The following is a 51,600-nucleotide window of genomic DNA, read 5'->3' as shown; positions in this document are numbered from 1 at the left end:
GGACTTCATGAAGCGCAAGCACAACGTGCGGACTTGAGCACAGCAGTTCGATCCATGTTTGTGACCGAGAGCGCCGCCATGCACCCGGATGGCAAGATGGCCAGAATCGCTTGGCACGAAGAGGGCTGAGGTCCGTATGCGCATCGAGTCGATCAAAGTCTATCAGGTGCTTCTGCCTGTCAAAGGCGGCGCCTACCGGATGGCTAGCGATACCGTGCAGAATCTGGATAGCACACTCGTTGAAGTGACCACCGAGGACGGACTGTCAGGCTGGGGTGAGACGTGCCCGGTCGGCCCTGTTTATCAGCCCCAACATGCCCTGGGTGCGCGAGCGGCAATTGCCGAAATAGCGCCTGGACTCGTTGGTGAGGACACTGCGTCCATGCGCCGCCTCGCGAAACGAATGGACGAGCGGCTGAACGGTCACAACTATGCCAAGGCGGCCTTGGACATAGCCCTCCTCGACCTCGCCGGCCAGCGGCTGGGCGTTCCGGTTTCAACACTTCTGGGCGGGGCGCTCACCGATCGTGTACCGTCTTACTACTCGACTATTCTCGGCGCACCGGACGAGACGGCGCGTATTGCCGTCGACAAGGTCAAGGCCGGATACCCACGACTTCAGATCAAGATAGGCGGACAGGATCTCGAGCAAGACGTCGCCACCGTGCACAAGGTATGGGAAGTGGTTGGCTTCAAGGCCCGGATAGCCGTCGACGCCAATCGTGGCCTCACCGCCGCGGCGGCGTTGCACATCGATCGGCTTTGCCAGGCAATCCCGTTCGTGTTCGAACAGCCTTGCAACACCATGGAGGAAGTCGCCAGTCTCAAGGGACGCGTGACCCATCCGGTCTACCTCGATGAGAATACCGAGGATTTGAATGCCGTCCTGCGGGCAGTTTCCTCAGGTATCGCGGACGGATTCGGATTGAAGGTCACCCGCCTTGGTGGCCTCACCAAGATGGTCACGGTCCGCGACCTGTGTGCGATACGATCGCTCCCGCACAGTTGCGACGATGCCTGGGGTGGGGACGTCATCGCCGCGGCCTGCGTGCACCTCGCCGCTACCGTCGAACCGAGCCGTTTCGAGGGCGCCTGGATCGCGCAGGAATACATCGAAGGGCATACCGACCCGGTAAACCCCGTCGTCATCGAAAACGGGCATATAAGCGTCCCGCAGATGCCAGGGCTCGGTGTCAAGCCTGAGCGCTCCCGGCTCAAAGCGCCTGTCGCGACTTTCGGAGGCTGAGGATCCTGTGATGTTCGCGGCGATTGTATCTGCCAGTGTCGTCGGCAGTTAACCGCGGAGGTGCTTTTGCGAGCCTCCGGAATGTCTGGCGGGGCGCCTGGGGGCTGGCGCTCCAGGACTTCATCAGCCGCAAAAAAGTCGATATGCAGGATGTGTGGTATTGATAGCGTCAAGCCATCAAAAGCCGGAGATCCTGCATGCGACTGACAGTGCTCGTTGCCGCCCTTTCGATAGCCTTGCCCGCGGCTGCCTTCGCCGGACCAGCGTCCGATGCGGTGAAGTTCTTCTATGTGCCGGCGGTCAAATTCGAGGCTGACGAGCAATACCGGGATCGGTTCACCGAGCCGGTGACGAGCCTGTTCAACCTGAACGACCAGGCAACGAAAAAGAACCCTGACGAGGTCGCCTGCATCGATTTCGATCCTGGCCTGGACGCACAGGACTTCGATCAGAAGACTGTCTCGAAAACGCTGAAACTGTCCGAGAAGCTCGATGGTGACACCGCCGAGGTTACGGCGTCCTTCAGCCTTTTTTCGGAAGGCGATGACTCCAAACGTGACATGGTCTGGTCGCTCAAGAAGATCGACGGCAAGTGGAAGATATCGGACATTGCCTCCAAGACCAGCGACTGGAAGCTCAGTGCGCTGGAATGCGTGGCCGGCCAGACGCCGGAGTGAAGGGGATGGTCCGTCGCCGGATCCTGGCACTATCGGCCATGTGCCTGCTGGCAGCGGGTCCGAGCGGCGCCGCCGCGCAAGGGCTGTTCGGTGCGCCGCCGGCAAACGCGCCGGCTGACAGCGCCCCGGGCGACAGCGGGGCGCCAGCTGCAAATGCGCCCGGCGGTGCGGTGGAACCCGCAACGCCACCAGTGGCATGGCCGCCCAGCGAGCCCGCCGCACCCATCCAGCCGGGATCGCCGAGGGCGGTGGTGCGGCCATTTTACGATCAGGTCGGGCTCGAACTCGATCCGGCGCAGCGCAGTCATTTCATCGATCCGGCGAAAACCGTTCTCGACAAGAGCGACGCCTTGCGCAAATCGGGACAGGGCGAATGCCTCGACCCCAACATGGCGCTCGACAACGCGAACTATGACAAAGCCGAGATCGACAAGAGCCTGAAGACGCTGGAAGCGATCAATGGCGACAAGGCCAAGGTCATTGTCGCCTTCGTTGTCGCCGGCAACCCGCACCGGCTGGAATGGAAGTTCAGCAAGGTGGACGGCGACTGGAAGATATCGGACCTGTTGTCGGTGACCGGCGAATGGGCGCTCAGCCAATATCAGTGCGAATGAGCGGGAGACCAAAAGCGCGTTGTTGAAACGGATTCAGGCGACGCGCCTTAACTCTTTGTTTTTATGTATGCCGTTGCCTCAAAACCGGCGTCAATTTTGGGTGACATGCATCAGCCGCGCCCACGATAGGGCGCCACTCCGGTATCGGGCAACCAGGCGCCTTCCGGCGGCGCGCCGGTCTGCCAGAACACGTCGATCGGAATGCCGCCGCGCGGGAACCAGTAGCCGCCGATGCGCAGCCACAGCGGCTTGGTTGCCGCCACGATGCGGCGGCCGATCATCACGGTACATTCTTCATGGAAAGCGCCGTGGTTGCGAAACGAGGTCATGAACAGTTTCAGCGACTTCGATTCCACCAGCAGCGCATCGGGGGCGTAGTCGATGACGATATGGGCGAAGTCCGGCTGGCCGGTGACCGGGCACAGCGAGGTGAATTCCGGGCAGGTGAAGCGCACGATTGCGGGCGGGCCGTCGCCGCGCGTAAACGGCACGGTCTCCAGCACCGCCTGATCGGGGCTCTGGGGGGTCTCGACGTGTGCGCCGAGCTGGGTAAGGTTCTTGGTGACGGTCATGGGCAGCATTCCTTCGAATTTGCCGCTCATTAGCACCGGACCGAAAAGCGCGCAGCGGTTTTCGGTCGAATCCGATCATTAAATAGGATCTGAACCATCGGACCGAAAAGTGCCCCGGCATCGTTGGTGGCGCGCGGTCGGCCCTGCGTACGAGAGCCCGTGTACGTCGGTCAGGCCGCGCGCCCGCACGTCATCGGCTTGTCGCCAGACAACGTACGATTCTGTGAGTTGCTGCGTCTCAGACCATCCTGGCGACGGCCATGCAGAGCACGGTGACGACCAGCAGCCGCGCGGCGATGCGCTCGCCCGTCGCCATTCTGGCGCGCAGTTGCGTTTCGGTTTCCGCATTTGCGCCGGCAAGCCGCCGGCTGGGCGCCCTGACCATGGCGCCGAGCACGCCCGCGGCGGCGAAAGCGGTCAGGATGCCAAGCGCCAGCACCATTTCCATCGAGCCGAAATAGGCGCCGTGGAAGAAATACCAGAGCAGCGCTCCGGTCAGGAAAACCATGCCGGCCGCACCCATTTGCGGCTGGATGAAGCGCTCGGCACGGATATCGGGATCGCGCGCCAGCGTGATCGTCGTGCCTGCCCAGAATACGCCCGCCATGACGTGAAGGCCGATAACGACGATGTAGACGTACTGCATGACCGGATTCTCCTGTTTCGTGCGTCAATATGATATAGTTAGATATCTAACGGTTAGGTGTCAATGTATAAACCACGGCCAGTTCCATCGGCCTTTCCCTTGTTCTAGTGTCTTGTGATGACGCCCTTTGAACGCCCGCCAGTCGGCATGAATCTCGGCCGTACCGCCAAGCTGGTTGCCCAGGCTTTTGACGCTGCCCTGGTCGAGGCTGGCGGCACGCTGCCTGTCTGGCTCACGCTGCTTTCGGTCAAATCAAGCAAGCTTGCCAACCAGCGCGAGCTTGCCGGCATGATCGGCATCCAGGGCGCGACGCTGACACACCATCTCAACGCGATGGAGACGCAGGGCCTGCTGACGCGCCGCCGCGATCCCGTCAACCGCCGGGTTCACCTGGTCGAACTGACCGATGCCGGAGAAGCTTTGTTCGAGACATTGCGCAAGGCAGCTCTTGTTTTCGACAAGCGGCTGCGGGTGGGTCTTTCCGACGAGCGCTTGGCTGAGTTCGCACAGGTGCTGGCGGCCTTGCGGGCCAATGTGGAAAGCTAGGGCAGGCTCAGTCGTCGTAGCTCTGGATTGCGCCAAAGGTGTAGTGGCGCAGCTTCAGTGCGGTGATCAGGTTGGTCAGTTTGGTCTTGCCGTCGAAACTGTCCTGGAACATCTCGTCATGCATCAGCAGGATCAGCTTGTGCGGCTTCACGAAGCGGCCGTAGCCGAACAGGTGATCGATCTCGCTGACCAGATGGTCGACGCTCTGCACCGGCTCGCCGCTGTCCTTGTGCACCCATTCGTGGTCCCAGCCATAGAGATAAAAACCCGAGGCCGCGACAAACTCGTAGTCGGGTTCCTCGCGTCCCTCCTGGGCCAGGCCAAGCGAAGTGTCGTTCTTCGACATCGAGGGCAGCCTGAACACGTCGCGCCCCGGCAGCCGGGCGTGCACCACCGGCTTCAGGCCGAGCACCACGTTTGCCCGCATCATGTCGGCGACGACGCCTTCGGTGTCGGCGTAGTAATGCTGGTAGCGGTTGTTGGCGTGGCTGTAGCTGTGGTTGCCGAGCGTAACCAGCGGAAGCTGTTTGGCGCGCTGGACGAGCGCCCTGTTGGCGGTGCTTGCTTGCGCATGCATGCCGACCATGAACATGGTCGCCGGAACCTGTTCGGCTTCCAGCACGTCGAGGATGTTGCTGGTGCCGTTCAGCGGGCCATCGTCAAAGGTGAGATAGATTGTGCGATCCGCCCCATGGGCGGGGAACGCAAAAATCAACAGTGCCGCCAGGACAATCCGAAACGGTGTCATCACCCGCACTATCAGGTTGCGATGACGACAGGCCGCCATGTCCACAACGGCTTGTCAAGGCGGGCGGTGCATGTCGCCCAAAGGTGCGCAGCGGTTCTGGGGCAACGACATGGAGAAAACGGAGAGACAAATCGCGTCGGATGTCTCCGCTCGAGCGCGACGCGCTTTGCCTACGCCAGGCTTCCCTGCAGCACCGTCAGCCTGGCCTTCTTCGGCATGCGGGCCGTCAGCCATTCCAGCGCCTTATCCTGCGGCATCGGGAAGGCGATGGAATAGCCCTGCACCTGATCGCAGCCGATTGCCATCAGCGAATCGAGCTCGGCCTCGGTTTCAGCGCCTTCGGCAACGATCGAGATGCCAAGGCCACGCGCCAGCTCGGTGATGGCACGCACGATCTTCGAGTTGTCGCCATTCTCATGGATGTTCTGAACGAAGCGGCGGTCGATCTTCAGCCGGTCGATCTCGTTGGGGTTTACGTGGCTGAGCGAGGCATAGCCGGTGCCGAAATCATCGAGTTCGAGATGGACGCCGGCTGCCCTGATATGGCGCAGCTTGGCGGCGATGCCGGTCTTCTCGTCGTCGAGAATGACGGACTCGACGATTTCCAGCGACAGTTTCTGCGGCGGCAGCCCAGCCTTCTCCAGCGTCTCGAACAGGAACGCATCGAAGTCGTGCTCGCGCAGTTCGGTGCCTGAAACATTGACGGCAAGCCGCCCAAAGGCAATGCCGGCGCGGTTCCATTCGGCGGCTTCGTTGATCGCCTTCGAGATGACGATGCGGCCGATCTCCGGCATGAAGCCGCATTTCTCGGCGACCGGAATGAATTCGCCGGGCGAGATCATGCCGCGCTCGGCATGGTTCCAGCGCACCAGCGCCTCGATGCCGCTGATCGTGCCGTCGGTCAACGAGACCTGCGGCTGGAAATAGACCTGGAACGCCCGGTCCGCGATGGCGATCTTGATGTCGTGCTCGAGCTGCTTGCGATAGTCGAGCTCGCGGCGCAACTCTTCGGAGAAGAACGAGAAGTTGCTGCCTCCCAGCTTCTTGGCGGAGTAGAGTGCCAGGTCGGCGTGGACCAGCAGGTCCTGCGCATTGTCGGCGTCGACCGGGTAGACGGCGATGCCGGCGCTGGCGCCCGGAAGAATGGTCGTGCCCTGGAAGATGATCGGCTCGTTGATGTGGGCCAGGATACGCCGCGCCAGCATGTTGATGTCTTCGGTGCCGCCGGCGCCGCCGAGGATCATGACGAACTCGTCGCCGCCCAGGCGTACGCACAGGTCCGATGCCCGGCAGGAATCGCGCATGCGCTGCGCCGTGACGACCAGCACATAGTCGCCGGCGGCGTGGCCGAGCGTATCGTTGATCTGCTTGAACCGGTCGAGGTCGAGCTGGACGACGGCAAGCCGCTCACGACGCCGTTGCGAGCCCTTGATCAGCGTATCGAAATGATCGGTCAGGAACGTGCGGTTGTGCAGGCCGGTGAGGCCGTCATGCACCGCGATGAAGGCCATGGAATTGCGCGCGTCGATCAGCTCATGCGTCTTGCGCAGGATGGCGTTCGACATCGGCCGGAAGATGAAGAGCGCCACCAGCACGATCACCCCGAGGGTGGCGTAGAACAGCGTGCGGTGAAGCGCGAGCAGCTTCTCGGCGCGCTCGTCGGCATCGGCGCTGATGCGCTGGCCAAGCGCTGCGTAGCCCGACAAGGTCGCGTTGGCGACAGAGGCATCGAGATTGACGCGCTCGCCGCTGCCCTTGTAGCCGTCACTGGCGCCCGTCAGCTGGGATTCAAAGGATGAAATCAGCCGCTTGCCATTGGCGACGAGGCCTACCGAGAAATAATCGAGATGGAACGGCTTGGCGAACAGCACGCTCTCGGTCGATTTCGGGTCCAAACGGGCAGGCGACATCGGGTCGGCATTGGTCTGCTCGAGCAGCAGATCGTAGTTCGTCTCGAACTCCGCCGTCGCCTGCTTGAGAGCGCTGACCAGTGCCGGCTGCTTGTCACGCGAACCGGAACTCGTTGCGCCGGCAAGGAAGACGATGCGCTGCGACAGCGTCTTTTGCGTGCTGACGATGTCGAGCAAGGTGTTGTTGTGCTGCTGGGTGGCCATCATCTGCTGCAGCAGGATGAAGGAGGCTATCACCATGGCGGCGATGATCAGCAGGGCCAGCCAGTAGCCAGCCTTGATCAGCAGTATGAGCTTGCCTGAAACGGTTTGCACCGGCTGCTGCGACATGTTGTGGGGCGGCCCTCTCGCCAACGGATTCTTGTTGCGAGGACCATTGGCTTGCAAACGTTAACAGGTCTGGAAATCGACAGCCGGACGGCGAGGGGGAAACGCTTAAAGATCGCGAAATGGTTATCGGCTGGTTTCGTGCTGTGTCGGCATTTGAGAGGTCGTCGGCCAGCACTGTTGTCGTGACGTCGCTTCCGCGGCCGCATGACGATGCATATCGGGGCCGCCTGCCCACCGATCCGGTCGTTTTTGCGATGGATTTTTCGCGCGGGCCGGACGACAGTCGGCCCACATCAAACGAGGYCCGATCATGACCGCAGCATTTCTCTCTCACATCGACAGCGAACTCGCGGGGCTCAAGTCGGCCGGCCTCTATAAATCCGAGCGGGTGATCTCTTCGACCCAGTCGGCGCAGATCGAGGTCGGCGGCCAGAAGGTGCTTAATTTCTGCGCCAATAACTATCTCGGCCTCGCCGATAGCGCCGACCTGCGTGCGGCGGCCAGCCAGGCGCTCGACCGCTATGGCTACGGCATGGCCTCGGTGCGCTTCATCTGCGGCACGCAGGAGGAACACAAGCAGCTCGAGGCGACGATTTCATCCTTCCTCGGCCTGGAGGACACCATCCTCTACGGCTCCTGCTTCGACGCCAATGGCGGCCTGTTCGAGACACTCCTCGGCGAGAACGATGCGATCATTTCCGATGCGCTGAACCACGCCTCGATCATCGACGGCGTGCGGCTGTCGAAGGCAAAACGCTTCCGCTACGCCAACAACGACATGGCCGACCTCGAAGCGCGGCTGAAGGAGGCGAAGGATTGCCGCTTCCGGCTGATCGCCACCGACGGTGTGTTTTCCATGGATGGCATCATCGCCAATCTAAGGGGTGTCTGCGACCTCGCCGACAAATACGATGCCATGGTGATGGTCGATGACAGCCATGCGGTCGGCTTCGTCGGCCAGAATGGCCACGGCTCGGCCGAGCATTGCGGCGTCGAGGGCAGGGTCGACATCATCACCGGCACGCTCGGCAAGGCGCTCGGCGGTGCATCCGGCGGTTACACATCGGGCAAAAGCCAAGTGGTCGACTGGCTGCGCCAGCGCTCGCGGCCCTATCTCTTCTCCAACACGCTGATGCCGGCGATCGCCGGCGCCTCGATCAAGGTGTTCGACCTGATCCGCAATGGCGACGCCTTGCGCGAACGCCTATATGCGAATGCGGCACGGTTCAGGTCGCAGATGGGCAAACTGGGCTTCACGCTGGCCGGGGCCGATCATCCAATCATTCCGGTGATGCTGGGCGACGCGACGCTGGCGCAGGAGATGGCGGCGCGCATGCTGAAGCGTGGCATCTATGTCATCGGCTTTTCCTTCCCGGTGGTGCCGAAGGGCCAGGCACGCATTCGCACGCAGATGTCGGCGGCGCACTCCAGCGCCGACATCGACCGCGCGGTCGAGGCGTTCGGCGCCGTCGGGCGCGAACTCGGGGTGATTTCCTGAAAGGCCGAAGTCGCAAAGCGATTCCGGAACAAGAGATTCAAGGGATAAAAGCATGTCGAACATGATGAAGGCGCTGGTGAAGGCCAAGGCTGAGCCGGGCATCTGGATGGAAGAGGTGCCGGTGCCGGAGATCGGCCCCAACGACGTGCTGATCAAGGTCAGGAAGACCGCGATCTGCGGCACCGACGTCCACATCTACAATTGGGACCAGTGGGCGCAAAAGACGGTGCCAGTGCCGATGGTGACAGGCCATGAATTCGTCGGCACGGTTGCCGATTTCGGCGCCGCGGTCACCGAATACAAGGTCGGCCAGCGCGTGTCGGGCGAAGGCCACATCGTCTGCGGCCACTGTCGCAACTGCCGGGCGGGCAGGGGGCATCTGTGCCGCAACACGCTCGGCGTCGGCGTCAACCGCCCCGGCGCCTTCGGCGAGTATCTGGCGATCCCGCAGCACAATGTCGTGCCGATCCCCGACGACGTGCCGGACGAGATCGCCGCGATCTTCGATCCCCTCGGCAATGCGGTTCATACCGCCCTGTCCTTCGATCTGGTCGGGGAGGATGTGCTGGTCACCGGGGCCGGGCCGATCGGCATCATGGGCGCGCTCGTGGCGCAATGCGTCGGTGCGCGAAAGGTGGTCATCACCGACATCAACCCGGTGCGGCTGGCGCTGGCGAAAAAGCTTGGCGTGCAGCACGTCGTCGACGCCTCGAAGGAAAAGCTGCGCGACGTCATGCCGGTGCTCGGCATGACCGAGGGTTTTGACGTCGGTCTCGAAATGTCGGGGGCGGCGCCGGCCTTCCGCGACATGATCGATACGATGAACAATGGCGGCAAGATCGCCATTTTAGGCATTGCGCCCACCGGCTTCGAGATCGACTGGAACAAGGTCATCTTCAAGATGCTGCATCTCAAGGGCATCTACGGCCGCGAAATGTTCGAGACCTGGTACAAGATGATCGCGCTGGTGCAGGGCCGGCTGGATGTTTCCGGGTTGATCACGCACCGCATCGGCATCGACGACTTCCAGACCGGCTTCGATGCGATGCGCAGCGGCAGTTCTGGCAAGGTGGTGATGGACTGGTAAGGCGCCGAGTAAAGAGGCGCAGCGATCCTTCGCGCCGACCGCTAGCGATCTAATTCTTGCCCAACGCTTGCTCCAGCGCGGCCAATCCTTCCGCGATTGCCATACGCTCGTTGACAGTCAACTTTTCCAGCAATTCCCGCTCGAACGCCTTCGCCAGCGGCACCATCTCACGATATGCCGCGAGCCCCGCCTTGGTCAGGGTCAGATGCTCGACGCGGCGGTCGTTTTCATCGGGAGTGCGCGTCAGCCAGCGCCGTCGTTCGAGTTCGGCAACGGCGCGTGACACCTTGGTCTTGTGCATGGCCGATTGCTTGCCGAGGGCTGTCGCCGTCATCGTGCCGTGCTGGCCCAGCCCCGAAAGGGTGCGCCATTCCGGCCGCGTCAGGCCATGGCTGTCCTTGTATATCCCCGCGAATTCCCGGCTGACCGCGTCGGCCAGGCGATAGAGCCGGTAGGGCAGGAAGTTTTCCAGGTCGAGGATTTCCATGGTTGCACATCCCGGCAGAAGCATTGGCATTGATAGTTACATTTTCGATGGTTACAAATGAAACCAGTTTGGTCAATTCCGGGAGGAAGCGATGGCCTTTTCCTACATGCCGGGCTTCGGCAACGACTTCGAAACCGAAACCTTGCCCGGCTCGCTGCCGCAGGGACGGAATTCGCCGCAGCGGCCGGCCTATGGCCTCTATGCCGAGCAGCTTTCCGGTTCGCCGTTCACCGCGCCGCGCGGCACCAATGAACGCTCCTGGCTCTATCGGATCCGTCCGAGCGTGAAGCACACCGGCCGTTTCAAACCGGCTGACTATCCATTATGGAAGAGCGCTCCCAATGTCGGTGATCACGAGCTGGCGCTCGGCCAGTACCGCTGGAACCCGGTGCCGATGCCGAAGGAGCCGACCGATTTCATCGCCGGCATGCGCAGCATCACCACCGCCGGCGACGTGCTTGGGCAAACCGGCATGGCGGCCCACGTCTATGTCGCCAACCGCTCGATGGTTGACGACCATTTTTTCAACGCCGATGGCGAGTTGCTCATCGTGCCGCAGGTCGGCGCCTTGCGCTTCGTCACCGAGATGGGCGTCATCGAGCTTCGGCCCGGCGAGATCGCCGTGCTGCCCCGCGGGCTTGTCTTCAAGGTCGAGCTGGTCGATGCCGAAGTGCGCGGCTATGTCTGCGAGAACTATGGCGCCAAGCTGACCTTGCCGGACCGTGGCCCGATCGGCGCCAATTGCCTGGCCAATCCGCGCGATTTCAAGACGCCTTGCGCCTGGTTCGAGGAGAAGGAGACACCGTGCCGGCTGACGGTGAAATGGTGCGGCAACTTCCATGTGACCGAGATCGGCCACTCGCCGCTGGACGTCGTTGCCTGGCACGGCAACTACGCACCCTACAAATATGATCTGGCCACCTTTTCGCCGGTCGGCGCCATCCTCTTCGACCATCCCGATCCGTCGATCTTCACCGTGCTGACGGCGCCCAGCGGCGAGGAAGGCACCGCCAACATTGACTTCGTCATCTTCCCGCCGCGCTGGTTGGTGGCGGAGGATACGTTCCGGCCGCCCTGGTATCACCGCAACATCATGAGCGAATTCATGGGCCTGATCCACGGCCAGTATGACGCCAAGGAGGAGGGTTTGGTTCCCGGAGGCATCAGCCTGCACAATCTGATGCTGGCCCACGGCCCGGATACGCCGGGTTTCGAAAAAGCCTCGCGCGCGGACCTGAAACCGGTCAGGCTCGACAACACCATGGCCTTCATGTTCGAGACCCGTTTTCCGCAGATGCTGACGCGCTACGGCGCCGAACTGGAAACCCGGCAGGACAATTACATCGACTGCTGGGCCGATCTGAAGAAGCGCTTCAACGGCACGCCCGAGGGCGACTGGTCTTGAGCGGCGAGCCGATGCCGGACCGGCTGGTGCTTTTGGGCTCGAAGGGCGGGCCGGCGCTGCGGCCAGGTGGCCGATGGCCGAGTTCGTCGCTGCTGCAGATGGGCGGTCGCAGCATTGTCATCGACTGCGGGCTTGGTGTGACGCGGGGTCTCGTCGATGCGGGCATCGGGCTGAAGGCGCTCGACCTGATCTTCATCACGCATCTGCATTCCGACCATGTGCTGGAACTCGGGCCGTTGGTCCACACCGCCTGGACGGCCGGTCTGGCCTCGCCCGTCAGCGTGTACGGTCCGCCCGGCACCGGCCATTACTGGCGGCGCTTTTGTCAGGCGATGGAATTCGACATCGAAGTCCGCATCGTCGACGAAGGCCGGCCGGATATTCGCGAGCTGGTTTCGATCAACGAATTCACCGAAGGCTTGATTGTCGAGCAACACGGCCTCGAGGTTTCAGCGCTGCGCGTCGACCATCCGCCGGTGACCGACTGCTTTGCGCTGCGCTTCGAACATGGCGGGAAAGGCGTGGTGTTCTCCACCGATACGGCCTTCTTTCCGCCGCTCGCCGATTTTGCCCAAGGCGCCGATATCCTCGTCCACGAAGCTATGCTGGAGGAAGGCATAGAGCGGCTGGTGGCCAAAACCGGCAATGGCGCGCGGCTGCGGGAACATCTGCTCGCCAGCCACAGCTTTGCCGAGGAGGCCGGGCGCATCGCCAGCGATGGCGGCGTGAAGAGGCTGGTGCTTAACCACCTCATTCCGGCCGACGATCCCGGGATCGGCGAGGCCGACTGGATCGCTGCTGTCAGGAAAACATGGGCCGGCGACTTGACGATCGCCAGCGACGGCCTTGTTGTGGAGTTCGCATGACCCTGAAAAGTGGAAACCGCTTTTCGCTGGAGATAATGCGTAAAACAAAAATCCAAAGCGGCGCCAAAGCCGTAACAGGAGAGGAAACCGCATGAAGCTTGCCACACTGAAGGATGGGACGCGTGACGGAAAACTCGTCGTCGTCTCGCGCGACCTGACACGCTTCACCGACGCCTCGTTCCTGGTGCGCACCCTGCAGGCAGCGCTGGACGACTGGCGGCGCATCGCCCCGCACCTCGCGACAATAGCGGAATCGCTGGAGAACAACGCGGTGCCGTCGGAGCGCTTCCACGAGCATGACGCGCACTCACCGCTGCCGCGCGCCTATCAATGGGCCGATGGCTCGGCCTATGTGAACCATGTCGAACTGGTGCGGAAAGCGCGCGGCGTCGAAATGCCGGCAAGTTTCTGGACCGATCCGCTGATCTACCAGGGCGGTTCGGATTCCTTCATCGCGCCGCGTGATCCGATCCGCATGGTCGACGAGGCCTTCGGCATCGACATGGAGGGGGAAGTCGCTGTCATTGTCGACGACGTACCTATGGGCGCCAGCCTCGATGAGGCACGCGCCGCGATCCGGCTGGTGATGCTGGTCAACGACGTGACGCTGCGCGCGCTCACCGGGCCGGAGCTCGCCAAGGGTTTCGGCTTCTTCCAATCAAAGCCGTCCTCGGCATTTTCACCTGCCGCGGTGACGCCCGATGAATTGGGCGACGCCTGGGATGGCGGCAAGGTCAGCCTGCCGCTGCTCGCCGACCTCAACGGCAAGCCGTTCGGCCGGGCCAATGCGGGCGTCGACATGACCTTCGATTTTCCGGCCCTGATCGTCCACGCCGCAAGGACGAGGCCGCTGGTATCGGGCACCATCATCGGTTCCGGCACCGTCTCCAACAAGCTCGACGGCGGACCAGGCAAGCCTGTCTCGGCCGGCGGCGCCGGCTATTCCTGCATCGCCGAACTGCGCATGATCGAGACCATTGTATCAGGCGCGCCCAAAACGCCGTTCCTGCGCTTCGGCGACACGGTGCGCATCGAGATGAAGGACAGGACCGGTCATTCGATCTTCGGCGCCATCGAGCAGAAGGTCGAGAAGTACGAGAGGTGAGGGAATGACGGGGGAAGCATTCTATCTGCTGGCGGGCGTCTGGGCGCTTGCCATACTGGCCGTGTTCACCCTGGCGATCCGGTTGAGCTACCGCATCGAGGCGCGCTCGCCGGACCTGACCAACCGCAGCGGCTTTCCGCGCAAGGCGATGATGTTCCACACCATCACCAACATGAAAGTCGCGCGGGACGCCGAGACGCAAGGCTTGCGGCGGCGCATGAACAGGCTGCTGCTAATCGTTCTCGCCGGATTTGCGGTTATGTGGGCGGGCCTGTATCTGGTTCGGTCAGCCGGATGAACCTGCTGGATCATCTGCGCCGCATGGCCGGCAACAATCTCTGGTCGAACGATCGGCTGTACCGTGCTGTTTTGCAGCTCAAGCCCGGCGAATTCGCAGCCGAACGCACCAGTTTTTTCCCGTCGATCGAGGCGACGCTCAACCACATCCTTGCGGTCGATCTTCTCTATCTCGATTTTCTCGAAGAGGGCGGCGTCGGTGCTGCCGCCCATGACGATTTTGTGCCAATCGACGAGCCGCAGGCGTTGTTTGCCGCACAGGTCGCCGCGGACCGTCGCCTGATCGCTTTTTGCGACCGGCTCTCGGCAGCCGATCTCGATCGTCAGGTCGTCACCGACCGGCGCAAGGACGGCATGATCCCCGAGCGCATCGGCGACATCCTCGCGCATGTCTTCCTGCATGACATCCACCATCGCGGCCAGGTGCACGCGATGCTTTCCGGCACGTCGGTCGCGCCGCCACAGCTCGATGAATTCCTGCTCGACTACGATATGAGGCTGAGGAAAGAAGAGGTCGAGCGGCTGGGCCTCAAGATCTGATTTGGCGCATGACCCGAAACCAGGGTCATGCGCTATCCGCTCGACCTGAAGCCTACTCCGCCGCCTGAACCTTGATCACGCCGCGCTTGATCTGGTCCTGCTCGATCGATTCGAACAGGGCGCGGAAATTACCCTCGCCAAAGCCTTCGTCGCCCTTGCGCTGGATGAACTCGAAGAAGATCGGCCCGATAACGGTTTTCGAAAAGATCTGCAGCAGGATCTTGGTCATGCCGCCGTCGACCACGCCTTCGCCGTCGATCAGGATGCCGTGCTTCTTCATGCGTTCGATCGGCTCGTCGTGGCCGTTCACGCGATCATAGGACATGTCGTAATAGGTTTCCGGCGGGCCGGGCATGAACTTCAGTCCGTTCTCGGCCAGCCGGTCGGTGGCGGCGTAGATCTCGTCGGTGCCCACCGCAATGTGCTGGATGCCTTCGCCATTGTACTTCTTCAGATACTCGGCGATCTGGCTGGTCTCGTCCTTGGATTCGTTGAGCGGGATGCGGATCTTGCCGCAGGGCGAGGTGATGGCGCGGCTGACCAGCCCGGTGATCTTACCGTCGATATCGAAGAAATGGATCTGCTTGAAGCCGAACAAATTGCGGTAGAAATCCCACCATTTGTCCATCTGGCCGCGATAGACATTGTGGGTGAGGTGGTCGAGAAAATAGAAGCCGACGCCTTGCGGCCGCGGGTTGCGCGCGCCGAGCCACTCGAACTCGGCATCATAGGCCGAGCCCTTCTTGCCATAGGTGTCGATGAAATACAGCAGCGAGCCGCCAATGCCGACGATGGCCGGCACGTCGAGCGCCTTGTCGTCGCCTTCGTAAGGCGTGGCGCCCTTGGCAACGGCGTGGTCGAAAGCGTGCTTGGCATCGACCACCCGCCAGGCCATCGATGCAGCACAAGGGCCGTGCTTGCCGGCGAACTTCATCGCATGTGAGCCCGGCTCGGCATTGACGACATAGTTGATGTCGCCCTGGCGCCAAACGGTGATGTCTTTCGTGCGGTGCTTGGCCACCGCGACATAGCCCATGCGGGTGAACAGTTCGGCGAGCTTTTCGGGCTCCGGATGCGCGAACTCGACAAACTCGAACCCATCCGTGCCGGCGGGGTTGTCCTTGCTGATCTTGGCGGGCGGGGCGTCGTGCGGGAAGGGGCCCATGATAGTCTCCGGATATGGCTTGGCCTGAAACGGCCACCTGACGCCATCATAGCGCGGAGCCGGCGCATGGTGCTTGCATTCAAACGCTTGAAATGATCAGTTCATGCGTAAAGCGTGCACGAAAGGGCATAAATCCATGGATGAGACGCGCATTGATCAATTTGACCGCAAGATAATGGCGCTCTTGCAGGGCGATGCGGGGCTGACCAACAACGATTTGTCGGAGCGGGTGAACCTGTCGGCGTCACAATGCTCGCGCCGCCGCCAGCGGCTGGAGGAGGACGGCTATATCAAGGGCTATCACGCCGTGCTCGACCGCGACAAACTCGGCTTTTCCCTGGTCAACRTCATCTCGGTGACGCTCGCCACCCACAATCGCGACAATGCCAGGCGGTTCGGCGAACTGGTGGCGCGGCTGCCCGAGGTGCAGGAAGCGCACGCGTTGACCGGCGAGATGGACTACATCCTGAAAGTGGTGACACCCGACCTGAAGTCGCTATCGGAATTCGTCAACGGCGTGCTGCTGCCGCACGAATCTGTGCAGCATGTGAAGACGGCGATCGTGCTCGAGACGCTGAAGGAAACCGGCGCGCTGCCGATTTGAACCTTGGGTCGATTTAACCCTTCGACTGCTGGATCAACCCATACAGATTGGTGCAGCGCGCGCCGGAGCGGCAATAGGCGAACACCGGGCCTTGGAGCTCGTCGAGCGCCTCGGCTTGATCCTCGACATTCTCGGCCGTGATCTGGCCGCTGATGACGGGGATGTAGCGGAAGGCCATTCCGGCGGCCTCGACCGCGGCTTTGAGCGTGTCGGCCGAAGGCTGGCCGGGCTGCTCGTCATCGGGCCGGTTGCAGATGACGCTCCTGAAGCCGGCCTCCTTGATGGCGGTGACGTCTTCGGGCTGGATCTGGCCTGAGACCGAATAGGCCTCGCTGATCTCGCGGTATTCCATGGCTGTATCCTCGCAATCTGATTTGGCGAGAAGTCTTGCCACTCTCCGGCGGAACCGGCAACTACTTCCTATGCCGCGGCCGGCTGAGCAAGCCGTGACCTCGCGAAACGCGCCACGACGATGCCGGCGATCACCGCCGTGCCAAAGATCGCCGTCGCGGAGGAGCCGAGACCAAGCGCGGGAATGGCGCCGCCGGGACAGAAGCCGGCGATGCCCCAGCCGATGCCGAAGACAGCGGCGCCGCCGGCCAGCTCCGCGTCGATGGTGCGCGTCGTCGGCGGGGCGAACGCGGCTTCGAACACCGGTGACTTACGGCGCCGGAATATCAGGCGGTAGCCGGCGAAGGCGACCGCAAGGCCACCACCCATGACGAAGATCAGGCTCGGGTCCCAGCTACCGGCGATGTCGAAGAAGTTCAGCACCTTGGCAGGATTTATCATCCCGGACACGGCGATGCCGAGGCCGAAAATCCCACCGATCAGAAATGCCGAGACGAGCTTGTTCACGGGCTCAGCCTCCGATCACGTGGCGGATGATGAAGACGGTGACGAAGGCTGTGACCATGAAGATCGCGACGGCGACGATCGAGCGTGGCGATAGCCGCGCTATGCCGCAAATGCCGTGTCCGCTCGGGCAGCCGCCACCGAAATGCACGCCGATGCCGACCAGGAAGCCGCCACCGACAAGTGCCAGCGTCGACACGGGCACGCTGAAGGCGATGTGTCCGCCGACCGTCTGATAGAGAAGCGGCGCCGCCACGGCGCCGGCGAGAAAGGCGGCGCGCCAGCGCCATTCAGGCGAAAGCGGCGGGATGACGCCGGTCAGAATGCCGGTCATCCCGGCAATCCGCCCATGCAGTGCCATCAAGAGCGCTGCCGACAGGCCAATAAGAGCGCCGCCAAGCAGCGACTGGAAAGGCGTAAAGTCTGTCATGTGATGCCGGCTTTTGATCCACGGTCGATCCGCGTCTTTGCGCAACTCGACACCATAGCGCAGATAGGCATTTCCGGCGCGGAATCCAGCTCAAACTGCCAGAGTGCAAACAGAAAGGCGGAGACCGGCTCCGCCTTTCCGGGGAGGGCGCGTCAGCTGCCGAGGATGGCGCCTTTGATCTGACGGATGTTGTTGTGCATCATGTCGATATAGGTCGAGGCCGGGCCGTCGGGCTGCGACAGCGCATCCGAATAGAGCGTGCCGCCGACCTTGATGCCGGTCTCGCTGGCGATCTGCTCGATCAGGCGCGGATTGGTGATGTTCTCGACGAAGATCGCCGCCGCCTTGTCCTGCTTCACCTGGTCGACCAGCCTGGCGACATCGGCGGCGGACGGTTCGGAGTCGGTCGAGATGCCTTGCGGGGCGAGGAAGGTCAGGCCGTATTCGTGCTCGAAATAGCCGAAGGCGTCATGCGAGGTGATGACGACGCGCTTCGCTTCGGGGATCGAGGCGATCGCGGCCTTCACTTCGCCTTCGACGGCGTCGAGCTTCTTTGTGTAGGCGGCAGCATTGGTCTGGTAGCTGACGCAGCCGTCGGAGTCGGCGGCGCAGAAGGCTTCGGCGATGTTCGCCACGTAGATCTTGGCATTGGTGATCGACTGGAAGGCGTGCGGATCGGTGACCGTCTTGCCGCCGCCGGTGCCGGCACCTTCGGCGGCGTCGGCGAATTCAGGCTTGAAATCGATCGGCGTCACGCCCTTGGTCAAGGTGACGATCGACGCCTTGGTGGCGGTGGCATCGACCAGCCGCTGCAGAAAACCCTCGAAATGCAGGCCGTTGACCAGCACGATGTCGGCCTTGGCCATCGCCACCGCGTCAGCCGGGCTCGGCTCGTAGACATGGGCATCGCCGTCCGGTCCGACGATGGTGGTGACATCGATGCGGTCGCCACCGACATTTTTGGCAAAATCGGCAATGACGGTAAAGCTGGCGACCACTTTCAGCGGTGCCGCGAAAGCCGGCGAGGTGCCAACGGCAGTTAATGTTATAACGCTCATCGCCAAGGCGGCACGGATCGATTTCAGCATGGACGGGTCTCCTTCTAGGGGCGGGGGATCAGGCCGTTCTGTGACGGTGATGGACGATGCGGGCGCGCAGGATGCCGCGCGTGCCGAACAGGATCGAGGCGAAATAGACCACGCCGGCCGACAGGATGATGGCCGGGCCGGACGGTAGCGACGCGTGATAGGACAGAAGCAGCCCGGCGATGCAGGAGGCAAAGCCGATCAGCACCGCCAGCACAACCATCGGCTCGACGCGCACGGTCCAGAAACGGGCGGCTGCCGCCGGCAGCATCATCAGTCCGACCGATAGAAGCGTGCCGAGCGCCTGGAAGCCGCCGACGAGGTTGAGCACAACGAGGCCGAGGAAGATGAAATGCACCGGGCTGCCGAGCCGGCTGACCGAGCGCAGGAACAGCGGATCGAGGCATTCGGCGACCAGCGCCCGCCAGAAGATGGCGAGGCTGACCAGCGTCACCGCCACAATGCCGCCGATCAGCGTCAGCGCTTCGTTGTTGAGCGCCAGCACGGTGCCGAACAGCACATGCATGAGATCGACGCTGGAGCCGCGGATCGACACCATCAAGACGCCGATGGCGAGCGAAATAAGGTAGAAGGCCGCCATCGAGGCGTCTTCGCGCTGGATGGTGAAGCGCGAGACGGCGCCGGCGCCGAGCGCCACGATGACGCCGGCGATCAGCCCGCCAATGGTCATCGGCAGGATTTCCAGGCCGTAGAGCAGGAAGCCGGCGGCGGCACCCGGCAAGATGGCATGCGCCATGGCGTCGCCGGACAGGCTCATGCGCCGCAGCATCAGGAACACGCCAACCGGGCAGGCGCCGAGCGACAGCATAAGCGAACCGATCAGAGCCCGCTGCATGAAGCCGAAATCGGCGAAGGGCGCGATGAAGAGACCGTAAAGCGTGTCCATCAGGCAGCCCTCGGTCCGGCACCGTGGTGATGGTCATGCCCGTGTGCGTGGCCATGATGGTCGTGATCGTGGTCATGAGCATGCCCGTCCGGCTCGCACCATGGCGCATTCTCTTCCCAGGCTTCGTGGAAGCGGCGTGCGCGCAACAGGTTCTCCGGCTTCAGCGTTTCCCTGGTTTCCCCCCAGGCAATCGGCTGGCGGGCAAGCAGCAGCGTTTCGGGGAAATTCTGGCGCACCAGGTCCAGATCGTGGACGACGACCAGGATGGTGCGCTCTTCGCCATGCCAATGCTTGATCAGCGCGATCAGGTCGCCGACCGTCTTGGCGTCGACCGCGTTGAACGGCTCGTCGAGCAGGATGAGGTCAGCGTTCTGCAGCAGCACTCGCGCAAACAGCGTGCGTTGCAACTGGCCGCCTGACAGCGTGTCGATCGGCCGCTTTTCGAAGCCGCCGAGACCGACGGCCATCAGCGCCTGGCTGACGGAATCGCGATCTTCCCTGGTGTGACGACCGAGCAGGCCCCGCCGTGGCCACAGGCCGAGCGAGACCAGGTCAACCACCCGCGCCGGGAAGGAGCGGTCGAGTTCCGATTGCTGCGGCAGATAGGCGGCACGCACGCCAGGCGCGCGGATGACTTCGCCGGCCATCGGTTTCAGGACGCCGACAATGCCTTTCATCAGCGTCGATTTGCCGGAGCCGTTGGCGCCGACCACCGCAGTCAGCGAGCCTTTGCGAATCGTACCGTCAAGATGATGGATCGCCGGGTGGCTGCCGTAGCCAAGCGTCAGGTCGCGGAAGGTCAGGCAGGTATTTGTCATTCTGCGATCCGTGAGGGCAGCGAAAACGGGCTGCTGGTAGCGGCCGATTGGATATGTGATGTTATTACATTAGTCAACAAGCCAATCGGGCGGAATTGCTACTGCCGGTCAACTTGCCGTGTGTGGACATCACACGCCCTTGGCCCAAAGGGATTTGCCAAGGGATTTGACCGGGCGACCTTGCCCGAAGCCGGCCGCAACCTTAAAGAAGCGCGACCACAAAGGAAGGAACCTCCCATGAGCATTCGTCGCATCGATGTTGGCCCGCGCATGAGCCCGATCGTCATCCACGGCAATACCGTCTATCTGGCCGGCCAGGTTGGTCAGCCGGGCGGCAACGTCGCGTCGCAGACCAGGGATGTCCTGGCGACCATCGACGGACTGCTGGCCAAGGCCGGCTCGGACAAGACCAAGATCCTGCAGGCGATCATCTGGCTGGCCGACATGAGCACCTTTGCCGAAATGAATGCCGAATGGGACAAGTGGGTGCCGCAAGGCAACACGCCGGCCCGCGCCACCGGCGAAGCAAAGCTTGCCGGACCGGAATATCTGGTCGAGATCATTATTACGGCGGCGGTTTGACTTCTACACCCCCGTGGGGAGGTCGAACGAAGGTCCGGGTAGGGGTCGGCGCCCCACCCCACTGCTTCGCAGCGCCCCCCACAAGGGGGAGGGTAAAAATTACCCCTGTGACGGCCTGAATCGCGCCACCAGCGTGTGGCTGTCGGCGGGGTAGGTGAAGCGCACATAAGTGACCGGATGTTCGGCACTCCAGGTCCGCCGCTCGACCACCAGGCAGGGCGCGCCGGCCGCAATGTCGAGTGCCGCCGCGACCTGCTTGTCGGCGCCGACCGCACGGATGCGGTGCTCGGCTTCGCTCCACGGCACGCGGCCGATCAGCCACGGGCTGGGTGCGATGGCCAGGAATTCCTCGTCTGATGCTTCCGGCACGGCGGTCAGGTTGATCAGCCGCAGCTCGTGCGCGAACGGCCGCTTGCCGGCGAAATGCCGGCATTCCAGGGCCAGCACCGGCCCGGCGGCATCGAGTTCCAGCAAGGCGCGATCCTCGGCGTCACTGCGCCTTTTGTGGCGCGCCACGCGCTCGTAGCGATAAAGCAGCCCGAGTGCTTCAACCTCGACCCGGATGTCATGGATCTCCAGCACCGCAGCCTGCGACTGCGGTTGGCGGACAAAGCTGCCTGAGCGGCGGCGCCGCTCGATCAGCCCCGCCTTGGCAAGCTGCGACAGCGCCTTGTTCACCGTCATGCGCGAGCAATTGTATTGCGCGCTCAGTTCGTGCTCGAACGGGATGCGATGGCCGGGCGCCCAGGCGCCGGACAGGATCTTTTCGCTGATGTCGGACAGGATGCGCTGGTGCAGCGAGACGCCGCCTTCCGCATCCGCTGTCTCGATCATGCTCATGCCGAAAGCGCCGTCATCACGCTGCGAAACCGCTCGGCGATGGCCTCGCGCCTTGCATGACGGCCGCCGCTGACCTGCTTGTTGCCGTGCACCCAGACGCAGTCGACCTTGCTGCCATTGGCGAAGATCCAGGCATCGAGGATCGCGTCACCGGTCTTGCCGGCCAGCGAGGGGTGATTGCCGTCGAGCGAGACGAGATCGGCGGTTGCGCCGGCGGCGATTTGCGAGGCGCCGGCGCCAAGGGCGGCGCTGCCGCCGTCGAGCGCGGCATCGAACAGCGCGCGTCCGGTCGAGCCGCCGGCCACCGCCAGCACATTGCGGGCGCGGTGCGCAAGGCGCTGCGAATATTCAAGCTGCCGCAACTCGTCGGGCAGGCCGATCAGCACATTGGAATCGGAGCCGACGCCGAAGCGGCCGCCATGCTCCCCGAACAGCGGCGCTGCAAAAGTGCCATCGCCAAGATTGGCCTCGGTGATCGGACAAAGGCCGGCGATCGCGCCGCTCCTGGCCATCGCGACCGTCTCGGCATCGGTCATGTGCGTGGCGTGGATGAGACACCAGCGTTGGTCCACTTTCGCGTTGGCCAGCAGGAATTCGACTGGTCGCGCGCCCGACCAGGCAAGGCAGTCCTCGACTTCCTTCACCTGCTCGGCGACGTGGATATGGACCGGCCCATCCGGCGCCATGGCGGCCACCTCAGTCAATTCGTCCGCTGTCGCGGCGCGCAAACTGTGCGGAGCGACGCCGACAACAGCTTGATTCAAAGTGCGAACGCATTCCCGGCTTTTCTCAAGAAGCCTGGAGAAGCGATTCACATCGTTGATGAAACGCCGTTGGCCTTCGTTGGGCGCAGCGCCTCCGAAAGAAGAGTGCGCGTAGAACACCGGCAGCAGCGTCAGGCCGATGCCGGTTTCGCCGGCCGCCGCCGCGATGCGCTCGGCCATCTCGGCAGGGTTGGAATAGGGTTGTCCGTCGCGGTCGTGATGCAGATAGTGAAATTCGCCGACGCGTGAAAAGCCGGCCTCAAGCATCTCAACATAAAGCTGCGCGGCAACCGCCTCGACCTGGTCGGGCGTCATCGACAGGGCGAAGCGATACATCACCTCGCGCCAGCTCCAGAAACTGTCGGCGGAAGGCCCGCGAAGCTCGGCCAATCCGGCCATGCCGCGCTGGAAGGCATGGCTGTGCAAATTGGGCATACCGGGCAGCAGGATCGCGTGGCGTTCGTCGCCGGCCACGGTGGTCGCACCCGGCTCGACAGTTGTTATGCGTCCCTTGGCCAAGGTGATCCGCACATTGCTGTGCCAGCCATTGGGAAGGAGCGCCTGTTCCGCGAAGATGTCAGTCACTTTTCTCTCCGGTTCCCTGTCTCATATGCGATGATGGCACTTGCAGTGCGTTTCAATATGTATATACATAATCGCCACCGATTGAAACGGAAAAGATGATGGCTGCAGAGAGCAAAAGCCGGGCAGGGGGTCTTCGTCTATGGCGCAATGCACGCCTGGCGACCATGGCCGAGGGAGCCGCCGGACTTGGCGTCGTCGAACACGGCGCGGTCGCGGTTCGTGATGGCCGCATTGTCTATGCCGGCCCTGAATCGGGCATGCCCGCAGCGCTTGCCCAAAATGTCGAGACGATCGATTGCGAGCAGCGCTGGATCACGCCCGGCCTGATCGACTGCCATACCCATCTGGTCCATGCCGGCAACCGCGCCAATGAATTCGAGATGCGGCTGGCCGGCGCCACCTATGAAGAGGTCGCCAGGGCCGGCGGCGGCATTGTCTCCTCGGTCAAATCCTTGCGTGCCGCCAGCGAGAGCGATCTGGTCGCGCAGTCGCTGCCGCGCCTCGATGCGCTGATCGCCGACGGCGTGACGACGGTAGAAGTAAAGTCGGGCTATGGGCTCGATCTGGAAAACGAAAAGAAGTCGCTCCGCGCCGCACGGCGGCTGGGCGGTGAGCGGCCGGTGACGATCCGCACGACCTTCCTCGGCGCCCATGCGTTGCCGCCGGAAGCCAAGGGCGACAAGGACGCCTTTATCGATCTGGTCGCAAGAGAAATTCTCCCGGCGGTTGCCGCCGAGGGGCTGGCCGATGCCGTCGACGGGTTTTGCGAAGGCATTGCCTTTTCTCCGGAGCAGATGGCGCTCGTGTTCGATGCCGCCAAGGCGGCAGGCTTGCCGGTCAAGCTCCACGCAGACCAGCTCTCCAACCTGCATGGTGCCGAACTTGCCGCTCGCTATGGTGCGCTGTCGGCCGATCATCTCGAATACACCGACGAGGCAGGCGCCATGGCGATGGCGAAGGCGGGAACCGTGGCGACGATCCTGCCCGGTGCCTACTATTTCATTCGTGAGACCAAGAAGCCGCCGGTCGGCCTGTTCCGCCAGCACGGCGTCAGGATGGCGGTCGCCACCGACAACAATCCCGGCACCTCGCCGCTGACCTCGCTGTTGCTGACCATGAACATGGCGGCGACCTTGTTCGGCCTGACGGTCGATGAATGCCTGGCCGGCGTTACCCGCGAAGCCGCCCGCGCGCTCGGCCTGCTGGGAGAGACCGGCACGCTCGAAGCCGGCAAATTCGCCGATCTGGCGATCTGGAACATCGAGCGCCCCGCTGAACTCGTCTACCGCATGGGCTTCAACCCGCTGCATGCCCGCATCTGGAGAGGACAATGACCGAACTGACCCTGAAGCCTGGCAATGCGACGCTGGCCGACTGGCGCGCCATCTACCGTGGCGCCGTGCCCAAGCTTGACGATGCCTGCCAGCCAAAAATCAAGGCGAGCGCCGAGGCCGTCGCCAGGATCGTCGCAAAGGGCGAGCCGGTCTATGGCATCAACACCGGCTTCGGCAAACTGGCCAGCGTCCGCATCCCCGCCGCGGACCTCGAGACCTTGCAGCGCAACATCGTGCTGTCGCATGCCGCCGGCGTCGGCGAGCCGATGCCCGTCGCTGTTTGCCGGCTGATGATGGCGCTGAAGTTGGCCAGCCTGGCGCAGGGCGCCTCCGGCGTGCGGCCGCAGACCATCGAGTTGCTTGAAGCGATGCTTGCAAACGACGTCATCCCGGTGGTCCCGGCGCAAGGCTCCGTCGGCGCCTCCGGCGACCTTGCCCCGCTGTCGCACATGACGGCGGTGATGATCGGCGTCGGCGAATGCTTTACCCCGCATGGCCGTTTCCCGGCCAAGGTCGCCTTCGTTTCGCACGGGCTGGAGCCAGTGACATTGGGCGCCAAGGAAGGCCTGGCACTGCTCAACGGCACGCAATTCTCGACGGCCTATGCGCTGGCTGCATTGTTCGAGGCCGAAGTGCTCTACCAGTCGGCGCTGGTCGCCGGCGCCTTGTCGACCGATGCGGCAAAGGGCTCCGATGCGCCCTTCGATCCGCGCATCCATCAACTGAGAAAGCATCGCGGCCAGATCGAGACGGCGGATGCGCTGCGCAATCTGATGGCCGGCAGTGCCATCCGTGAATCACACCGCGTGGGCGACGAGCGCGTGCAGGATCCCTATTGCCTGCGCTGCCAGCCGCAGGTGATGGGTGCGGCACTCACCGTCCTGCGTCAGGCGGCGGACACGCTGGGCACCGAGGCCAATGGCGTCACCGACAATCCGCTGATTTTCGCCGAGGACGATACCGCACTTTCCGGCGGCAATTTTCATGCTGAGCCGGTGGCCTTTGCCGCCGACATGATCGCGCTCGCCGTCTGCGAGATCGGCTCGCTGTCGGAGCGGCGTATCGCCATGCTGGTCGATCCCGCGCTGTCCGGCATGCCGGCCTTCCTGACGCCCAAGCCCGGCTTGAATTCCGGTTTCATGATCCCGCAGGTGACGGCGGCGGCGCTCGTTTCGGAGAACAAGCAGAAAGCCTATCCGGCCAGCGTCGATTCCATCCCGACCTCGGCCAACCAGGAAGACCACGTTTCGATGGCAGCGCATGGCGCGCGCCGGCTGATCGGCATGGTCGAGAATGCGACGGCGGTGATCGGCATCGAACTGCTGGCCGCGACGCAAGGATGCGATTTCCATGCGCCGCTGGCGTCGAGCGCTGCCCTGGAAGCGGTGCGCAAGCTGGTCCGGGCCGAGGTGCCGCATCTCGACAATGATCGGCATTTCCATCCTGATATGGAAAAAGCCATCGCCATGGTGCGCAGCGGCGCGACCGTCAAGGCAGCCGGCGCGGTAACACTGCCTTCGATCTCGGGAGCCTGAACATGACCGACTGGCTTACAGTGACGGAAGGCACGGCACCTCTGCTGGTGTCGATCCCGCATACCGGCATCGATCTCGCCGGCATCGACAACCGGCTGGTCTCACCCTGGCTCGGTCGCCGCGACTGCGACTGGTGGATCGACCAGCTCTACGATTTCGCCGCCGGCCTTGGCGCGACGGTCGTGCATACGTCGATCTCGCGCACCGTCATCGACGTCAACCGCGATCCCTCAGGCGCCTCGCTCTATCCGGGGCAGACGACGACGACGCTTTGCCCGACAGAGACTTTCGACGGTGACCCGCTTTACCTGCCCGGCGAGGAACCGATGCCGGCGGAAATCAGCCAGCGCTATCAGTCGTATTTCGCACCCTACCATGAGATGTTGGGGGCGCAGGCCATCAGGCTGCGCGGCCTGCATCCGAAGGTCGTCATCTATGATTGCCACTCGATCCGATCGGTTCTGCCGCGTCTGTTCTATGGCACGTTGCCGGTGTTCAATCTCGGCACCAATGACGGCCAGACCGCCGATCCGGTGCTGCAGGGCCTGGTCGGCCAGATCATGGCCGAAAGCGGCGACAGCTACGTCATCAACGGCCGTTTCAAGGGTGGCTGGATCACGCGCTACTTCGGCAATCCGCAAGGCGGCTTCCATGCGCTGCAGATGGAACTTGCCGATCGCGGCTACTTGCATGAGCCCGAGGGCAAGGGTGAACCGGACAATTGGCCGGTGCCCTATGATGCCGCGTTCGCCGCACCCATGGCCGCGAAGCTGAAGAAGATTCTCGAGACCGCGATCACCTGGACGCAGAGCTGACATCGAAACATCGGGAGGATGTCATGAACCGCCATGCCAGGATCGGCTTTCTCGCCATTCTGTTCGCAGCGACGCCGGTTTTCGGCGCGTCCGCCGATGAGGTGACGATGAAGGGCGCCAACATCCTCGCCACCTTGAAAGGCGCTCATGTCGAAGGGCCGGACTGGACACAGAGCTTCGACGACGGCGGCGCCACCATCTACACAAAAGGCGGCACCCAGTCTCCCGGGCGTTGGGATGTTCGTGGCGACCAGTACTGCTCGCTATGGCCGCCTTCGGATGTCTGGGCCTGCTACGCCATGACCATCGATACTTCCGACCCTGCCCATGAGCAGGTCACCTGGATCAGTGCTGACGGCCACCGCAACGCCGCGCACCTCATTCGAAAGGGACAATGATGAACAATCCTCGCCACAACATCCGCGAAGTCCGCAGCCCGCGCGGCACGGAAATCAGCGCCCGCTCCTGGTTGACGGAGGCGCCGCTGCGCATGCTGATGAACAATCTCGACCCGGACGTCGCCGAAAACCCCAACGAGCTGGTTGTCTATGGCGGCATCGGCCGGGCGGCGCGCACCTGGAACGACTTTGACCGCATCGTCGCCTCGTTGAGGACGTTGGCCGATGACGAGACCTTGCTTGTGCAGTCGGGCAAGCCGGTCGGCGTCTTCCGCACCCATCCCGACGCGCCGCGCGTGCTGATCGCGAACTCCAACCTGGTGCCGCACTGGGCGACATGGGAAAAGTTCAACGAGCTCGATAAGAAGGGCCTGATGATGTACGGCCAGATGACGGCCGGCTCGTGGATCTACATCGGCACGCAAGGTATCGTGCAGGGCACCTACGAGACCTTCGTCGAGGCCGGCCGCCAGCACTATGGCGGCAATCTCAAGGGCAAGTGGATCCTGACCGGCGGCCTCGGCGGCATGGGCGGCGCCCAGCCGCTCGCCGCAGTCATGGCCGGCGCCTGCTGCCTGGCCATCGAATGCAACCCGGATTCGATCGATTTCCGCTTGCGCACCCGCTATGTCGACGAGAAGGCCGAGACGCTCGACGAGGCGATGGCGATGATCGAGCGCTGGACCAAGGCAGGCGAGGCGAAGTCGGTAGGCCTGCTCGGCAATACGGCCGAGATCGTTCCGGAAATGTTCAGGCGCGGCATTCGCCCCGATATGGTCACCGACCAGACCTCGGCCCACGACCCCATCAACGGCTATCTGCCCAAGGGCTGGACGATGGCTGAGTGGCGTGAGAAGCGCGTCAGCGACCCGAGGGCAGTTGAAAAAGCCGCCCGCGCCTCGATGCGCGAACATGTCGAGGCGATGGTGGCGTTCTGGAACGCCGGCGTGCCGACGCTCGACTACGGCAACAACATCCGCCAGGTGGCCAAGGAGGAGGGATTCGAGAACGCCTTTGCCTTCCCCGGCTTCGTGCCGGCCTATATCCGACCGCTGTTTTGCCGCGGCATCGGCCCGTTCCGCTGGGCGGCCCTGTCGGGCGATCCCGAGGATATCTACAAGACCGACGCCAAGGTACGCGAACTGACGCCCGGCAACACCCATCTGCACAACTGGCTCGACATGGCGCGCGAGCGCATCGCCTTCCAGGGCCTGCCGGCGCGCATCTGCTGGGTTGGTCTTGGCGACCGGCACAGGCTCGGCCTCGCCTTCAACGAGATGGTGGCCAAGGGCGAGCTCAAGGCGCCTGTCGTCATCGGCCGCGACCATCTCGATTCCGGCTCGGTCGCCTCGCCGAACCGCGAGACGGAATCGATGAAGGACGGTTCGGACGCGGTGTCCGACTGGCCGCTGCTCAACGCGCTGCTCAACACCGCATCGGGCGCCACCTGGGTGTCGCTGCACCATGGCGGCGGTGTCGGCATGGGCTTCTCACAGCACGCCGGCATGGTCATCGTCGCCGACGGTACGCGTGAAGCGGCCAGGCGCCTCGAGCGGGTGTTGTGGAACGACCCGGCGACCGGCGTCATGCGCCACGCCGATGCCGGTTACGACATCGCCGTCGAATGCGCGAGGGAGCACCAGCTCAACCTGCCCGGCATTCTCGGGTGATGGACTGACTGATGCGCGTCCTGCGGGTAGCCGGATACAAGTCCATGCCGTGGAAGAACGGCGGCGGGGTGACGACCGAGGTCGCCGTCTCGCCTGCCGACGCCGGGCTAAATGACTTCGACTGGCGCGTCTCGATGGCGCGCGTCGAAGGCAGCGGTCCGTTCTCGCAATTTGCCGGTATCGATCGCACGCTTGCAGTGCTCGAAGGCGAGGGCATCGTGCTGGATATTGCTGGCCGCCCGCCGATATCAGTCACCAGGGCGACCGCCCCACTTTCCTTCCCAGCTGACGTGGCGACCGCGGCCGCGCTGATCGGCGGGCCGATCACCGACCTCAATGTCATGACCCGCCGCAGCCGGATGACGCATTCGGTCGAACGCCTTATGGTTTCGAGCCCTGTGGAAATCAGGACGGGGACCGGGACGACTCTCGTCCTGTGTTTGAACGGCGAAGTCACCGTTCCCGGCACCGAGCCGGTCCACCTCGGGCCGCTCGACACGCTGCTGCCCGGCCCGGACACCGCCAGCCTCTTTATCCAGCCCGTCCAGGAGACGACGCTGTTCGTGATCCGGATCGGCGGCATCTCCGGCAACGATTAACGCTTGTTTCCAAACATGATCGCGATGCCGGCGAAATATAGCGTAAGCTATCGGCGGCATCACGAAAAAGCCTGAATCCTCCCCGTCGATCGAGCTTGACGGGAGAAGGGGCGCTCGTCTTGGAATTTTTGCTGAGAGATAACGCCCTGTCGTGGTGCGGAAACAAACTTTCAGCAAGTGGGATTATGCAACCAATTGCATTTGAATCGGTTTTAGGGCCATTGCCGTGGCGGTGACGCCGCTCAGTGTCCGCATACGGAATTTTCAATGAATATTCAGACGACCCCTGCCCAGATCGAGAAGACGAGCGCGAGCTTCCCAGCCATCACGGAAGAGCCGATCCGATCCAATTTCCTGCCCGAAGAGCGTCTTCGCCTGCTTGGCGAAAGCCTGGCAAAAGGCGATCTCACCGATCTGTTCGGCCTGACGCCGTTCGACTTTCAGGCCCGCATCCGCGACAGCGCCAAGAAGATCTTGGAAGTCTACCGCTCGACCAATGCCGCGCAGGCGAGGGGCGAGACGATCACGCCGGCGGCGCAGTGGCTTCTCGACAACAATTATCTGGTCGAAGAAACCATTTTCCAGGTCAAGCGCGATCTGCCGCGCCGCTTCTACCGCCAACTGCCCAGCCTGAAACTGCCCGAGGGCGGCAGCGTGCCGCGCGCGCTGGCGCTGGCCTGGACCTATGTGGCGCATTCGGACAGTTCCGTCTCGGCGACGATGTTCAAGTCCATCGTCCAGGGCTTCCAGTCGCTCGAGCCGCTGAAGATCGGCGAACTCTGGGCGCTGCCGTCGCTTCTGCGCTTCGTCCTGATCGAAAATCTCCGCCGGCTGGCGGTCAGGGTCAACCGCACCCGGCAGATGCGCCAGATCGCCAACGATGTCGCCGACAAGGTTCTGGCGACCGACGACAGCCCGGACCGGCAGGCGATCCTGTCCAAATTCAGCGCTCATGCGCAGGACACCACCTTCGCCACCCAGCTGCTCTATCGCTTGCGCGATGGATCGCAGAATGCCGGCAAAGCCCTGGAATGGCTCGAAGGCGAGCTCGAAAAGACCGGCTCCGATGCCGAGGAAATCATCATTTCCGAACATCACACACTGTCCAGCGGCAATGTGACGACCGGAAACATCATCCGCGGCCTGCGCCTCATCAACGACGTCGACTGGACGGTGTGGTTCGAAGGCGTCAGCCGCATCGACACGGTGCTGCGCGAGCGCACCGATTTCGCCGCGCTCGACTTCTTCTCGCGTGACCAGTACCGGACCGCGATCGAGGAGCTGGCGCGCCGCTCCGACCTTTCGGAATATCGCGTCGCCGAGAAGGCCATCGAGTTGGCCGATCACGTCGCCACCGAGACCCTGTCGGGCGATGATGAAGGCGCTGCCGCCCAAGTTGCATCCGCCCACACCGATGTCGGTTTCTTCCTCGTCGGTCCGCGCCGGCTGGAACTGGAGAAGGCGATCGGCTATCGGCCGACCATCAGCCAGACGGTCAAGCGCACCTTCCGCAAGACCGGATGGCTTGGCATCGTCGTACCGGTGTTTGCGCTGACGGCCCTGCTTCTCGTGCTCACCGGCAATGCGCTGGCCAATCTCGGCCTGTCGGTGCCGTCGATCGTCTTGATGCTGGCGCTGTTTGCCGTACCGGCCAGCGAGGGCGCGCTCGCCTTCTTCAACACCGTCGTATCGCTGTTCCTGAAACCGACGCGCCTCGTTGGCTATGATTACAGGCACGGCGTGCCGTCCGAGGCGCGCACGCTGGTGGTGGTGCCGTCGCTGATCGGCTCACGCGACGACGTCGAGGAAAACATCCGCAATATCGAGGTGCATCATCTCGCCAACACGGCGGATGAAATCTATTTCGCACTGCTCTCGGACTGGCCCGACAGCAAGATCGAGATCGATGCGGCCGATACCGAAATCCTCGAATTCGCCCGTGCCGAGATCGCTCGTCTCAACGCCCGCTATCCCTCCGAAGGCGCGCCGCGTTTCTACATTCTGCACCGGCGCCGGCTCTTCAATGCGGCGCAAGGGTCCTGGATGGGCTGGGAGCGCAAGCGCGGCAAGCTGCACGAACTCGATCTTCTGCTGCGCGGCGACAGTGACACCACATTCCTGCCGCTCGACGTGCAGCTGCCGGAAAACGTCGTCCATGTGATGACGCTCGATGCCGACACCCGCACCACCCGCGACGCGGTCGCGACCTTGGTCGGCAAGCTCTGCCATCCGCTCAACCGTCCGCATTTCGATGCTACCAAGCGTGTTGTCACGGCCGGCTATGCCATCCTGCAGCCGCGCATCACCGCGTCGTTGACCAGCGGCGACGATGCGTCGTTTTTCCAGCGGGTCTTCTCGGCCAATCGCGGCCTCGACCCTTATGTCTTTGCCGTCTCCGATCTCTATCAGGACGTCTTCGGCGACGGGTCCTTCACCGGCAAGGGCCTTTATCACGTCGATGCTTTCGAGGCAGCACTGCAGGGCCGCATCGAGGAAAACACCATCCTCAGCCACGACCTGCTGGAAGGCGCGCTGGCGCGCTCGGCGCTGGTCACCGACGTCGAACTGGTCGAAGACTATCCAACCCGTTACTCGGTCGACGCCTCGCGCCACCATCGCTGGGCACGCGGCGACTGGCAGCTTCTCGGCTTCATGCTCGATCCGCGCTCCGGCGTGCCGGCCCTGTCGCGCTGGAAGATGGTCGACAATCTGCGCCGCTCGCTGACGCCGATCTTCTGGGTCATGGCCGCGATCGCCGGCTGGACGCTGCTGCCCTTCACGCAGGCCGCCCAATGGCAGGCCCTGCTGATCCTCAGCCTGTTCATGGCGCCGACATTCGACATCGTCAACGCCATCCTTCCCAAGAGCGGCGACCAGACGCCGCGCGGCCATTTCTCGGCCTTGGCGCGCGACGTCGCCTTCGGCACCGCCATGGTGGCGCTGAAGATCGTGCTGATGGCGCACAACGCCTGGATGATGGGTGACGCCATAATCCGCACGATTTACCGGCTCTTCGTCAGCCGCCAGAACCTGCTGGAATGGCGCACCGCCTCGCAGGCGCACAAGGCTGGCGACAACGATGTCGGCTCCTATTACGGCATGATGTATGGGACCGTGATCATCGGCTTCGTCGGCCTTGCCATCCCGGTGCTTGCCGACTCCACCGGCGCGTTCGTCGCCTTCTTCTTCGCCCTGTTCTGGATCGCTTCGCCGGCCATCGCCAGCTGGATCAGCCGCTCGGCCGAAACCGAGGATCGCTTGCGCATATCGCAAGCCGATATCCACGCACTGCGTACGGTGGCGCGGCGCACCTGGCATTATTTCGAAAGCTTCGTGACGGCCGAGCACCACAATCTGCCGCCGGACAATTTCCAGGAAAGCCCGGCGCCGGTCGTGGCGCCGCGCACCTCGCCGACCAATATCGGCGTCTACCTGCTGTCGGTCGTCTCTGCCCGCGACTTCGGCTGGATCAGCCTGTCCGACGCCATCACCCGCATCGACGCCACCATGACGACGATCGAGGGCATGCCGCGCGACCGTGGCCACCTCTTTAACTGGTATGACACGACGACGCTGAAGCCGCTCTACCCGCTCTACATCTCGGCGGTCGACAGCGGCAATCTTGCGGGTCATCTGGTGGCGGTGGCGGCGGCGTGCGCCGAATGGGCGGAAGCGCCCTCGGTCCATCTCCAGGGCGATTTCGAAGGCATTCTCGACACGGTGACCATCCTCAGCGAGAGCCTCGACGAACTGCCCGACGACCGCCGACAGCTGCGACCCCTGCGCCAGCGCCTCGTCGACCGTCTCGACGGCATGCGGCGCGCGGTAGACACCATCAAGGCGCAGCCGGAAATGGCGTCGATCCGCACCATCAATCTGGCCGTGCTGGCCGGCGAGATCCGCAAGCTCGCCACCGCCATCCACACCGAGGCGGCGTCGGCCCAGAGCGACGTCATCGTCGACTGGGCGGCCAGGCTCGAGGCCACCTGCGAGGCGCATGTCCATGATGCGCATAGCGACGACAATGCCGTCGAGGCGCTGCGCGCCAAGCTGCTCACCTTGCGCGAGCGCACGCGCCGCTTCGCGTTCGAGATGGATTTCTCCTTCCTGATGCGGCCCGAACGCAAGCTGCTGTCGATCGGCTACCGGGTCGAGGAGCACCAGCTCGATGAAAGCTGCTACGACCTTATGGCTTCCGAGGCGCGGCTGACCAGCCTGTTCGCCATCGCCAAGGGCGACCTGCCGACCGAGCACTGGTTCCGGCTTGGCCGGCCGATCGTCGAGATCGGTTTCAAGGGCGCGCTGATGTCCTGGTCCGGCTCGATGTTCGAATATCTGATGCCGCCTCTGGTGATGAAGGAGCCGCAAGGCAGCATTCTCAACCAGACCAGCAAGCTGATCATCAAGCGGCAAATCCAGTATGGCCGCCAGAAGAACGTGCCGTGGGGCATTTCGGAAGCGGCCTACAACGCCCGCGACCGCGAACTGACTTACCAGTACACCAATTTCGGCGTGCCCGGGCTCGGCCTGAAGCGCGGCCTTGGCCAGAACACGGTGATCGCGCCCTATGCCACCGTGCTCGCGGCACAGTTCAACCCGCGCGAAGCCGTGCAGAATCTCGCCAGGCTGCGGGAGATCGGCGCGCTTGGCCGCCACGGTTACTACGACGCTGTCGACTTCACGCCGCAGCGCGTGCCGGAAGGCACCGATCATGTCGTCGTGCAGAACTACATGGCCCACCATTCGGGCATGTCGATCGTGGCCGTCGCCGACGCCATCTTCGAAGGCCGCATGCGCGATCGCTTCCACAGTGACCCGGTCATCGAATCGGCTGAGCTGCTGCTGCAGGAGAGGGCACCGCGCGACATCCCGACCGCGACCGTCAGGACCGAGGCCGACGAGCGCTCCAAGGACGAGACGGAAGTCGAGAGCCCCGACACCCGCATCGTGCTCGATCCGTTGCGGTCGCTGCGGTCGACCAGCGTGATGTCGAACGGCCGCTATTCGGTGATGGTCACCGCGACCGGCTCGGGCTACAGCCGCTGGGGCGATCTCTCCATCACCCGCTGGCAGCCGGATCCGACCGAGGACCGGCTCGGCTCCTACATCTTCCTGCGGGACGCAGGCACCGGCGATTGGTGGTCCGCCACGGCCGAGCCGAAGCGTGCGGCCGAGGAAAAGGCGCAGACCTTGTTCTCCGACGACAAGGCAAGCTTCGTCAAATCGGTGGGCACGTTGCGGTCCGAAGTCGAATGCATCGTCATCTCGGAAGGCAATGGCGAGGGCCGTCGGGTCACGCTCTACAATGACGGGCCGTCCGACCGTCACATTGAAGTCACCTCCTTTGCCGAACTGGTGCTCGGCCTGGAGGCGTCGGACAACGCGCATCCGGCTTTCTCGAAGATGTTCGTGGAAACCGAAATCGCATCGAACAACGCGCAGATCTTTGCGACGCGGCGCAAGCGGGAGACCAGCGAGCCCGATATCGCCATGGTGCATTTCGTCACCGATCCGTCCGGATCGGCGCGCGATGCCGAAGCCGAGACCGACCGGCGTGCCTTCATCGGCCGCGGCCGCACCATCGTCGACGCGGCCGCCTTCGACCCCGGCGCCAGGCTTGGCGGCCATTCGGGCTTTACGCTCGATCCGGTCGCAGCGCTGCGCCGCCAGGTGCGTGTCCCTGCCAACAAGAAGATATCGCTGACCTTCTGGACGGTGGTCGGCGCCAGCCGCGCCGAACTGGAAGAGGCCCTTGCACGGCTTGACCATCCGGAGAGTTTTGCCCGCCAGGCCATGCTCGCCTGGACGCGAAGCCAGGTGCAGACCCGCCATATGGGCCTCAGCCTGACCGATGCCGCCAATGTGCAGAAACTGGCCCGCTATCTGATCTATCCGGATCCGTTCCTGCGTCTTCCGGCCGAATCCATCGCCACGGGGCTGGGCAAGCAATCGAGCCTGTGGCCGACCAGCATTTCGGGCGATTTCCCGATCTTCCTGGTCAGGATTGGCGACGTCGCCGATCTCGAAATCGTCGCCCAGGCGCTGCGTTTCCAGGAGTACATGCGCACCCGCGGCATGATGATCGACTTCGTCGTCGTCAACGAGCAGGCGTCCTCCTATGTCCAGGATCTGCAGCGGGCGGTCGAGACGCTGTGCGAAAACAGCCGCCTGCGCGGCAAGGAACTCGGACCCCGCCAGCACATTTTCGCGGTTCGCCGTGACCTGATGGACGAGACCACCTACAAGACGCTGCTCGCTGTCGCCCGCGTCGTCCTGCACACGCGCAACGGCACCATCTTCGACCAGATCGAGCGGGCGGAGGCGGCCGCCCTGCAGGCGCGCGACGCCCTGCAGCCGGCAGCATTGGCGGTCGCGCGCGAATTGCCGTCGCCGGTGCCCGTGATGCACGCTTTGCAGGCCGTGGCGGATGTCAGCGCCGATGGAAGCGGCCTCGGCCAATGGAATGGCTTCGGTGGTTTCGATGGCAACGGGCGGCACTATGTCGTGCGCCTGGCTGGCCGGCGCACGACGCCGCAGCCATGGATCAACGTCGTCTCCAACGCTTCGTTCGGCTTCCACACCTCCGCCGAGGGTGCCGCCTTCACCTGGAGCCGCAACAGCCGTGACTACCAGCTGACGCCGTGGTCGAACGATCCGGTCTCGAACCGGCCGGGCGAGGGCGTCTACATCTACGATCAGGCCAGCGGCAAGGCGTTCTCGCCGCTCGCCGCCGTGGTACGCGACCCCTCGATGACCTACGAGGCCTGGCACGGCCAGGGTTTCTCGACGTTCCGTTCGAGGCGCGGGCCGCTGTCGATGGACCTCACCCATGTCGTCGACCCGATCGACCCGGTGAAGATCTCGCGGCTGCGTATCCAGAATTCGGGCTCGGTGCCGGCGCGGCTGCGTGTCTACGCCTATGCTGAATGGGTGCTCGGCGGGCATCGGTCGCGCACGGCGGCAACCATCGTCCCGTCGCGCGACGCTGCTACCGGTGCGTTGCTGGCGCAAAACCCCTACGGGCTCGATTTCAGCGAGCGGGTGGCTTTCCTTGCCGCCGACGGGGGCGTCCATTCGGTGACGACCGACCGTTCGGAGTTCCTCGGCCGGCATGGCTCCAGCGAACTCCCACAGGCGGTGCTGAGCGGCGCGGCGTTGTCGGGTCGTGTCGAGGCCGGAGACGATCCTTGCGCTGCGATTGCCCGCGACATCGAAATCCCGGCCGGCGGCGACGTGACGCTGCTCTGGCTGCTCGGCGATGCTGAGACCGTCGAGGAGGCCAGCGCCTTGGTGCAGGAGCATCGGGTCAAGGATTTCGACCGGCGGCTGGCCGACAATGAGCGCGAATGGCGCGGCTTCCTCGACACCATCCAGGTCGAGACGCCGGACAAGGCGCTCGACGCCATGGTCAACCACTGGCTGCCCTACCAGAGCCTCGCCTGCCGCATCCGCGCCCGCTCCGCCTTCTACCAGGCAAGCGGTGCGTTCGGCTTCCGCGACCAGTTGCAGGACACGCTGGCATTGCTGGCGCATGATCCGCAACTGGCGCGCGACCAGATCCTCAATGCGGCGCGGCGGCAGTTCCCCGAAGGCGACGTGCAGCACTGGTGGCTGCCGCGCACTGGGGCCGGCGTGCGCACCATGATCTCAGACGACGTGGTCTGGCTGGCCCACGCCACGGCGCGCTATTTGCTGGTCACCGGCGATGCCACCATCCTGAAGCAGCAACTGCCGTTCATCGATGGACAGGCGCTGGGCGAGGGCGAGCACGATGCCTTCTTCACCCCGGAAATTTTGAAGAAGACGGCGTCGCTCTACGACCATTGCGCCCGGGCGCTCGATCTTGCCATCAAGCGCAGCAGTCCCGCCGGGCTGCCGCTGATCCTCGGCGGCGACTGGAACGACGGGATGAACCGCGTCGGCGAACACGGCAAGGGCGAGAGCGTCTGGCTCGGCTGGTTCCTGCTGAAGACGCTGGGCGACTTCGCCGCAATTGCCAAGACCGAAGGCGATGCCAAGCACGCGCAAGCCTGGGCAAAGCATGCCGATGCGTTGAAGCGGGCGCTTGAAAGCACGGCATGGGATGGCGAATGGTACAGGCGCGGCAGCTTCGACGACGGCACGCCGCTCGGGTCGCGGTCCTCGCAGGAGTGCAAGATCGACTCGATCGCCCAGTCCTGGAGCGTGCTTTCGGGAGAGGGCGATCCGGCCCGATCGACGACGGCGATGGAGCAGGCGACCAAACTGCTCGTCGATGACAAGCTCAAGATCGTCAAGCTGTTCACGCCGCCGTTCTCGAAGACGGACAAGGAACCGGGTTACATCAAGAGCTATCCGCCCGGTGTTCGCGAAAATGGCGGCCAGTACACCCACGCCGCCACGTGGTTCGTCATCGCGCTTGCCGAGATGGGCCGGACCGACGAGGCCTATCGTTGTTTCTCGATGCTGAACCCGGTCAACCATGCGACCGACGAGGCCTCGGCCGAGCACTATCGCGTCGAGCCCTATGTGGTGGCGGCTGACATCTACGCCGGGGACGACAAGGGCGGCCGTGGCGGCTGGACCTGGTACACCGGCTCGGCCGGCTGGCTCTACAGGGCTGCAGTCGAAGGGATCCTCGGCATCGAACGGCGCGGCAAGCGTGTTCAGTTCAAGCCAAAACTCCCCGGCCATTGGGACGGATACTCGGCAACCCTCAAGATGCTGGGGGCCGAACTCAAGGTTCGCGTCGTCCGCGACAATAAGGCCAAGGCGGTTTCGCTGGAGCTGAATGGGGCCAAGACCAAGGTTTCGGCAGTCGAACTGAAGGATGGCGAAGTTACCGACGTCGTCATCAGGATCCCGGCCTGAGGCATTTTGCCCAGAAAGCGTGCTCTCGGGCTCAAGAGCCCGGGGGCGGTTTTCGGGACCACGACAGGATGTAAGGCGCCATGCTACCCGGCGTTGCCATCGCCTTGCGTGAAGGGCATGCCGATTAAAAGCACATAAAATCAAAGGCTTGATGCAAAGTGCATACGGCGCCCAGGCTGGCTGGGCTTGGCATCTCGTCGCCTTTGGCGGGCGCGAGGCCGCACTTGTTTGGCGCTATACTGTGTAGAAGGCGATTTCGGCCTTGGTCATCCGCCAGACATCGTTGTTGATTAAATTTGTGGCAGCACGTGCCAGCTGCCATGATTTCGCCGCATGCCTGACATTTTACCTGTCTTCTCAAACCGTTAGGTGATCACGGCAGATTTCGGAACGTCGCCATCTTTTGTTCGCGAATTGGGAACTGAAGAGGTACACGGCCATTGTTTTGCGACGTATCAACCGGTACGAGTCAAATGATGCAGTGCACAATAAACAGGATGGCGGAGTAACTGGGGTGACCCTTCTGCAAATCTACTGGCGAGCGCTCGGTTATCTGGCCGCAGACAGGAAACGCGTCGCGTTGATCTGTTCGGCCAACGTCGCTCTCGCGATCTTCGCCATTCTCGAGCCGATCATGTTCGGACGGGTGATCGATGCGATTTCCGAACGCGGATCGGTGTTTGCCACGCTTGCCCTATGGGCGGGCCTGGGCGCCTTCAACATCGTGGCCTTCGTCCTGGTGGCGCGCGGTGCCGATCGCTTTGCCCACAAGCGTCGCAGCGAGGTGCTTTGCCAGTCGTTCGAGCGCGTGATCACCATGCCGCTTGCCTGGCATCACCAGCGCGGCACATCCAATGCCCTGCACACCCTGTTGCGCGCGGTCGAGACACTGTTCAGCCTGTGGCTTGAATTCATGCGTCAGCACCTGTCGACGGCGGTCGCGCTGTTCCTGCTGATCCCGACCGCGATCAGCATGGACCTGCGCATGTCGATGGTGCTGTTGGCGCTCGGCGTGCTCTATGTCGGCATCGGYCGGCTGGTGATGAAGCGGACCAAGGAAGGTCAGGCCGCGGTTGAGCGCCATTACCACAAGGTTTTCGCGCATGTGACCGACTCGGTCTCCAACGTCGCCGTGCTGCAGAGCTACAACCGACTTGGCCACGAGGCGGACACGCTGCGCCGCTATGTCAAGAACCTGCTCGACGCGCAGAACCCGGTGCTCGACTGGTGGGCGATGGCCAATGCGCTGCACCGTCTGTCGTCGACGATTTCGATGATGGTGGTGCTGCTGATCGGCGCCTATCTGGTCACCCATGGCCAGCTGCGCATCGGCGACGTCATCGCCTTCACCGGCTTTGCCACGCTGCTGATCGCCAGGCTCGACCAGATGTCGGCTTTCGCCAACCAGATTTCGGAAGCCCGTGCCAAGCTCGAGGACTTCTACCACCTCGAGGATTCCGCGGCCGACGCCGCCGAGCCGGACGGCTTGCGCGATCTCACCAACGTCACCGGCCATGTCCGCTTCGAGAATGTTGGCTTCGAATTCGCCAATTCGGGCCAGGGCATCGACGACGTGTCGTTCGAGGTCCAGGCCGGCCAGACGGTCGCCATCGTCGGCCCGACGGGGGCCGGCAAGACCACGCTCATCAATCTGCTGCAGCGCGTCTTCTCGCCGTCCCATGGCCGTATCCTGGTCGACGGCATCGACACCCGCAGCGTGACCCGCAAGTCGCTGCGTCATTCGATCGCCACCGTGTTCCAGGATGCGGGCCTGCTCAACCGCTCGATCGAGGACAACATCCGCGTCGGCCGGGCTGACGCGACCAATGACGAAGTCCATGCCGCCGCCACCGCGGCTGCAGCGCAGGACTTCATCCTGTCCAAGAGCAATGGCTATGACACGCTGGTCGGCGAACGTGGCGGCCAGCTGTCGGGTGGCGAGCGCCAGCGCATCGCCATTGCCCGCGCCGTGCTGAAGGATGCCCCTATCCTGGTGCTTGACGAGGCAACCAGCGCCCTTGACGTCGAGACCGAGGATCGGGTCAAGGAAGCGATCGACGAATTGCGGCGCGACCGCACCACCTTCATTATCGCCCACCGCCTGACCACTGTTCGCGACGCCGATCTGGTCGTGTTCATGGACAAGGGCAGGGTGGTTGAGATGGGCGGGTTCGCCGAACTGTCGATGCGCAATGGCCGGTTTGCCAGCCTGCTGCGCGCCGGCGGCCTGCTCAACGACGAGGAAGTTCGCCGCCTCAGCCGCACCGTGCAGCAACAGCAGGAAGCCGCCGCCTGATTTCGTTCTTACCTCCCCCTTGTGGGGAGGTCGGACCGAAGGTCCGGGTGGGGCCTCCTCCGCTGCTTCGCAGTGACCTCCATGCAAGGGAGGCAGCCTGCGACACCACCGCTCGATTGCCCCAAGCGCACGAGCGGTCTATGTAGATCCGCATGAGCGACACGACTTCACGCCTGACCGGCTGGATGGATCTTGCCAACCCGACGCGCTTTGTCGGGCTGGCAGACAGGGTCGTGCCATGGCTGGCGTCCATCGCCGCACTCGTCCTTGCCGTCGGGCTCTATATGAGTTTCGCCGCGCCTGAGGATTTCCAGCAAGGCATTACCGTTCGCATCATGTACATCCACGTGCCTTTCGCCTGGCTCGCCATGATGTGCTACACGCTGATGGCGTTCTCCGCACTTGGCACTCTGGTCTGGCGGCATCCGCTGGCCGATGTGGCGCTGAAATCGGCGGCCCCCATAGGCGCGGTCTTTACGGCGCTGGCGCTGATCACCGGCTCGATCTGGGGCAAGCCGATGTGGGGCACCTGGTGGGTCTGGGATGCGCGTCTGACCTCGGTCTTCGTGCTGTTCCTGATGTATCTCGGCATCATCGCGCTGACCCGCGCGCTCGACGATGCCGGACGCGCCGCCTGGGCCGCCGCCATCATCACCCTGGTCGGCTTCATCAACATCCCGATCATCAAATTCTCGGTCGACTGGTGGAACACGCTGCACCAGCCGGCTTCGGTGTTCAGGCTCGGCGGGCCGACCATCGACCCCAGCCTGCTGTGGCCGCTGCTGGTGATGGCCGTCGGCTTCACGGTGCTGTTCTTCGCGCTACACCTGATGGCGATGCGCACGGAAATTCGCCGCCGCCGCGTTATTGCCATGCGGCGTGTGGCGGCACGACAGGCTAGCTGACGACCGGCGAGTTCTCACAAAATCTTGCTGCGCTAGGCAGCACTCGCTGGCGTGGGGTTAGCCCATCCGTCCGCGCGCTGCCACCGGCAGTGTCTCCAGCACCTTGTCGCCGTCAATCAGGTTGACCTCGTTGAACAGGTTGGTGACCACGCAGCAATGGTCGGGCACGACGCGGACGCGTTCGCCGATGCGCAGCTTGGCATGGTCTGAAAGCGTGACGGTGCCGTGCTCCTCGCTCAAGCCGGTCACCCGCGCTCCCGCAACGCTGAGCAGTTCGCCGAAATCGGCGAGCCCCAGCGTGTCGCTGGACAGTGCCTTGCTGCCGGCATCGAGGATAGCGCGCGTTGCTGTGGGATGGCTGACCACCGTCGACAGCACCGTCAGCGCGCAATCGTCGAGAGTGCCGACGCCTTTGGCGACCTGGTAGCGGTCGAGATAGATGTAGGTGCCGGGGCGATACTCGGTGACGACCGATGCCTCGTTGGAGCGCCACATATCCGGCGTGCCGCCGCTGGAGATGCGGTCACAGGCGAGGCCCGAAGCGGCCAAGGCCTGCCTGACGTCGGCAAGCCACGCTTCGGCCTCCGCCGCGCGGCCGGCGGCCGGGTAGGTCATCAGCCCGCCGAAGGCAAGGCCGCCGGCCTTGTCGATCTGCCTTGCCAGCGCAACGGCTTCATCCGCCGTCTGTACGCCGCAGCGGCCCATGCCGGTGTCGAACTCGACCAGCACCGGCAGAGGATGGCCGGCATCGGTGAAGGTGGCCGCCAGCCCCTCGATCGTGTCGATGCTGTCAGCCGTCACCGACAGCGTGACACGGCCATGCAGCGCCAGAAGCCGTTCCAGCTTGGCCCGCCCAAGGATGTTGTAAGGGAGAAAAATATCGGCAAGCCCAGCGTCGGCCATCACCTCGGCCTCGCCGATCTTCTGGCAGGTGATGCCGACGGCGCCGGCCGCGACCTGCTTCTTCGCCCAATAGGGCAATTTGTGCGTCTTGATATGCGGCCTAAGCTTCAGCCCGTTCCTGTCCGCATGGGCCTGGGCGCGGGCAATGTTGGCTTCGGCGCGTGCGGCGTCGATCAGGATCGATGGCGTATCGAGGTCGTGGATGGTCGGCATCGTCTGTCATCCCATGGAAATCCGCAGGGTTTATGACCCCGAAAGCGCGTGATGTCACGCGGCCAGCGCAGCGGATCTGTGGTCCATGCGCTCACGCCGCAAGGCCGGGCAGGGCGGCAAGATGGATCGACACCGGATCGGCGTTCCGCTATGCGATTTGTCGGAAAAATCGACACGAAGGACCATGATCATGAAACGCTCCGCCATCAACGACATCATCCGCGACGCCGACGCTTTCATCCGCTCGTTCGGCTACATCATGCCGCCCTTCGCCTATTGGTCGCCGCAGGAGGCAAAGGCGCGCCAGGTCGATTCCTCGGCCGTTTTCACCTCACGGCTTGGCTGGGACATCACCGACTATGGGCAGGAGAAGTTCGATGAACTCGGCCTGTTCCTGTTCACGGTTCGCAACGGCCGCTACGAAGACATGAAGAAGGGCATGGGCATGCTCTATGCCGAGAAGATCATGATCTCGCGCAAGGACCAGCTGTCGCCGATGCACCGCCACAACATCAAGGCCGAGGACATCATCAACCGCGGCGGTGGCAAGCTGGTGCTGGAACTGTTCATGCACGATCGCGACGGTGGTATCGATCCCAAGGCCGAGGTGTCGGTGCCTGTCGATGGAACCATCCACAGGCTGCCGGCGGGCGGGCTCCTGAAGCTCGACCCGGGCCAGAGCGTCACGCTGCTGCCCGGCGTCTGGCACGCCTTCTGGGCCGAGGGCAAGGATGTGCTGATCGGCGAGGTGTCGACCGTCAATGACGATCTCACCGACAATGTGTTCCGCGAGCAGATCGGCCGTTTCTCCAACATCGACGAGGACGTCGCCCCGGTGCACCTGCTGGTGTCCGATTATGAGAAGTGGCTGGGGTAGCTTCGGGGCTCATTGGCAGCAGCTGGGCGCTGACTGCACGCTCGTCCTGCACAGGCAGGACGACCTGACCGGCACGTCTGCCTTGGCCAACGCCGTGGCAAGGCTTGCCTGCAGCCCCGGCAGTTCTTCGGTCTCGCCGCGTCGTTTCAGGCATTCCACCAGCCCGTGCAGTGCCCAGACATTGTTCGGGTGCTGGGCGCAGCGCTGCACCTTGCCGCTGAGGCCCAGATCGTCGCGATAGACCTGCTCGGCTTCCTCGGCGAGGCCCTGGTCGAGAAGCAGTGCCGCCAGCGCATGGCGCGGCGGGTGCATCCACGCCCACGGCTCTGTGTAGGACAGATTGTCGTCAAGCTCGACCGCTTGCCGCAGATGGCCGTATGCATCGTCATGCCGGCCCTGGTGATAGGCAAGCTCGCCATCGAGGAGAGCCGCGCCGACAGCCAGCGAGGCGCGGGTCGGGTTGCTGAGGAAGCGCCGTTCGGCGGGAATGCCTTCCAGATGCCGGTGGAATTTTTCGCGCTCGCATTCCGCCTCGTCAAAGCTCCTCAGCGTCGCGTGCGCCACACCCTTGGCGTAGTGCTGCATGGCCGCCGTCAGCACATAGAAGCCGGGCTCCTGGGTCAACGGCTCGTCGATGATCTCCCGCCAGCGGCCGAAGCGCACCTCAACATGCGATTTCATGGCGTGGTAGCCTTCCACCGTCTGGGTGAGCTTGGGCCGGTCGGGAAGGCTGACCACGTCGCGCGTCACCAGGCTGCGCACTCTGTCGGCGGCCCACAGCGCCGGCCTGGACTGGCCGAGCAACATGCAGGTGAACATCATCAGATGCAGGTCGTGGCAGCAGCCGAGCAGGTAGTAGGTCGGCTCGTCCGCATAGGCGAGATAGAGGTCGTTGGCGCGAACCGCCTTCTCGCTGGCGAGCTTGGCCTTCTCGTACGCGCCGCACAGGACATAGATGTGCCCAGGCATGTGGTTCATGTGCCCGGCATCGGGGCACATTTCGCCGAGCAGGTCCGCCGATCGCAAGCCGCGTTCCGGCATGGTCGACATTTCCAGGAGATGGATGTGCAGATGGACGATCGCCGGATGCTGTGAAATGCCGGCCTCGTCGGCAAGCCGGATCGACCGCTCGCAAACCGCGAGCGCCTCGATCACGTCGGAGTTCGGCGCCGGCGCACCGGTCTTGAGGTTCCACAACCGCCGCACCGTACGCATCATCAGCGCCTCGACCAGCAGCGCCATCACGTCATGGTCGTCGGGAAAGCTTTGATACACCAGCCGCATCGCGGCGGCGTAGGCGTCATCCCACTGCTCGAATTCCGGCGGCGTCACCCGATGCGGTTTTTGGAAGCGGCAGGCCAGCGCCTCGATCAATCGCCTTTCGACCTCGCTGGCGGAAGCCACATTGGCGCGTGCGAGTTGAACATGCTCGAAGCAGCGCTTCGTCGCGCTGTTCGCCTCGGCCTCGCCATGCTCCTTCCAGGTCAGATTGTAGAAAGGCCCGGCGGCATAGGCGATGCCCCAATGCACCATCGGGCAATCAGGGTCCGTTGCGAGTGCCTTCTCAAAACACTTGATGCCTTCCTCATGGTTGAAGCCGTAGCACCAGTTCAGGCCGATATCGAACCAGCGCTGGGTTTCCGCCGAGTGGGTGGAGATGGGGCGGCGGTAGCTGCCGAGGTTGAAGCGATCCATTAAGCCCCGAGTTCTCCGAGCGCTTTGGTCAGAGCGCGCTTACAGAGCGCCCCGGCGGAGGGCTGGACACCGCGTCAGCGCTTCCAGAAATCGCGGTGCGGTGCGATTAGCTCGTCCGCGATTTCGGGGAAGGGGCCAAAGACCTCGATCTTTTTCTGGCCGGAGTCGAGTACGGTGCGCGAAGAGAGGCTCATCGTCGGGTTGTCCGTGTGATCCCCCGTGAGCGCCAGGAGCTTGCTCTCCTCGAAGCCGTAGACCAGCCGGCCGATATTTGCCCAGTAGAGCGTTCCGGTGCACATCGCGCAGGGCTCACCGGTCGAGACCAGCGTGCATTGCCATAGGAACTCCGGCTCGTAGGTCGCCGCGGCGCGCCGCGCGAGCTCGGTCTCGGCATGGCGCACCGTGTCGAGATTGCCCTGCCGCATCAGAACGTGGTCGTCCGGCCCGACCAGCACGCAACCGAACGGATGATGCCCATGCGCCGCCGCCTCGCGCGCGACCGCGTCTGCGGATCGGAGGTGGGCGAGCATCTGATCTCGGGTCAAGGCAAAATCCCCATCACGCCGACATCCGATGAGCGGCTCTTCGCGCCGAGATTGCGGCCAAAGCGACGCGATTGGCAAGAGCTAACCCCGCTTGAGGGTCCACCTACTCCAAGGTCGGTGGCGCAGAGGCGAGCGCCGATCGGCTCGGGCCTGGACAACGAGCTGATTTAACTTGGCAAATTGCTTGCCTGTGCTGGCAGTCTCAAGTGAACCCGTCTCTGGTCTCGGTTCCCTGAAGTACAGGGAAAAACAGGGATTTTGGTGAAGGCATAGGCTTCCTTGGTGGCCAAGAGCGCCTCGCAGGCGATCAGATAACGGCTGGCGAAGTCGGTAATCGTCAGCGGATTATGAAAGTAACGACCGACCTTCGAGCCGTTGAGGAAGGGCCTACCCGCCTTTCCTCAATCTTCGCCCCGCTACTTTAATTATGACCCCGCAGGGCGACAGGCGTAGTCCTGCGTGCTATCTTTGGCTTTTGATACGAGGGGTGCGTGTTTTGTCCGCTTCTTCTCAAAAAGCCGCGGGGCGACGTTTCCAGCTCGTCCTGATAAAGCCATCGCACTACGACGATGACGGATACGTTATTCGCTGGTGGCGAGCGATGATCCCGTCGAATTCGCTCGCCGCTGTCTATGGCATCGCTACCGATTGTGCGGATCGCGAAATCCTCGGTTCAGACGTAGCCATCGACATCATGGCGATCGACGAGACCAACACGCGGGTCGATATTCCGGCGCTGTTGGCGAAGCTCCGGAAGCACGACAATTTCGGAATGATCGCTCTGATTGGCGTCCAGTCCAATCAGTATCCCCGCGCGCTCGATATTGCTCGACCCTTCCGCGACGCGAAAGTGGCCGTCGCGATGGGCGGCTTCCATGTCTCGGGATGCCTGGCCATGCTGGACGGGAGCGCGGTCGACCTCGACGCTTGTCGCGAAATGGGCATTTCCATGTTTGCAGGCGAGGCCGAAGGCAGATTCGAAGCGGTACTGCGCGACGCTGCATCTGGCCAGCTCGCGCCGCTATACGATTTCCTGAAGGACATGCCCGGCATTGAGGGCTCGCCGGTACCGTTCCTTCCTAAACAGTACGTCGAACACACTATGGGCCTCAGCACGAGTTTCGATGCGGGTCGCGGCTGCCCCTATCAATGCTCGTTCTGCACCATCATCAATGTGCAAGGTCGAAAATCACGCTTCCGCTCCGCAGATGACGTGGAGAAGCTGGTGCGGATGAACTGGACGCACGGGGTCCACAAGTTCTTCATCACTGACGACAATTTCGCGCGCAACAGGGAATGGGAAGCGATTTTCGACCGCCTTATCTCGTTGCGTGAGAAGGACGGCATCCCTCTCGGCCTCATGATCCAGGTGGACACGCTGTGCCACAAGATCGAGAACTTCGTGGAGAAGGCGAAACGAGCTGGTGTTACGCGCGTCTTCATTGGCTTGGAGAACGTCAATCCGGACAATCTCGCTGCGGCCAAAAAGCGGCAGAACAAGATTACCGAATACCGTAAGATGCTGCTCGCCTGGAAGGCACAGGGCATCATGACTTTGGCGGGCTATATTCTCGGCTTTCCGTCGGACACGCCCGAGACGATCAGACGCGATATCGCGATCATACAGGAAGAGCTCCCTCTCGACATAATAGAGTTTTTTAACCTGACGCCGCTGCCGGGGTCGGAGGACCACCAGGGCCTTTGGAGGAAGCGGGTCGAGATGGACTCCGATCTCAACGTCTACGACCTTGAGCATGTCTGCACAGCACATCCGAGAATGACCAGCCAGGAATGGGAGAGCATCTACCAGGAAGCATGGTCGCTCTACTACACGCCCAAGCATATGCGTACGCTGTTGCGTCGTGCGGTCGCGACTGGCGTTCCACTCGGTAGTCTGGTCAAGCTCCTCGTGACGTTCTCAACCGTAGTCCCTCTTGAGAAGGTGCATCCGTTGCAGACTGGTCTTCTGCGCCTCAAGCGGCCGTCGGAGCGGCGCCCCGGCATGCCCCGCGAAAACCCTTGGTACTTCTGGCCTCGATTCGTATGGGAAACTCTTCGGAAACACGCCGTCCTCGCCAGCACAATTGTGCGTCTTATGGTAGCGGCACGTGCGATCTCGCGAAATTCTGCATCAAAGGATTACATGGATCAGGCGCTCATGCCGGTCGGTGATGACGGCGACGAGACACTCGATCTTTTCACAAAGACCGCTGGCGGCGACGCGGCGGTAACGCACATCAAGAAGGTCGCGGGATTGACGAGGGGCATTAAAGCCGCCTGACAGCGAGGCTTGGAGAAGCCCGCTTTGCCGAAGCCGAGGGCATCGCGATCGTCGGCGAGTTCGCCGAGCGAGGGCATCGCGATCGTCGGCGAGTTCGCCGAGATCGAGACCGGCAAGGGCGCGGATGCGCTCGATCGGAGGCCACAGCTCGCCACAGCGCGCCAACAGTCTGTCCAGTAGCGTCTCAATGACCACCTGGACCGCGCAATGTCGCTGATCACCGCGCTGGATCTCATGGAGTCCGATTGCGATCTGGAGGAAACGGCAGACGACGAGCCGTCGCTCGGCTGCCTCGATCATCTGGACCAGGACAACAGTGACCATGAGCCGGACAGCGAGGGAGCCCATGCTTGGGGCAGCAGAACGTCACCCATCGTCGCGGGAAAGCCCATGGGGACGATCGGGAGACCTCACGGTCCAGCGCTACGGAAACAACTCCCAAGCGCACCGGGCAGGCGATCGGGCGACCCCAGGCCGTGACGATTGCGAAGTCGAAAATGAGCATGGCGGCGACGTGCTCGACGAGCCCCATGACGGCCGAGAGGATGACGAGTATGAATTGGGCTGGTCCGCATAGCCACCGTGATTGCATCGATAGCTGCCGCTATCGTGCTGACATTCATGGCAGCTAAAAGATTTGAGCTATCGACGCCAAATCCGATCGAGGCTCATATCGAGAGGAACATCTGAGGCGCTACGCTAGGGGCACTGATTTCCTCAGCATCAGCCTGCCAGGGCGCGCTCGACTGAGAACATCGTGCCAAGCGGAGCGTAAGAACTCCCGTATCTCAAAAGGCGAACCGAAAAGCCCGCCACCCCCCCCCGTGAGGCAGCGGGCTAGATGCGGGCAGCGTGCGCCATTCAGTAGCGGTAGTAGTGCCTACGATGGTAATACCTGTGGTGGTAGTAGTGCCTATAGTTATAGTAGTACCTGGGATGATAGTACCTGTGATGATAGTACCTGTAGTGATAGTACCTGTGGTGGTAATAATGCCTACGGTAGTAGTGCCTGTGATAATACACCGGGCGGTAATAGCCACCGCCGTAATACGGGTCGGGATAATACCCGCCATCGTAGTAGCCGCCACCGTAGTAGCCGTTGTTGAACATGCTTCCGATCAGGGCTCCTGCGACAAGTCCTCCCGGAAAGAAGTCATTGTAGCCGTCATATCCACGCCGATAGTAGCGGTGGCCATAGTAGCCACCTCTGTATCGCCCATAATTGCCGCCTCCCCAATGATTGTTGCGCCATCTGGCGCCCCGAACTTGGAAAACGTGGGGCTGCGCGCTTTGCGCCTGAGGAACGAAAATTGGTGCAGCATTAACTGGAACAGCGCTCGTTAGCGCTAACGCTGATATCAAGGCGGCGGCCATGCCGGTCAGGAACTTCATGATCAAGTCCTCGCTGATTGGGCACTATTTCTGGCTATCCACCAAACGTCGTCGTTGCGAAATAGTTCCAGACTGATGAGCCGCGCCAGGCTGCTCGTCACAAGCTGCTGACAAGCCTAAACCTCGGACGGATTTCAGGACGTCACGTCAGCCCGCCAGCGCCAGCCCGACGGGACACCAAGGCCGAACACGATGCCCGCCGCGCCTCCAAGGCTGATGGTGAGAGCCAGGGTGTTGTGCTGCCAATTTGGACCGAGTCGCAAAACTGCTACCGACAGAAGGCCCGCTTCGGCGGGCTTTTTGTTGTGGTGGTCGCAGACGAAAAACCCGCTGCCGAAGGGGGAATGGCAGCGGGTTTATTTGAGCTAACCTCGGGGGAGGAGTTAGCTGGGTACCGGCATCGCATCTTGGGAGGAGTAGATGGCCGATAGCTAGTAAAGTACCGGCTACAGTACGTCGCCGCAATTGTGCGAAGGTCTTGCTGCCTAAACGAAGGTTTAGGTTTAGCCCCCACTTCGATGGGGTTTCATGCCGCCATGTTGCTATCCGTGTTGCTATCGCGATTCCCGAAACCATTACCAATCGTTACAAATCAATGGCTTAGGTTGCTAACGCTACACGGGCCTAGCAACATGATTTTTGGGGCGTTTGGCAGCTAAGTGTCTGAAATTGATTGGCTGGGGTTCCTGGAAGCTTTTCGAACTTTCTGGGTCGCGCCTCAGCCCGAGTTGCGGGTGCTTATGGACAAAGTAGGATACTAGATTCGGCTTTTGATAGTGCGGAAGGCATCGACTTCCTGAGTTCTCTGCGGTCTGAACGGCAACTTTGCGCMCAATGGCAGTCGTTCCGACTAGTGGTACAGTTTCCTAAAAGCGGACGCTCAGACAGCAGTCACGTCGCCTTCGCCGCGTCCGCTGGCGTCGTCCTAGCTTGGTGGCCGTTTTAAAGCACCGAGCGGCCGAGACTTAGGGCTCCTTCCACGTCGCCCGGAATATCCTCGACCAACATGGAAATCGCAGCACTGATTTCGATCGCGACCATGGCTTGTTCGGTCACATTGCTGTCGGCGGCATGTTTGACAAGCAGCATGCCATATTCTTCGCTTTCGGCCTTGAGCCTTTCCGCTGCAGCCAATGGGTCAGCCTCCAAAAAGCAGCGATCTACAGCCAGACGCCTGACCAGCCATTCAATTGCGCAAAGCCGATCATGTCCCTCTGGAAATCCTACCATGTTTCACGCCCCCCTGGCTCAGGTCTTTCTTCTGGCTCCAGGGAACTCAAGTGGCGAAATGGCGGCATCTCTGGGACCGAACGTGATGTCTACCCAATCGTCATCCTCTGGATGACTGTCGACGAATTCGATCTTCGTGATTGTTCTGCCTTCACTGACGAATTGGGCAAACATCTCGTGCACATACTCCTTGATTACGGTCTCCTGTTCAGGCTAACCACATCCTGGGCAGCGGCGCCGCCAATACCAGCCAGCAGCCTTCTCGGCGTCGAAGGCCGCCTTTTCAAAGATGCCCTGTTTCCCGTACCAAATCACCGTGTAGGCCATTGCGAAAACGCTCCCTCGGCAGGCTAGCTGAAGCCCGGTTGACGCGGCCCGCAGCGGCCCAAGGAACGCCGGCCCTAAACGATTGTTCCCCATCCGCCAGAGGCGCGGGCTTTTCCCGAAAAGTTGGAAGGGGTCGTTTATTTCTTCGGCGTCTGGGGTGGCGATAGCGTGACATAAGGTGTCCTCGGCTCCTTGCCGGGCTCCCGGTAAAACGGGGCCAGCTCGCCGGGTGGTCCGAGCGACTTGATGTAGAGATAGATGGAACGCAAGTCGCTTTCGCTCATGGCTTTGACTTGGTACCAGGGCATCGGAGGCAGATTGACCTTGTTCTTGAGGTGGTCGACCCATTTGTCCTCGTTAAAGCCCATCGCCGAGTCCCTGAGGTTTGCTGCGTAGGTCGTCCCCCATGGACCCTGCCAGCCAATGGAAGAGCCTTTCAATGCTTTCTCCGGGTCGATTTTCCCATCGGCTTCACGGTATCCTTCTTCTCCGGGTCGATTTTCCCATCGGCTTCACGGTATCCTTC

Annotated in this window: 45 protein-coding genes; 25 read left to right on the top strand and 20 right to left on the bottom strand. The window is 62.9% G+C overall.

The features are described from left to right. The first annotated feature begins 136 nt into the window (after positions 1-136). The 3 genes from AC1D0I_RS24230 to AC1D0I_RS24220 all read left to right on the top strand — a co-directional run bounded on the left by AC1D0I_RS24230 (position 137) and on the right by AC1D0I_RS24220 (position 2,537). Complete coding sequence (locus tag AC1D0I_RS24230; protein WP_477398244.1) at positions 137-1,246, top strand: mandelate racemase/muconate lactonizing enzyme family protein; 1,110 nt, start codon at positions 137-139, stop codon at positions 1,244-1,246. A 197-nt stretch (positions 1,247-1,443) separates the two neighbouring features. Next, positions 1,444-1,923 carry a DUF3828 domain-containing protein gene (locus AC1D0I_RS24225; RefSeq protein WP_477398242.1) on the top strand — a complete coding sequence of 160 codons (480 nt, stop codon included), beginning with the start codon at positions 1,444-1,446 and terminating at the stop codon, positions 1,921-1,923. A gap of 5 nt (positions 1,924-1,928) precedes the next feature. Continuing rightward, a complete protein-coding gene (locus tag AC1D0I_RS24220) occupies positions 1,929-2,537 on the top strand; it encodes a hypothetical protein (RefSeq protein WP_477398240.1) in 609 nt (202 codons plus the stop codon). A 110-nt stretch (positions 2,538-2,647) separates the two neighbouring features. Here AC1D0I_RS24220 and queF read toward each other — a convergent pair whose 3' ends face one another. Together queF and AC1D0I_RS24210 are read right to left on the bottom strand one after the other, a co-directional pair. Next, on the bottom strand, positions 2,648-3,109 hold the full coding sequence (gene queF / locus AC1D0I_RS24215; RefSeq protein ID WP_095086672.1) for a preQ(1) synthase: 462 nt from the start codon (positions 3,107-3,109) through the stop codon (positions 2,648-2,650). A 238-nt stretch (positions 3,110-3,347) separates the two neighbouring features. After that, positions 3,348-3,755 (bottom strand): hypothetical protein, encoded by a 408-nt coding sequence (locus AC1D0I_RS24210; protein ID WP_095085906.1) that lies wholly within the window; start codon positions 3,753-3,755, stop codon positions 3,348-3,350. A 117-nt stretch (positions 3,756-3,872) separates the two neighbouring features. On the opposite strand from AC1D0I_RS24210, the gene AC1D0I_RS24205 reads away from it, so the two are divergent. After that, positions 3,873-4,301, top strand: coding sequence for a MarR family winged helix-turn-helix transcriptional regulator (locus AC1D0I_RS24205; RefSeq protein WP_457151999.1), 429 nt, complete (start codon positions 3,873-3,875; stop codon positions 4,299-4,301). A gap of 7 nt (positions 4,302-4,308) precedes the next feature. Here the strand turns inward: AC1D0I_RS24205 and AC1D0I_RS24200 are convergent, their stop codons facing one another. Then, positions 4,309-5,049 (bottom strand): polysaccharide deacetylase family protein, encoded by a 741-nt coding sequence (locus AC1D0I_RS24200; RefSeq protein ID WP_477398238.1) that lies wholly within the window; start codon positions 5,047-5,049, stop codon positions 4,309-4,311. 170 nt (positions 5,050-5,219) lie between these two features. After that, positions 5,220-7,289 (bottom strand): putative bifunctional diguanylate cyclase/phosphodiesterase, encoded by a 2,070-nt coding sequence (locus AC1D0I_RS24195; RefSeq protein WP_477398236.1) that lies wholly within the window; start codon positions 7,287-7,289, stop codon positions 5,220-5,222. A 310-nt stretch (positions 7,290-7,599) separates the two neighbouring features. On the opposite strand from AC1D0I_RS24195, the gene AC1D0I_RS24190 reads away from it, so the two are divergent. Together AC1D0I_RS24190 and tdh are read left to right on the top strand one after the other, a co-directional pair. Then, a complete protein-coding gene (locus tag AC1D0I_RS24190; protein ID WP_457151996.1) occupies positions 7,600-8,787 on the top strand; it encodes a glycine C-acetyltransferase in 1,188 nt (395 codons plus the stop codon). Positions 8,788-8,839: 52 nt separating this feature from the next. Next, complete coding sequence (tdh, locus tag AC1D0I_RS24185) at positions 8,840-9,874, top strand: L-threonine 3-dehydrogenase (protein WP_477398234.1); 1,035 nt, start codon at positions 8,840-8,842, stop codon at positions 9,872-9,874. Positions 9,875-9,923: 49 nt separating this feature from the next. Here tdh and AC1D0I_RS24180 read toward each other — a convergent pair whose 3' ends face one another. After that, complete coding sequence (locus tag AC1D0I_RS24180) at positions 9,924-10,361, bottom strand: MarR family winged helix-turn-helix transcriptional regulator (RefSeq protein ID WP_477398232.1); 438 nt, start codon at positions 10,359-10,361, stop codon at positions 9,924-9,926. 91 nt (positions 10,362-10,452) lie between these two features. Here AC1D0I_RS24180 and hmgA point away from each other — a divergent pair, with 91 nt between their 5' ends. The 5 genes from hmgA to AC1D0I_RS24155 all read left to right on the top strand — a co-directional run bounded on the left by hmgA (position 10,453) and on the right by AC1D0I_RS24155 (position 14,574). Beyond that, positions 10,453-11,766, top strand: coding sequence for a homogentisate 1,2-dioxygenase (gene hmgA / locus AC1D0I_RS24175; RefSeq protein WP_477398230.1), 1,314 nt, complete (start codon positions 10,453-10,455; stop codon positions 11,764-11,766). A gap of 11 nt (positions 11,767-11,777) precedes the next feature. Then, positions 11,778-12,632, top strand: a complete 855-nt coding sequence (locus AC1D0I_RS24170) for an MBL fold metallo-hydrolase (protein WP_477398248.1) — start codon at positions 11,778-11,780, stop codon at positions 12,630-12,632. A 91-nt stretch (positions 12,633-12,723) separates the two neighbouring features. Next, positions 12,724-13,737 (top strand): fumarylacetoacetate hydrolase family protein, encoded by a 1,014-nt coding sequence (locus tag AC1D0I_RS24165; RefSeq protein WP_477398228.1) that lies wholly within the window; start codon positions 12,724-12,726, stop codon positions 13,735-13,737. Positions 13,738-13,741: 4 nt separating this feature from the next. Then, entirely contained in the window at positions 13,742-14,035 is a 294-nt protein-coding gene (locus AC1D0I_RS24160; RefSeq protein ID WP_477398226.1) for a hypothetical protein, read from the top strand. Next, positions 14,032-14,574 carry a DinB family protein gene (locus AC1D0I_RS24155; protein ID WP_477398224.1) on the top strand — a complete coding sequence of 181 codons (543 nt, stop codon included), beginning with the start codon at positions 14,032-14,034 and terminating at the stop codon, positions 14,572-14,574. The genes AC1D0I_RS24160 and AC1D0I_RS24155 overlap by 4 nt, the downstream gene beginning before the upstream one ends. Positions 14,575-14,626: 52 nt before the next feature. On the opposite strand, the gene hppD is transcribed toward AC1D0I_RS24155, so the two are convergent. Further along, on the bottom strand, positions 14,627-15,739 hold the full coding sequence (gene hppD / locus AC1D0I_RS24150; RefSeq protein ID WP_477398222.1) for a 4-hydroxyphenylpyruvate dioxygenase: 1,113 nt from the start codon (positions 15,737-15,739) through the stop codon (positions 14,627-14,629). Between the two features lie 136 nt (positions 15,740-15,875). Here hppD and AC1D0I_RS24145 point away from each other — a divergent pair, with 136 nt between their 5' ends. Then, positions 15,876-16,343: an Lrp/AsnC family transcriptional regulator gene (locus AC1D0I_RS24145; RefSeq protein ID WP_477398220.1), complete on the top strand. Its 468-nt coding sequence runs from the start codon at positions 15,876-15,878 to the stop codon at positions 16,341-16,343. Positions 16,344-16,356: 13 nt separating this feature from the next. On the opposite strand, the gene AC1D0I_RS24140 is transcribed toward AC1D0I_RS24145, so the two are convergent. The 6 genes from AC1D0I_RS24140 to aztA form a co-directional block, all read right to left on the bottom strand. Beyond that, positions 16,357-16,695: a protein tyrosine phosphatase family protein gene (locus tag AC1D0I_RS24140; RefSeq protein WP_477304483.1), complete on the bottom strand. Its 339-nt coding sequence runs from the start codon at positions 16,693-16,695 to the stop codon at positions 16,357-16,359. 68 nt (positions 16,696-16,763) lie between these two features. After that, positions 16,764-17,201: a DUF6691 family protein gene (locus AC1D0I_RS24135; protein ID WP_477398218.1), complete on the bottom strand. Its 438-nt coding sequence runs from the start codon at positions 17,199-17,201 to the stop codon at positions 16,764-16,766. A gap of 4 nt (positions 17,202-17,205) precedes the next feature. After that, a complete protein-coding gene (locus tag AC1D0I_RS24130) occupies positions 17,206-17,628 on the bottom strand; it encodes a YeeE/YedE family protein (protein ID WP_477398216.1) in 423 nt (140 codons plus the stop codon). A 152-nt stretch (positions 17,629-17,780) separates the two neighbouring features. After that, on the bottom strand, positions 17,781-18,716 hold the full coding sequence (gene aztC / locus AC1D0I_RS24125) for a zinc ABC transporter substrate-binding protein AztC (RefSeq protein WP_477398214.1): 936 nt from the start codon (positions 18,714-18,716) through the stop codon (positions 17,781-17,783). Positions 18,717-18,744: 28 nt separating this feature from the next. Beyond that, the gene (gene aztB, locus AC1D0I_RS24120; protein ID WP_477398212.1) at positions 18,745-19,620 is read right to left on the bottom strand and encodes a zinc ABC transporter permease AztB; all 876 of its coding nucleotides are present in this window, start codon (positions 19,618-19,620) and stop codon (positions 18,745-18,747) included. Further along, positions 19,620-20,438: a zinc ABC transporter ATP-binding protein AztA gene (gene aztA, locus AC1D0I_RS24115; protein WP_477398210.1), complete on the bottom strand. Its 819-nt coding sequence runs from the start codon at positions 20,436-20,438 to the stop codon at positions 19,620-19,622. The genes aztB and aztA overlap by 1 nt, the downstream gene beginning before the upstream one ends. Before the next feature lie 237 nt (positions 20,439-20,675). Between aztA and AC1D0I_RS24110 the strand changes: the two genes are divergently transcribed. Next, complete coding sequence (locus AC1D0I_RS24110; RefSeq protein WP_095085854.1) at positions 20,676-21,020, top strand: RidA family protein; 345 nt, start codon at positions 20,676-20,678, stop codon at positions 21,018-21,020. 99 nt (positions 21,021-21,119) lie between these two features. Here AC1D0I_RS24110 and hutC read toward each other — a convergent pair whose 3' ends face one another. Both hutC and AC1D0I_RS24100 read right to left on the bottom strand, forming a co-directional pair. Next, positions 21,120-21,860 carry a histidine utilization repressor gene (gene hutC, locus AC1D0I_RS24105; protein WP_477398208.1) on the bottom strand — a complete coding sequence of 247 codons (741 nt, stop codon included), beginning with the start codon at positions 21,858-21,860 and terminating at the stop codon, positions 21,120-21,122. Then, positions 21,857-23,209: a formimidoylglutamate deiminase gene (locus AC1D0I_RS24100; RefSeq protein WP_477398206.1), complete on the bottom strand. Its 1,353-nt coding sequence runs from the start codon at positions 23,207-23,209 to the stop codon at positions 21,857-21,859. The genes hutC and AC1D0I_RS24100 overlap by 4 nt, the downstream gene beginning before the upstream one ends. Positions 23,210-23,307: 98 nt before the next feature. Between AC1D0I_RS24100 and hutI the strand changes: the two genes are divergently transcribed. The 9 genes from hutI to AC1D0I_RS24055 all read left to right on the top strand — a co-directional run bounded on the left by hutI (position 23,308) and on the right by AC1D0I_RS24055 (position 41,611). Further along, positions 23,308-24,543 carry an imidazolonepropionase gene (gene hutI / locus AC1D0I_RS24095; protein WP_477398204.1) on the top strand — a complete coding sequence of 412 codons (1,236 nt, stop codon included), beginning with the start codon at positions 23,308-23,310 and terminating at the stop codon, positions 24,541-24,543. Continuing rightward, the gene (gene hutH, locus AC1D0I_RS24090) at positions 24,540-26,078 is read left to right on the top strand and encodes a histidine ammonia-lyase (RefSeq protein ID WP_477398202.1); all 1,539 of its coding nucleotides are present in this window, start codon (positions 24,540-24,542) and stop codon (positions 26,076-26,078) included. The genes hutI and hutH overlap by 4 nt, the downstream gene beginning before the upstream one ends. Before the next feature lie 2 nt (positions 26,079-26,080). Further along, positions 26,081-26,893 carry an N-formylglutamate deformylase gene (gene hutG / locus AC1D0I_RS24085; protein ID WP_477398200.1) on the top strand — a complete coding sequence of 271 codons (813 nt, stop codon included), beginning with the start codon at positions 26,081-26,083 and terminating at the stop codon, positions 26,891-26,893. Between the two features lie 23 nt (positions 26,894-26,916). Next, entirely contained in the window at positions 26,917-27,291 is a 375-nt protein-coding gene (locus AC1D0I_RS24080; RefSeq protein WP_477286417.1) for a hypothetical protein, read from the top strand. Continuing rightward, positions 27,288-28,961 (top strand): urocanate hydratase, encoded by a 1,674-nt coding sequence (gene hutU / locus AC1D0I_RS24075; protein WP_477398198.1) that lies wholly within the window; start codon positions 27,288-27,290, stop codon positions 28,959-28,961. Before AC1D0I_RS24080 ends, hutU begins: the two co-directional genes overlap by 4 nt. An 11-nt stretch (positions 28,962-28,972) precedes the next feature. Beyond that, a complete protein-coding gene (locus tag AC1D0I_RS24070; protein ID WP_477398196.1) occupies positions 28,973-29,560 on the top strand; it encodes a HutD/Ves family protein in 588 nt (195 codons plus the stop codon). A 267-nt stretch (positions 29,561-29,827) separates the two neighbouring features. Further along, positions 29,828-38,410 (top strand): glycoside hydrolase family 94 protein, encoded by an 8,583-nt coding sequence (locus tag AC1D0I_RS24065; RefSeq protein ID WP_477398194.1) that lies wholly within the window; start codon positions 29,828-29,830, stop codon positions 38,408-38,410. A gap of 514 nt (positions 38,411-38,924) precedes the next feature. Then, on the top strand, positions 38,925-40,706 hold the full coding sequence (locus AC1D0I_RS24060) for a glucan ABC transporter ATP-binding protein/ permease (protein WP_477398192.1): 1,782 nt from the start codon (positions 38,925-38,927) through the stop codon (positions 40,704-40,706). Positions 40,707-40,858: 152 nt separating this feature from the next. Further along, a complete protein-coding gene (locus tag AC1D0I_RS24055) occupies positions 40,859-41,611 on the top strand; it encodes a heme ABC transporter permease (RefSeq protein WP_477398190.1) in 753 nt (250 codons plus the stop codon). Between the two features lie 57 nt (positions 41,612-41,668). Here the strand turns inward: AC1D0I_RS24055 and AC1D0I_RS24050 are convergent, their stop codons facing one another. After that, positions 41,669-42,727 carry a D-TA family PLP-dependent enzyme gene (locus AC1D0I_RS24050; protein ID WP_477398188.1) on the bottom strand — a complete coding sequence of 353 codons (1,059 nt, stop codon included), beginning with the start codon at positions 42,725-42,727 and terminating at the stop codon, positions 41,669-41,671. Positions 42,728-42,917: 190 nt separating this feature from the next. Between AC1D0I_RS24050 and AC1D0I_RS24045 the strand changes: the two genes are divergently transcribed. Then, entirely contained in the window at positions 42,918-43,604 is a 687-nt protein-coding gene (locus tag AC1D0I_RS24045; protein WP_477304506.1) for a D-lyxose/D-mannose family sugar isomerase, read from the top strand. 9 nt (positions 43,605-43,613) lie between these two features. Here AC1D0I_RS24045 and AC1D0I_RS24040 read toward each other — a convergent pair whose 3' ends face one another. Both AC1D0I_RS24040 and AC1D0I_RS24035 read right to left on the bottom strand, forming a co-directional pair. Next, complete coding sequence (locus tag AC1D0I_RS24040; protein ID WP_477398186.1) at positions 43,614-45,299, bottom strand: hypothetical protein; 1,686 nt, start codon at positions 45,297-45,299, stop codon at positions 43,614-43,616. Between the two features lie 74 nt (positions 45,300-45,373). Next, a complete protein-coding gene (locus AC1D0I_RS24035) occupies positions 45,374-45,844 on the bottom strand; it encodes a nucleoside deaminase (protein ID WP_477398184.1) in 471 nt (156 codons plus the stop codon). A gap of 496 nt (positions 45,845-46,340) precedes the next feature. Between AC1D0I_RS24035 and AC1D0I_RS24030 the strand changes: the two genes are divergently transcribed. Together AC1D0I_RS24030 and AC1D0I_RS24025 are read left to right on the top strand one after the other, a co-directional pair. Continuing rightward, a complete protein-coding gene (locus AC1D0I_RS24030) occupies positions 46,341-48,125 on the top strand; it encodes a B12-binding domain-containing radical SAM protein (RefSeq protein WP_477398246.1) in 1,785 nt (594 codons plus the stop codon). 24 nt (positions 48,126-48,149) lie between these two features. Continuing rightward, entirely contained in the window at positions 48,150-48,305 is a 156-nt protein-coding gene (locus AC1D0I_RS24025; RefSeq protein ID WP_477398182.1) for a hypothetical protein, read from the top strand. 681 nt (positions 48,306-48,986) lie between these two features. Here AC1D0I_RS24025 and AC1D0I_RS24020 read toward each other — a convergent pair. From AC1D0I_RS24020 to AC1D0I_RS24010, 3 genes are all read right to left on the bottom strand, one after another. Next, positions 48,987-49,517 (bottom strand): BA14K family protein, encoded by a 531-nt coding sequence (locus AC1D0I_RS24020; protein ID WP_477398180.1) that lies wholly within the window; start codon positions 49,515-49,517, stop codon positions 48,987-48,989. 942 nt (positions 49,518-50,459) lie between these two features. Then, complete coding sequence (locus AC1D0I_RS24015; protein WP_477226041.1) at positions 50,460-50,651, bottom strand: hypothetical protein; 192 nt, start codon at positions 50,649-50,651, stop codon at positions 50,460-50,462. A 560-nt stretch (positions 50,652-51,211) separates the two neighbouring features. Continuing rightward, entirely contained in the window at positions 51,212-51,514 is a 303-nt protein-coding gene (locus AC1D0I_RS24010) for a hypothetical protein (RefSeq protein WP_477398178.1), read from the bottom strand. Between the last annotated feature and the right edge of the window lie 86 nt (positions 51,515-51,600).

The organism is Mesorhizobium sp. P2_D1, assembly GCF_056404455.1.
This window is presented reverse-complemented; position numbering and strand designations above follow the sequence as displayed.

Excerpts from the sequence above, each read along its gene's own strand:
- hutH (WP_477398202.1), top strand. The coding sequence starts at position 24,540 with ATGACCGAACTGACCCTGAAGCCTGGCAATGCGACGCTGGCCGACTGG.
- AC1D0I_RS24040 (WP_477398186.1), bottom strand. The coding sequence starts at position 45,299 with ATGGATCGCTTCAACCTCGGCAGCTACCGCCGCCCCATCTCCACCCAC.
- hutI (WP_477398204.1), top strand. The coding sequence starts at position 23,308 with ATGGCTGCAGAGAGCAAAAGCCGGGCAGGGGGTCTTCGTCTATGGCGC.
- AC1D0I_RS24225 (WP_477398242.1), top strand. The coding sequence starts at position 1,444 with ATGCGACTGACAGTGCTCGTTGCCGCCCTTTCGATAGCCTTGCCCGCG.
- hmgA (WP_477398230.1), top strand. The coding sequence starts at position 10,453 with ATGGCCTTTTCCTACATGCCGGGCTTCGGCAACGACTTCGAAACCGAA.
- AC1D0I_RS24170 (WP_477398248.1), top strand. The coding sequence starts at position 11,778 with ATGCCGGACCGGCTGGTGCTTTTGGGCTCGAAGGGCGGGCCGGCGCTG.
- AC1D0I_RS24210 (WP_095085906.1), bottom strand. The coding sequence starts at position 3,755 with ATGCAGTACGTCTACATCGTCGTTATCGGCCTTCACGTCATGGCGGGC.
- AC1D0I_RS24055 (WP_477398190.1), top strand. The coding sequence starts at position 40,859 with ATGAGCGACACGACTTCACGCCTGACCGGCTGGATGGATCTTGCCAAC.
- AC1D0I_RS24050 (WP_477398188.1), bottom strand. The coding sequence starts at position 42,727 with ATGCCGACCATCCACGACCTCGATACGCCATCGATCCTGATCGACGCC.
- aztB (WP_477398212.1), bottom strand. The coding sequence starts at position 19,620 with ATGGACACGCTTTACGGTCTCTTCATCGCGCCCTTCGCCGATTTCGGC.
- tdh (WP_477398234.1), top strand. The coding sequence starts at position 8,840 with ATGTCGAACATGATGAAGGCGCTGGTGAAGGCCAAGGCTGAGCCGGGC.
- AC1D0I_RS24130 (WP_477398216.1), bottom strand. The coding sequence starts at position 17,628 with ATGACAGACTTTACGCCTTTCCAGTCGCTGCTTGGCGGCGCTCTTATT.
- aztC (WP_477398214.1), bottom strand. The coding sequence starts at position 18,716 with ATGCTGAAATCGATCCGTGCCGCCTTGGCGATGAGCGTTATAACATTA.
- AC1D0I_RS24165 (WP_477398228.1), top strand. The coding sequence starts at position 12,724 with ATGAAGCTTGCCACACTGAAGGATGGGACGCGTGACGGAAAACTCGTC.
- AC1D0I_RS24195 (WP_477398236.1), bottom strand. The coding sequence starts at position 7,289 with ATGTCGCAGCAGCCGGTGCAAACCGTTTCAGGCAAGCTCATACTGCTG.
- AC1D0I_RS24110 (WP_095085854.1), top strand. The coding sequence starts at position 20,676 with ATGAGCATTCGTCGCATCGATGTTGGCCCGCGCATGAGCCCGATCGTC.
- AC1D0I_RS24045 (WP_477304506.1), top strand. The coding sequence starts at position 42,918 with ATGAAACGCTCCGCCATCAACGACATCATCCGCGACGCCGACGCTTTC.
- hutC (WP_477398208.1), bottom strand. The coding sequence starts at position 21,860 with ATGAGCATGATCGAGACAGCGGATGCGGAAGGCGGCGTCTCGCTGCAC.
- AC1D0I_RS24200 (WP_477398238.1), bottom strand. The coding sequence starts at position 5,049 with ATGACACCGTTTCGGATTGTCCTGGCGGCACTGTTGATTTTTGCGTTC.
- aztA (WP_477398210.1), bottom strand. The coding sequence starts at position 20,438 with ATGACAAATACCTGCCTGACCTTCCGCGACCTGACGCTTGGCTACGGC.
- AC1D0I_RS24160 (WP_477398226.1), top strand. The coding sequence starts at position 13,742 with ATGACGGGGGAAGCATTCTATCTGCTGGCGGGCGTCTGGGCGCTTGCC.
- AC1D0I_RS24220 (WP_477398240.1), top strand. The coding sequence starts at position 1,929 with ATGGTCCGTCGCCGGATCCTGGCACTATCGGCCATGTGCCTGCTGGCA.
- AC1D0I_RS24070 (WP_477398196.1), top strand. The coding sequence starts at position 28,973 with ATGCGCGTCCTGCGGGTAGCCGGATACAAGTCCATGCCGTGGAAGAAC.
- AC1D0I_RS24230 (WP_477398244.1), top strand. The coding sequence starts at position 137 with ATGCGCATCGAGTCGATCAAAGTCTATCAGGTGCTTCTGCCTGTCAAA.
- AC1D0I_RS24180 (WP_477398232.1), bottom strand. The coding sequence starts at position 10,361 with ATGGAAATCCTCGACCTGGAAAACTTCCTGCCCTACCGGCTCTATCGC.
- queF (WP_095086672.1), bottom strand. The coding sequence starts at position 3,109 with ATGACCGTCACCAAGAACCTTACCCAGCTCGGCGCACACGTCGAGACC.
- AC1D0I_RS24065 (WP_477398194.1), top strand. The coding sequence starts at position 29,828 with ATGAATATTCAGACGACCCCTGCCCAGATCGAGAAGACGAGCGCGAGC.
- AC1D0I_RS24205 (WP_457151999.1), top strand. The coding sequence starts at position 3,873 with ATGACGCCCTTTGAACGCCCGCCAGTCGGCATGAATCTCGGCCGTACC.
- hppD (WP_477398222.1), bottom strand. The coding sequence starts at position 15,739 with ATGGGCCCCTTCCCGCACGACGCCCCGCCCGCCAAGATCAGCAAGGAC.
- AC1D0I_RS24080 (WP_477286417.1), top strand. The coding sequence starts at position 26,917 with ATGAACCGCCATGCCAGGATCGGCTTTCTCGCCATTCTGTTCGCAGCG.
- AC1D0I_RS24020 (WP_477398180.1), bottom strand. The coding sequence starts at position 49,517 with ATGAAGTTCCTGACCGGCATGGCCGCCGCCTTGATATCAGCGTTAGCG.
- AC1D0I_RS24140 (WP_477304483.1), bottom strand. The coding sequence starts at position 16,695 with ATGGAATACCGCGAGATCAGCGAGGCCTATTCGGTCTCAGGCCAGATC.
- AC1D0I_RS24155 (WP_477398224.1), top strand. The coding sequence starts at position 14,032 with ATGAACCTGCTGGATCATCTGCGCCGCATGGCCGGCAACAATCTCTGG.
- hutG (WP_477398200.1), top strand. The coding sequence starts at position 26,081 with ATGACCGACTGGCTTACAGTGACGGAAGGCACGGCACCTCTGCTGGTG.
- hutU (WP_477398198.1), top strand. The coding sequence starts at position 27,288 with ATGATGAACAATCCTCGCCACAACATCCGCGAAGTCCGCAGCCCGCGC.
- AC1D0I_RS24190 (WP_457151996.1), top strand. The coding sequence starts at position 7,600 with ATGACCGCAGCATTTCTCTCTCACATCGACAGCGAACTCGCGGGGCTC.